The organism is Lactobacillus sp. HMSC08B12 (assembly GCF_001808415.1).
Taxonomy (GTDB): Bacteria; Bacillota; Bacilli; order Lactobacillales; family Lactobacillaceae; genus Lactobacillus; species Lactobacillus delbrueckii.
The window spans coordinates 1-46,007 of the sequence record NZ_KV793089.1 but is presented as its reverse complement, the minus strand read 5'-3'; the positions used below and the strand labels follow the sequence as shown (position 1 = coordinate 46,007).

Here is a 46,007-nt window from a genome sequence, read left to right as displayed (position 1 = left end):
AAAATATCATCATGACGCTACACTAGTTTTATCTACCTGGCTGCCGTTTACCTGCTGGCTCTTGGCTGGACCTTGTTTAAGATGGATGGCGGGGTTATCACCAAGTGCATTTGCTGGTTCTTTGGCTCGATTGCCTTAGCAGTTGGCGCTGGACTATTCATCGTGGCTTTGCCAATCGCCAAATTGCTCAACTTGTCTATGTCCCGGCAGCGGGAATACCTGGCGGACATTGGTTCAGTCGACCTGACCAGAAATCCGCAGTGCATTGTCGGTGCATTGAAAAAGCTGGAAGCTATTGAGCAGCAATATCAGCAGCAAAAGGAGAACCCCATGGTTTTAGCTTTAGCTTTTAACAACTTCCAAGTCAAGCACTGGTGGACCAACTTGATCTCTGACCACCCGACTTTAGACCAGCGGATCGACCGCTTGGAACATACGGCAGATTTGCCTAAATAAACAAAAGGATGTAACCCAGTAGAGCTGCATCCTTTTTCTTTGCTGTTAAAGCTGATTCATCTTACTTCTTGTAGTTTTCTGCCAAAAAGTCCTTCATATTCTGTGGGGTATGGCCCGTGATCCGGGTGAAGTCATCAGTAACTCCGTCCATCAAGCCCATGGTTGCCGCCTTGTACATGGAGGCCAGTTCATCCCCGTCGCCTTCAGACCGGTAGATATTCGCGAATTCTTCTAGGCTGACCGGCTGGTAGCCGATCTTTTCTCCGGTAACTTCAGTCATGATCCGGCTTAATTCAACCATGTTATAGTTCTTTTCCTGGGTCAAAAGGTAAATCTGCCCCTTGTCTCTGAGGTAAGGCCGGACAGCGACATTGGCAATAGCTTCCGCACTGTCTTTTCTTGAGATAAAACTCATCGCCTGATCGCCAACCGGGTAGATCACATTGCCTCTTGCAATCAACTCCGGCAGGTATGGGACCAAGGGGTCAGCCTTTTCTGCCTAAGTGGCCGGTTGCGCCAGTAATCGTGTATTTCATTTTGACTTCCTTACAATTTTTCTCCGCTTATTCTTCTTTACTATTTTCTGCCTGCTTTTTCGCGGCTTCTTTAACCAAAATCGTGTCAATCACGTCCTGCAGGCTGATCTTACCTAAAACCGCCTCCGCCGCGATCTCCGCGTGGGAAAAGTAGTCGGTCAAGGTTGGCTGGATGTTGCCGCCGACAATGCAGTCCGGATTTGTTTCGTGGTCGATTGCAAAAAGGGGACTTTTACCTTCAGTTGCCAGATAGATTTCCAGCAGGCTGATGTCTTTTGGCTCCCTTAATAGCTCTGGATCCGGTGACCCATGGGTCGTCTTGATAAAGCCGGCATCCCTTAAATTCGACATTAACCGTCTCACCATAACTGGCGAAGTATTTAAAGAACTGGCGATGATGTTGCTGGACAGAGTGGTCTTTCCTTTGTAGATCACGAGAAAGGTCAAAAGGTGGATGCTGTCACTAAAGCGGGTTGATACTTTCATTTGTTTTTCTCTCCCAAATAATTAGGCAAATCATGTAACTTATCTAATTACCAGTATAGTAACTGAAATTGCTAAAAGCAAGTTCTTTGTCAGCAAGAGCAGAATGAAGATTATACCCGCATGGAAGATACGAAGATACCGACTAAGCAATAGTACTGCTTTTACACTTTTCTTATAACTAGCTGGCCCAAGATAGAAGGATGAGAAACTATTATAGATTCCTGGCCAAGAAAAAGAAGAAAGCTGTAGCTTTTACCTTTACAAGGGCTAAGAAAGAGTTTATGCTAAGTCGAGAAACCATTTAAGTTACATGAATGCCCTGCGAGATGGAGGGGAAAATGATCGAATACCGCGATGTCGGGATGACCTATGGAGACAATGTCATCTTGAAGCAGATAAATCTTACAATCAATGACGGGGAGCTTTTTGTCTTAGTCGGCCCCAGCGGGAGCGGGAAGACGACTTTGCTCAGAATGATCAACCGTTTAACAGAACCGACTCATGGCGATGTCTACTTAGACGGCAAAAGAGTCAAAGACCACGACCTGCGCCAGCTCCGCCTGCATATGGGCTATGTCCTGCAGACTAGCAGCCTTTTTCCTAACTTAACGGTTGGCGACAATATCACTATCCAGCTGGAAGAAGCCGGAGTCAAAAAGGTTGAACGAAAGAAGCGGGCCTTAGCATTACTGGCCCAGGTTGGCCTGGAAGGGGACAAGTATATCTCCCGGCTGCCCAAAGAACTTTCAGGCGGCCAGCAGCAGCGGGTCGCTATCGCCCGGGCCATGGCCAGCCAACCCAAATTGATCTTGATGGACGAATCCTTCAGTGCCTTAGACCCGGTCCTGCGCCGCCAGCAGCAAGAGCTCCTACTTGACCTGCACCGGCAAAGCAAGACCACGGTTGTCTTCGTGACCCACGACATGCAGGAAGCCTTGCGTTTAGGGGACCGGATCGGGGTTATCCAGGATGGCTGCCTGCTGCAAGTCGGCAACCCGGAAGAAATCGTGCAAAAGCCCGCCAACTCCTTTGTGGCTGACTTCTTCAAGAGCGCCCGGCCACGGCTGGGCACTATGCTTGAGCTTTTGGCTAGTCCATACGTAAATAGAATTACAGAAGAGAATCTGCCGGAAGTTGAGAAAGTCGAAGAAGTCACGGGATTAGCTGAAAAAGCTGGCTTTTTGCAATTTGCCTACCAGGGAGCAGGTTACCAAATCAAGTCCAGCGACCTGTTGCACTACTTTGGAAAATGGGGGGACTAAGAGATGAGTGAATTGATCAATACTATATCGTCCCACCAAGGGCAGATCTGGCAGGCTTTAGGTGAGCACTTGCTCTTATCCATGGAAGCCCTCTTGCTTTCTTGCTTGATCGCCATTCCTTTAGGGATGCTCCTGGCCCACAGCAAAAGAGCCGGGGAAGTGGTCTTCCAGATCACCAGTATCATCCAGACCATCCCCAGTCTGGCCCTGCTCGGTCTCTTGATTCCTTTTGTCGGAATCGGGACGACTCCGGCCTTGATCGCCTTGACTGCGTACGGGATCATGCCAATCTACCAGAATACCTACTCGGCTTTAAGAAATATCGATCCCAACTTGGAAGAAGCGGCCGATGCCTTTGGCTTAAGCCGCTGGAAAAAATTATCCCGCCTGGAATTCCCCATTGCCCTGCCCATAATCCTTTCCGGCGTCAGCATTTCCTTAGTCATGATTATTGGGACAGCCACGCTAGCTGCCATGATTGGGGCCGGTGGGCTTGGGACCTACATCATGATCGGGATCCAGCAAAACAACAACACCTATATCTTGATCGGGGCTGGTCTGTCAGCTGTCTTGACTTTGGCCATGTCTGGCCTGCTCAAGTTCATGGCCTCATCAAAAAAGCACTTCCGTGTCACAGCCGCCGTCCTGGCAATTTTTGCCATTGGCTTAGGAGTTAGCCAGGCTCCGAAATATTTTACCCCGAAGCAAGAGGAAGTCGTCATCGCTGGCAAGCTGGGGAGTGAACCAGACATTTTGATCAACATGTACAAGGACTTGATTGAAAGGGACAATCCTCATGTCAAGGTGACCCTTAAGAACAACTTTGGCGGGACCAGCTTCCTGTTCAATGCCTTAAAGACGGGCAAAATCGACATCTATCCGGAATTTACCGGGACGGTTCTGCAAGGCCTGGCTAAAAAGAAGGTGGCCACTCCGCATGACCCGGCTAAAACTTACCAGCTGGCTAAAAAGCTGATGGCTGAGGAGGACCAGCTGACTTACCTGCCGCCAATGAACTATCAGAACGGCTACGACTTGGCGGTTACGAAGGCTTTTGCCAAGAAACATAATATTAAGAGCTTAAGCGACTTGGCGAAAGTGGACGCTTCCTTAACCGCTGCTTTTGACCCGAACTTTGCCAACCAGCAGGATGGCTACCTGGGATTAAAGAAGGAATATGGCCTGAACTTCAAGGTTAAAACTATGGAACCTGCTCTGCGCTATAAGGCAATTGCCAGCGGCAAGGTCGCAGTCGTTGACGGCTATACGACCGATCCCCAGATCAAGCAGTATGACTTAGTCGCCTTAAAGGATGACAAGAGCTTTTTCCCGCCATACCAAGGGGCGCCTTTGCTGAAAAATTCTTTTGCCCAAAAGCATCCCGGCGTCGTCAAAAGCCTGAACAAGCTTGCTGGCAAGATTACTGAAGCTGAAATGCAGGAAATGAACTACAAGGTGACCGTCAAGCACGAGAGCGCCAGCAAGGTGGCCCGCCAGTACCTGAAGCAGCATGGTCTGCTCTAATTAGAAAATTGGTAGGTACTTTTTCTGCAAAAAGGCTTGAAAATAGTTAGAAAAGCATTAAAATGTAGATGTGATTACATCCATGAAAGGAGTTGCTCTCTTGACAGAACACTATTTAAACTATGTCAATGGCGAATGGCGGGACTCCGCTGACGCGATTGAAATTTTCGAACCAGCAACTGGCAAGTCCCTGGGTACTGTACCTGCCATGTCCCACGAAGACGTGGACTACGTAATGGACAGAGCCAAAAAGGCCCTTCCAGCCTGGCGGGCCCTCTCATACGTTGAACGGGCCGCATACTTGCAAAAGGCTGCGGACATCCTTTACCGGGATGCTGAAAAGATCGGTTCTACCTTGTCCAAGGAAATCGCCAAGGGCCTCAAGTCCTCTATCGGTGAAGTAACCCGGACGGCGGAAATCGTTGAATATACGGCCAAGGTCGGCGTAACTTTGGACGGGGAAGTTATGGAAGGCGGCAACTTTGAAGCGGCAAGCAAGAACAAGCTGGCTGTTGTCCGCCGGGAACCAGTCGGCCTGGTTTTGGCAATTTCACCCTTCAACTACCCGGTTAACCTGGCCGGCTCAAAGATCGCGCCTGCTTTGATGGGCGGGAACGTGGTGGCCTTCAAGCCGCCGACACAAGGGGCAATCTCCGGTCTGCTTTTGGCCAAAGCCTTCGCCGAAGCTGGCCTGCCAGCCGGCGTCTTTAACACCATTACCGGCCGGGGCCGGGTTATCGGCGACTACATCGTTGAACACCCGGCAGTCAACTTCATCAACTTCACCGGTTCCAGTGCTGTCGGCAAGAACATCGGCAAACTGGCCGGGATGCGACCAATTATGCTGGAACTTGGCGGCAAGGACGCGGCCATCGTCTTGGAAGACGCTGACTTGGACTTGACGGCCAAGAACATCGTTGCCGGCGCCTTTGGCTACTCCGGCCAGCGTTGTACCGCCGTTAAGCGGGTTCTGGTCATGGACAGCGTGGCTGACGAATTGGTTGAAAAGGTGACTGCTTTGGTCAAGGATTTGACGGTCGGGATGCCAGAAGAGGATGCCGACATCACTCCTTTGATCGACACTAAGTCTGCCGACTACGTACAAGGCTTAATTGAAGAAGCCGCAGAAAAGGGCGCTAAGCCTTTGTTTGACTTCAAGCGCGAAGGCAACCTGATCTACCCAATGGTCATGGACCAAGTGACGACTGACATGCGCCTGGCCTGGGAAGAACCATTTGGGCCAGTATTGCCATTCATCCGCGTCAAGTCAGCTGACGAAGCTGTCAAGATTGCCAATGAATCAGAATACGGCCTGCAAAGCTCCGTCTTCTCACGGAACTTTGAAAAAGCCTTTGCCATTGCAGGAAAATTGGAAGTGGGCACAGTCCACATCAACAACAAGACCCAAAGAGGTCCGGACAACTTCCCATTCCTGGGCGTAAAGAGCTCAGGGGCAGGCGTACAGGGGGTCAAGTACTCCATTCAAGCCATGACCCGGGTCAAGTCCGTTGTCTTCAACATTGAAGGCTAATTTTAAAACAGTAAATTTGACAAGATGTCTGCTTGAGAAAGTCCGCTTTGGCGGACTTTTTTCGTTTTGTAAAAGTTTAAAAAGTCTAATTATTTTGTTAGCATTTTTTCAGAAAGAATGGTAAATTAAACAAAAGAATTCAGACAGGAGAGTGCACTATGCCAATTACTTTAGATAAACAGTTAGCCGCCATTGATGTGTTAAGGCAGGAGAATATTTTTGTCATGGACTCGCAAAGAGCCCGGACCCAGAACATCCGGCCTTTAAAGATTCTGGTGGTTAACCTGATGCCTAAGAAGGCCAACACGGAAGTGCAATTGCTTCGCCACCTGGCCAACACGCCCTTGCAGCTGGAAGTGGAATTCCTCTACATGGCCAGTCATAAGTCTAAAAATACTTCCAACGAATACCTGGAAAACTACTACCGGACCTTTGCCGACATCAAGGACAAGCGCTATGATGGGATGATTATTACTGGCGCCCCGGTTGAACAGCTGCCTTTCAAGGAGGTCGACTACTGGAGCGAGCTCTGCCAGCTGATGGAATGGTCCAAGACCCATGTCTACTCCAGCCTCCACCTTTGCTGGGGAGCGCAAGCCGGGCTTTACTATCACTTTGGGATCGACAAGCAGACTCTGGAAAAGAAGCTGTCCGGCATTTATGAGCAGGAAGTAGTGGGGACCAGCCCCCTTCTTCGCGGCTTTGACGACTCCTACCGCTGTCCGCACTCCCGCTATACCACGATTTACCCAGACCAATTAAAGAAGTGCAGTCTGCAGATTTTGGCGGAGGGGCCGGAAGTCGGGGTTGCAATCGCGGCTAGTGACGACTTGCGGCAGATCTACAGCTTTGGCCATTTGGAATACTCCAGAGACACCTTGTCTGAGGAATACCATAGAGACCTTAATGCCGGTATCAATCCGCTTTTGCCGGTTAACTACTTCCCGGATGACGATCCGGAGAAAAAGCCCCGCTTGACCTGGAGTCTGGCCGCCTCAACCTTCTTCAGCAACTGGATCAACTACGCCGTTTACCAGGAAACGCCATACGACCTGGCAGAACTGGACTAAAAAGAATTTGGACAAAAAGAAATCTGCCCCTACCAGGGAGGCAGGGACAGATTTTTTACTTGTGAATAAAGTCTAGAAGAGGTAATTCCACCGGTCGATTTGGAAGTACTTGTCGTTTTTGGACATCTTGTTCACCAGATGGAAGGAGATGAAGAAAAGGACGGAGATGAAGGCCAGGAAGATCCACTGCCCTTCAGCGGAATTAAGGGAAGCCACGTAGTCGTAGCTGCCGTGCAGGGCGGCTGGCACGACGATAGCCAAAACGCGGAAGAACTTGGACCGGATGTTTTTGCCCAGGTAGGCGTAGCCGCGGGACAAGCCATAGAAGATCCCCATGAAGACGCCGAAGCAGGCGTGGCCGGGAACGGCCGTTACAGCCCGGACTAAGGCGGTAGAGAAGCCGTAGATCATGACGTAGGAGATATTTTCCCAGAGGGCAAAGCCCAGGGCCACGAAGACAGCGTAGACAACCCCGTCATACTGGCAGTTAAATTCCCGGCTGAACCAGGACCGGCGCTTTAAGAAGAAGTACTTGGCTCCTTCTTCAGCGTAGGCAACGATCACGAAGTACATGATGACGTTGTAGATTGGATCTTTTTGCGAGACATAAGAAGTTAAAACGCCATTGGCGATCCATTCAAGGATGCCGGCAACCACCGCTGACCAGATCCCCCCGGTCACCATTTTCCACAAAAGGTAGGGGCTTTCCGGCTCCAGCCGGTCAGATTGGTAAACCTTGATCATTAGGAAGATGGCGGGGATAACCGCGGCCAGGATAAGGAGCCAGTTGTAGATTAAAACTGGTTCTAGGAAGAAGAAAAACATGTTGGACCCACTTTCTATTCTTTGGATATGAATCTAGTTTACTCGCAATCGGGGCTTTTTTTCAAGAAAGGAACAATAATGACCAAAATATTAGTGACAGGTTTTAACCCCTTCAACCATGAAAAAATCAATCCAGCCATTGAAGCAGTGAAATTGCTGCCAGACGAAATCGCTGGCTGTGAGATTATCAAGCTGCAGCTGCCGACCAGCTACCAGAAAAGTGAGAAAAAGCTGCAAGCAGCTGTTGAAAGAGAAGAGCCAGGCTTTGTCTTAAGCGTGGGCCAGGCCGGTGGCCGGGCCTGTTTGACTCCAGAACTAGTCGCCATCAACTATGATGATTGCCCGGTCGCGGACAATGACGGGGAAAAGCGGGAAGGACAGGCGATTAATCCGGAGGGCCCAGCGGCTTACTTTACCCAGCTGCCGGTTAAGGAAATGGTCAAAGCTGTTAAAGCGGCGGGCATCCCGGCTGAAGTGTCGACCACGGCCGGCTGCTTTGTCTGCAACCATGTCATGTATTACGCGCAGAGCTTGAGAAAAGAATATCCGGGGATGCAGGCTGGCTTCATTCATATACCTTTTTTGCCAGAGCAGGTGGTCAAGCGGCCAAATCAGCCATCAATGGCTTTGGAAACAATCGTGACTGGCTTAACCGCGGCAATTGCTGCATTTTTGCCGGACGGGTACTAGGAAGAGTTAAATTTTTGGGAAAATAACGGCAAAAGTTTGTAAAATAAGGAAATCGCTGTCATCGGCATAAAATCAGCTTTCACGCTTAAAATGGTGCTATAATAATCTTAAGTAAAAAAGCGCTTTACAGAAAGAAGGCTGGTTAAAATGAGAAGCACGGAAGAAACCATGTTGATGGACACCATGATTGCCAATGGCGTCAGCAACAAGATGACCGAGCAGGCAACTGGTCTTGCGGCTCCAAAGCCGGTGCAAAAGGAAAATGCAGCTAAGCTGGAGACGCGTGACATGCTGCTGGCCAACGGGGTCGACGAAGAAATGGCCGACCTGGCGGCAGATCTGTAATTTAATTGAATAGTTTAGACCTGGCTTTCTTAGCCAGGTCATTTTTTTGCAATCGTCCAGGCTACCTCAAAAGGTTGGTAAATGATAAAATCAACTGGTGAGGAATGCATATGACACAATTTATTGAAAAAATTTCAGCCTTAGCCAAGGAATTTGCTGATCCGGAACTGGGCCGGCAAGTGCAAGAGATCAAAATGATCGATGAGTGCGTATCTAGCCAGCGGATGCTGCTGTTCGCGCCAGACCGCTTAGGCATCAGTGATGACCGTTTTGCCGAGCTGACCTGGGAGCCGCCTGACAGCCAGATCAAGGACCTGCGGGTTTTAAACAACCTGCTGAACAATGTCCGCCAGTACCTGTCTCTGGAATATGGGATCTGGTCACTGCCAAACATGGAGACGGCCCAGCTTTTTAAGAACGAATTAGGGATTGAGACAGCCCTGGAAGTTATGGCTGGCAACGCCTACTGGTCTAAGGCCTTGAGCGAGGCCGGGATTCAAGTCTGGGCCACGGATTCTTTAGAATGGTCCAGGAGCTCAAAGACCGGGAAGAAGCCTTTTTACCCAGTTGAAAACCTGCCAGCTGACCAGGCAGTCATGAAGTACGCGACCTGCGACATGATTCTCTGCTCCTGGGCGCCGAATTTCGGCCAGGCGGATTTGGAACTGATCGCTGCCAAGCAGCACTACGCTCCAGCTGCCCGCCTCTTTTTCATCGGGGAAAAAGGGGTGACCAATTCCCCGGAATTCTGGACCAGAAAGCATTTCGCCAAATCAAGCGAACTGAGAAAGATTAACCGCAGCTTTAAGTCCTACGACTTTATCAAGGAAAAGTTTATTGAGGTGAGCTGATGAAAAGGTACAAACTGTTTGTTATTTTGTCCACCTTTTCCCTCTTCATCATGATTGGCATCGTCTACTCCAACATGCAGTCCCAGCTGGCTGACCAAATTCTGCAGGCGCAGGGGATGAGCATGGAGGCCCGAATCGTCAAGCCGAAGAAGACCATGACAATTGCCTCCTTCCTTAAGTGGATCAAGAAAGAATTCCCTAAGGAAAGCATCCAGATGCAGTTCAAGAGCAAGGAGGACAAGAACCAGGTCTTGATCTGGTCACAAAACAGGGACCTCAACTACTTCCCTGTTTCCAGTGGCCGCTTTTTCAGTGAAGATGACTTTAAAGGGCAGGTCACCATCGCGGCGGTCTCCCCATCTTCAGCGGCTGCCCAGATCAAGACCCAGGGCAATACTTACTTGATCGCCAACGGCCAGTACTATTCAGTTGTCGGCAGCCTTAAAGCTGTGCCATACCAGTCCAGCAAGGCCTACTACTTGACGACGGGGGTTAAGCAGGAAACCGGGCAAAGCCGGATAAACCACTTTACCTTGTACGTGGACGCCAGCAGCCAGACGATCGGCAAGATCGCCAGCCACTTAAAGAGTGAGACCTATTGGCCGGACTTCGTCAAGCGGGGCCGGCAAAGAAGATTGACGCTTCTCATGCCAGAAGCCCTCTTGATCCTCTTTTTGCTGGGCGTGGGGGTCCTTTTGATGGGTCTTATTGCCTGGCTGACTTGGAAAGAAACTGATTTGAGCCATGTTAAGGGAGACCTGTTGCCCAACCTCCTCTTGAACCGGAGCGGGCGTTTTATCGTCTTTATGGTCCTGGAAGCTTTTACCTCCTACTTCCTCTTGGTGTGGAAGGCCTACTACAGCAACCAGAGCATTTTAGGCCTGCTTTTGCTCGGGACAGTCGTGGTTGAACTGGCAGTATATGTTGGAATGATGGTTTATATGTACAGAAAGGGGAAACAGGCGGATGATTGAGATCCCAGACCAGTTTAAGGAGAAATTTACGGGTCTGCTTGGCCAGGAAGAAGCCGGCAAGCTGCTTGAGTCATTGGCTGAGCCAAGCAAGAAGGCCTACCGGATCAACAGTTTGAAAAAGGGAGCAGTGGCATACCCGCAAGAAGAGGTGGTGCCCGGCATCCCTAACGCTTATTACGGTGAAGTCTCCGGCAAGGACCCGGAATGGACAGCTGGCATGGTTTACTCGCAAGACCCGGCAGCCATGTTCCCGGCCCAGGCAATTCCAGTTAAGCCAGGTGACAAGGTTTTGGACTTATGCGCGGCTCCCGGCGGGAAAAGCACGGCTTTAGCCCAGAAGCTGCAAGGTGAGGGCTTATTGGTAGCCAATGAAATTTCGCCGTCCCGGGCCAAAATTTTGCGGGAAAACCTGGAGCGGTGGGGCGTAGCAAACGCTGTCGTTACGAACTGCGACTCTTTTGCCTTGAGCGCCCGTTTCCCGGGATTTTTTGACGCGATCTTAGTGGACGCGCCATGTAGCGGGGAAGGGATGTTCAGAAAGAGCGAGGACGCCATCAAGTACTGGAGCCAGGAGAATGTTGATCTCTGCGCAGACCGGCAAAGGGAAATTTTGACTGAAGCGGTTAAGATGCTGAAGCCGGGAGGGTATTTGCTCTATTCGACCTGCACCTTTTCACCAGAAGAAGACGAGGAGATCGTCAGCTGGCTGCTGGACGAATATGGCTTTAAGCTTTTGCCAATTGCGGCAGAGAAAGCCGCGCCTGGCCGGCCGGAATGGGGCAACGGGGATGCTAGTTTAGCAAACTGTGCCCGTTTTTGGCCACAAGACGGTGTTGGTGAAGGGCAGTTTGTCGCCAGTCTGCAAAAGGCAGCTGGCGAAGAAAACTTTGCAGCTGAAGCAGGAGAAGCTTTTTATCCGGTCAGAAAAATCAGAAAAAACGAGGACAAGAAGAAAAAGGGCAAAGGCAAGAATAAAGGGAATAGAAGCAGCCTGGAGCGGCCAAGCAAGGAAGAGTACGGCTATATCAGTGAAGCTATAGCCGGCTTTAACTGGCCGGAAAGTCTGGCTTCCTGGCCAAGCCAGATGCTGAAGAGCCAGGATCATGTCTTTGTCCCGACCCTTGAACCTGAACAATTGAAAGGGATCAAGGTCCTTAACAACGGTCTGGAACTGGGAATTTTGAAGAAGAAGCGCTTTGAGCCAAGCCACCAGCTGGCGGAAGTTTTAGGTCAAGTTGACCAGGAAAGAGTGGTTGACCTAACTGAAGACGAGTATGACCACTACCTGCATGGGGAAAGCCTACAAGTAAATAGCAGCTTGAAAGGCTTCGTCTTGGTTTCCTGCCGGGGGATGATTTTCAGCTTTGGGAAACTCTCTGGCAAGGGACAGCTGAAGAATTACTATCCTAAGGGTTTGCGGCAATAGCAGATTAGCTTTATACAATTTTGCTTATGTAAAAAGGAGACAGCATGATGAAGGCAGCCCTGGTTGGGTGTTCAAATCCCTTAAAAGCAGCATATCGGCCAGTTGTTGACCAGCTGGTAAAGATCTTGGAAGACCGGGGACTGGAAGTCGTGGTCAGTCAATTTTTGACCGATGATACATTAATCGGCCGGGGAGAAAAGCGGGCAAGGGAACTGGAAAGTTTCTTCCTGGATCCAGAGATGGCGCATATTTTTGACATTTCTGGCGGGGACTTGGCCAATACGGTTTTAGGGCACTTGGATCTGGATCAGATCAAGGACAGCCAGGCGGTCTTTTACGGCTACAGCGATTTGACCACGATCTTGACGGCCCTGGCCAAAAACGGCAACCAGGCGGTCAACTTCCAGCTGCGCAACTGCCTGGTCAACAAGGATTTGCTGAAGAGCGGCTATTTTGACCGCCTGCTGGCAGGTAAAGAAGCAGCAAAAGAGCTTGATGAGCTAGAAGTGACTTTTGTCCGGGGAAGTAAAATGGTAGGGCCAGTTTACGGGGGCAACCTCCGCTGCCTGCTGAAACTGGCGGGGACGCCCTATTGGCCCGATTTTACTGGCAGCATCTTGCTGCTGGAGGCCTACCGGGGTCAGCCGGAGCTGGTAGCTAGTTTACTTGAGCAATGCTGGGAGACCGGGATTTTTAACCAGATCAGCGGCGTTTTACTGGGGACATTCAGTGAGCTGGACAAGTTAAAGGAAAGCCAGTTGCCAGCAGAAATTCTCCTGGACCTGCTGCCAGCACATGTCCCAATCGCCAAGACTGAATTTATTGGCCACCGGCTGGATGCTAAGGCAATAAGGCTGGGGCAAGAGTGCGTTTTCAAGGAAGTTGGCGTATAATATAAGTATAAAACCGCCCGCTAAGCCCCGTAGAAATCGGGTGATTATGATGCTTAGCGAGAAAATTATTGACTTGTTGGTATGCTTTGTAGCATTCGTTGTATTTGCAATTGTCGTTTCTATCTATCCAGAGGAAATGTTTGCATTGTTGATCGCGACCGTTCTTTTGATCGGCATTTATGCTGTAGTTAAGGAACTGGTCAAGGACTGGTTGAAACACAACCATAGTTTTGGGGTATGACGGGCGGAAAATAAGCGCGGACTGGATTAATGCTAGACCGCGTTTTTATTTTGAAGCGGAGAAGATTATGGAATACGAATACAGACTGGTTGACCGGGATCTGGCGGTTGACGGAGTAAAAAGGCTCTTGCCAGATGTAGTTTGGAAGATTGCCAATACGGAACTGGTTGAAAGTATTGGACTGCCAGAGGTTAGATGATCTGCGACGGCAAAGCAACTGAAGGGATGACCGTCAAGGAAGTGATTACCGTGCACATCTGAAGCGGGCGATGCAGTTCATGCTGTCCAACCTTGACCGGCCAGTTGACTTGGACCTGGTGAAGGAATACAACCGGATTGTATGTGAGAGCTTGTGTGATAAGCCGGGTGAGATCAGAAGCTACCCGGTGAGGATTACGGGAACGGATTATAAGCCGGGGATGCCAGCTATTGGAAAAATTGAGGAAGTGTTGCAACTGGCAAAAGAGATTGACCACCCAATAAAGCAAGGCTTCTATTTGTTTGGCCATATTGCCAGAGAGCGGTGATTTAATGATGGCAACAAGCGGACGGCCCAGCTAGTGGCCAACCACGTTTTTGTCCAAAATAACGCGGCAATGCGGGCAGTCCCGGTTGAAGAGCGGGAAAACTTTTGGCACAAGCTGGTGAAGTTCTATGAGACTGGCCAGCAAGATGACTTGAACGACTTCTTGTACAAGACCTCGATTGGAATTATGCAGGGCGGCTTGACTATGGAAAAGACCCGGGAGATCGAGGAAAGAAACAGGAAATGGTTGGGGCTGGAGTAAAACATGGTATTAAGCAGAGGCTAGACTGACATTGCGTTGGTCCTAGCCTTTTTTAGGTGTATCGCCAAAATTGCTTTATTACTTTATAATGGTAAATAGCTAATTTGAGGTAAGGAAAAATGAAAAGTAATTTCGAATTTTTAAAAAATGAGGATGATCTCCAAAAGTATTATGCCAATGCAGTAAATGCTGAAAGGCTGTATGCAGATGGATACTATTCTGAAGAAGTGATCAACGTTAGAAAGATAGCGGAAGAGCTTACTAAAGACATCATGGATTTGGAATACTTGCAGGTTGACGAGCGCGCGACTTTTAACGATAATTTGACTCGCTTGCGGAAGGGTGCCTATGTGACTGACCGGGCTATTAGCGTCTTTTACGAAGTTAAGCGCAGTGGGAATGTTCAAGCACATGCTTTGGAAGAAACGGCCACTAAAGAAAGTGGCTTAAAAGAGCTGAAAAACATTCGCTACCTGCTCGCTGATTTTGCCCACAAATATTACGACATCCATGTCAATACCAGTTCAGATGAGTTTATTGAACCGGAAAGAGAAACTAATTACTCTTCTTCTGAGAGAAGACTGGTTTACATTCAAACTGCTGATAATTCAAGTGGAAATTGGCCAGCCTATATTGGGGCACGAAAAGTTGGCAAGGCATCTATTGAAGAAGACTTTAACAACGACTTAAGACCTAATAGTGATTATCTGCGTATTCGTGCTGATAAGCGAGTTAAGCAGTACATGGGAACAGGTGGTGTACCATACGTCATTGAATGGGCTGAATTGGGCTACTCACCAGTAACCAAGAGATGGTTTGGAGATGAGGCAGTTCATGATGTCTTAAAGCGTTCTGGGATCAAGCATGCTGAAGGGTTGGAAGGCAACGAGTGGTACAAGGTCGATCTTGAAACTGCCAAAAAGGCGATTCAAGCGGTCAAAGATGGCAAGAGTGCCATTGAGCTGGATAGTCAAGCTCCTAAGCAGCAAAAGCCAATTGAGGTTAAGATCACTCTGAGACCAGAGCAGAGGGATGCAATCGACAAGACCAAGGCCGCATACAAGCACTACAACCGTATGCTTTGGAACGCAAAGATGCGCTTTGGTAAGACCATCACTGCTTTGAGCTTGGTTAAAGAGTCTAAGTACAAGAAGGTCCTTATTATGACTCACCGGCCGGTGGTCAACGAGGGCTGGTTTGAAGACTTTAACAAGATTGGCATGACCAAGGCTGGCTATCTCTACGGCTCTAGAAACCGGGGCCACAGATCAGTTGAGGAACTGGAAAACTTAGGCCAGCCATACGTTTACTTTGCTTCCATTCAAGACCTGCGGGGGTCAACAGAAATCGGTGGCAAGGTTAGCGATAAGAACCACGATGTCTTCTCAGTTGCCTGGGACTTGGTTATTGTTGATGAAGCCCACGAAGGGACGCAGACTGACCTGGCACAAAACGTCCTTGATGCTGTATTAAGAAACAAGCGGACTACCAAGCTTTTGGAATTGTCCGGTACTCCGTTTAACCTGTTGTCTGACTATGACGAAGAGCAGATTTTCACTTGGGACTACACCATGGAGCAGGAAGCTAAGCTTGCCTGGTCAGAAGAACACCCGAATGAAGTCAACCCATACGAGAGTCTGCCAAAGGTTTCCATGTACACCTTTGAGATGAGTGACCACTTTAAGGACATCAACTTTACCGGGGATGGTTTAGGGAGATATTCATTTAACTTCAAGGAGTTCTTCCGGACTGATGAGAATGGCAAGTTTGTGCATGAGAAGAATGTCCGCCAGTTCTTAAAGAACATTACTTCACCTGGTCCAACAAATTATCCATTTGCCAACCGGACTTTCCGGAACAACTTGCGACACACTTTATGGATTTTGCCAGGGATTAAAGAATGTAACGCCTTGGAAGACTTGCTTAATGAACCAGGTACAGTCTTCCACGAAGAAGGCTATAAAGTAGTTAACGTGGTTCGCGGAGACAAGACAGCGGATGAAGAAGCCAGTCAAAGCGATGTAGAACGCGTTAACCGGGCGATGGATCCAGATCCAGCAACAACTAAGACGATTACCTTAACAGTACGGAAGATGACCACTGGGGTAACGATTAAGCCTTGGACTGGCGTTTTATTCTTGTCAAACACCAACAGTGCCATGCAATATCTGCAGGCTGCCTTTAGAGCACAGACGCCATATGCGTCTGTGACTTTCGGTCAGAAGACCAACTGCTACATTTTCGACTTTGCGCCAGACCGGGCTTTGACAGTTATGGCCGAAGCAAGTAGCTTGTCGACGGGGGCTGGTAAGCTGAACAGCGGTGAACAGGAAGAGCGGATGACCAAGTTGCTTAACTTCTTGCCGATTATCGGTGAGAAGGGCAATAAGATGCATGTTTACAACGTAAACACGCTGCTCACCAAGCTCAAGAAGGCTTACGCGGAAAGAGCGGTTCGCTCTGGTTTTGATGATAATTCTATCTACTCGGACAAGCTCTTGAATATTGAGAGTCAAGACATTCTTGATAAGTTCAACAAGCTGAAGGCAATTGTTGGGACAACCAAGAAAGAAAAGCAAGAGACAAAGATTGACATCAACAATCAAGGCTTGACCGATAAAGAGGCAGAGACTGCAAGAAAGGCAAGGAAGAAAAAGCCGAAAGAACGCACTAAGGAAGAGCAAGAAGCGATTGATAAGGTCAATGCTCTTAAGCGACAGCGCCGGACTTTGATCTCAATTTTGCGCGGTATTTCGATTAGAATACCGATGATGATCTACGGGATGGACATTGACTTTGATGAAGACGTGTCAATTCAGCAATTTATGAACCGGGTTGATGACGTGTCCTGGCAGGAATTTATGCCTGCTGGCGTTACCAAGGAAATGTTTAAGCAGTTCATACCGTATTACGACTCGGAGATCTTTATCGAAGCTGGTAAGATCATCAGAAGACATGTCAAGGAGCTGGATAAGGCTGATCCACTTGACCGGGTGGAAAAGATCGCTGATATTTTCGGGACTTTTAGAAATCCTGACAAGGAAACCGTGCTTACGCCATGGCGCGTGGTTAACATGCATTTGGGCAAGACGATTGGCGGACTTGTTTATTATAACGACGATTATGAGACCCAGTATGTTGATGGTAAATCTGCGATGCATTGGGTATCATCTGAAGATACAGAGCGGGTTTATCATGAGAATACCCGTATTTTAGAGATCAACGCCAAGACTGGGCTTTATCCGTTGTTTGCGGCTGCATCCCTGTACTGGAAGGAATTCCAGAAGATGAATGATCAGACGGCTGGTAAGTTTAGTTTGATCGATGAACAGTTCATTTGGCAGAAGATTCTGCGGGAAAACATCTTTGTTGTGGCTAAGACACCGATGGCAAAGGAAATTGCGACCCGGACTCTGAGAGGATACAATTCAGATTGGGATGTTAACGCGGAATACGTCGAAAATATCATCAAAGACGCTAAAACCGACGTTGATGCGGAAGCTAAGAAGATTGAGAGGCTATTTGGAAATATGAAATTCGACGTCGTAATTGGTAATCCACCGTATCAAGATTCTGCAACAGGTGATAATGACAACTATGCTGCACCGATTTATAGCGACTTTATGGATCTCTCATATAAACTATCTGATTTAGTAACGCTGATCACCCCAGCCAGATTCTTGTTTAATGCAGGTGGTACGTCTAAACAATGGAATAAGAAGATTCTGAATGATCCTCATTTCAAGGTTGTTTTGTATGAAGCAAACAGCAGCAACATCTTCCCGCACACTGATATAAAAGGTGGTGTTGCTGTCTCTTTGAGAGATGAGCATCAGAAATTTGAGCCTATTGAAATTTTTACTGCTTTTCCAGAACTAAATAGCATTCTTAAAAGGGTTCTTCCCAAAACAAATGGATCTCTATCAGAAATAATATCAGGACGTGGTGTATATAAGTTGTCCGATAAAGCTTTGTCCGATCATCCGGAAATAGAACAGTTACAATCGAAGGGTCACAAAAAGGATGTTGGGTCAGGTGCCTTCAGAGTTCTAAAGGATGTAGTTTTCTTTAAAGAGAAACCCAGCGATGGACACGATGATTATGTTAGATTTTTAGGTCTATCTAATAGAACGCGCGAATATTGGTGGGGTAGACAGATATACCAAGATGTTCCAGATAGTTTCTATCACTTTAAAGTATTTATTCCACAAGCAAATGGAAGTGGAACTTTTGGTGAAGTTCGTTCAACACCGTTGATTGGAAAACCGTTGATTGGAAAACCGTTGATTGGTGCTACTGAAACTTTTCTTTCAATTGGAAACTTCCTTTCTGAAGATGAAGCAACCGCATGTCTAAATTACATTAAAAGTAAGTTTGCACGTGCGATGTTAGGAATTTTGAAAACAACCCAAGCGAATACAAGGTCAAAATGGGAATACGTCCCACTTCAAGACTTTACCCCTAACTCTGATATTGACTGGACAAAGTCAATCCCAGAAATTGATCAACAACTTTATAAGAAATATAATCTCTCTGAGAAAGAAATCAACTTCATTGAAACGAAAGTGCAGGCAATGGATTAATGACTGATGAACGATTGATCAAATCGGCAGATCGGGTCAAGGATGTCGGTGAAGTCTTCACACCAAAACGCATAGTTGATCTGATGCTGGATCAACCGGAAATTAGTGCTAAAGTAAATGACTTGACTGCTACTTTTTTAGAACCATCAGCTGGTGAGGGAGCTTTTTTAACAGAACTACTTACACGTAAGATGCAAGTAGCTCTTGAAGGCAGTAATTCAGTTGATAATTATGAAGACAGAATTTTGCTGGGACTTTCATCTCTTTACGGTATTGAACTGATGGAAGATAATTACCGCATGTTGCGGCACAACTTGTACCAAACCTTTGCGGTGAACTATCTTAGAGGACTCAAAGCAAAGGGGCAACCAGAACATGGCAAACCTAAGGTTTTGAAAAGTGCTAAAACCATAATTTTCGCCAACATGGTTCAAGGCAACACTCTGACTTATAAGAACGTTCAAGATCAGCCTATCGTGTTCAGTGAATGGGCTTCATATAAGCAAGAAGGACGGATTTGGGTTAAGCGCACAACTCAGACTTTTGAGTCGATTGTTGAAGGCGAGCAGACTGATAATGGTTTAGTCGTTCCAGAAGATTCACAGCTCGACTTATTTACTGATTTCGATCCAGATACCCATGAGGTAAAATCGAAGGATTCTTATCTCCAATATAAGCCTGTTCAAATTGTTGACGTCTACAAAGAAGAGTTAGTTGATACAAACAAAGAATAAGCGAAAAATGCATCCCTAAGTATGATCTTTCATACCAGGGATACATTTTCTTGTTCTATCTGAGCTTTTTCCTTCATGGTAAAATAAAGCTGTTAGTAAGTAAGTGCTAGTTTTTTATGGAGAAGGCTATTGACTGAATTAGAGTTAAGAAGGGCTAACGTCGGGGATGCGGAAAGATTGCTTGAAATCTACGCTCCTTATGTGGAGAAGACAGCAATCACTTTTGAGGATGAAGTTCCACCTATTGGCGAATTTCAAAACCGGATTTTAAAAACTCTGCGGATCTATCCCTATCTAGTCGCGCTTAAAGATGGCAAAATCGTTGTCTATGCCTATGCTAGTGCATTTAAGGAGCGGGCAGCTTATGACCATAGCGTGGAGTTGTCGATCTATGTTGATGCTAATGTCCGTCACCAGCATGTAGGCAGATTTCTATATGACGCGATAGAAGACTGCTTAAAGAAGCAGGGATTTCTCAACTTGAACGCCTGCATCGCTGCTCCTATTGGTGAAGATCCGTATCTGGATGACAACAGCATTCGCTTCCATGAGCACTTAGGCTACAAATTTGTCGGCCGTTTCCACCAGTGCGGCTATAAATTCGGCCGCTGGTATGACATGGTTTGGATGGAAAAGATGCTTGGTGAGCATACCGTGCCTGCACCAGCGATCATTCCTTTTCCGGAGATAAAAAATGATTAACGACATCAATACCCTGGCTGACTACTTAGGGCCCCGCGACTTGCCGGCTTTGACCCCGGCAGCCTTAGAAGGAAAATACGGCATCCCCCAAGCCGACGCTTTCGTTTTATTTGGCGGCAGTATTTTGCCCGGCGGGGATGTCTTTGCCGCGGCTAAAAAGGCTGAGATTGCCAAAAAATACATCATCGTCGGTGGGCATGGCCACACGACTGATGGCTTGCGGGCCCAGGCAAAAGCCGTCTTTCCGGATCTGGAAGTTGATTCTTTGTCAGAAGCGGAGATTTTTGCCGCCTATTTGCAAAGAAAGTACCAGATTACTGCCGATTTACTTGAATGCCAGTCGACCAATTCTGGCAACAACATCACTTACTTGTTAGACCTGCTTAACCGTCATAATATTGACCTGTCATCGGTCATCCTCTGCCAGGACACGACCATGCAGCTGCGCTTAAGTGCTGTGTTACGCAAGTACCGGCCAGAGCTGACCATCATTAATTACGCGGCTTACCAGGTTCATGTCTTGGAAAAAGACGGACAGCCGGCATATGATAAGAAGATCCCTGGCATGTGGCCAATGGACCGTTATATCAGCCTGCTCATGGGTGAGATCCCGCGCTTAAGAGACAACAAAGATGGTTATGGGCCGCTTGGGAAGGACTATATAGCGCATGTGGACCTGCCAGCTTCTGTTGAAGGGGCTTTTTCCCGCCTGCTTAAGGAATATGGCGGCTCTGTCCGCCAGGCTAACCCGGCATATAAGAGCTAGGTTGAGGTGAAAAATGGACGTAGAAGAAGAGATTTTTGCTAAAAGACAGTGCAGGTTTAATAAACTGGCCGCCTATGGCTTCAAGAAGAATGGTGATGACTATTATCTTGAAGTTCCCTTGAAAAGTGCTAATTTCCTCGCAAATATTAGAATTTCTTCAGCTGGTAAGGTCAGCGGTAACGTCTATGATCTTGATACCGGGGAGGAATATCTTTTACTCCGCGTTGGAAGTAACACGGGCAGCTTCAGCGCTGTAGTCAAGGCGGAATACAGGACGATTTTGCAGGATATTGCCGGTAAATGCTTCGTCAAAGCCCAGGCAGACCGGATCAAGGATGAAATTAAGGCCCGCTACGGTGATGAGCCGGATTTTCCTTTTAAGAAATTCCCGGACTACGCTGTCTTCCGTAATCCCCAGAACCGGAAATGGTATGGCTTGCTGATGGCTGTGCCTCTAGGCAAGCTGACAGGCAATGAGAAAGACCAGCAGGAAGCCGCGGTACTTAATTTGAAGCTGGCTGAGGAAAAATTGCCTGCTTTGCTGAAAAAGGCGGATTTTTTCCCGGCTTATCACATGAATAAGCAAAACTGGCTGTCAGTTCTGCTCAATAATGATCTGCCAGATGAAGAAGTTCTGGCCATGCTGGACGAAAGCCGGGCTTTTACTGAGAGAAAGAAGTAGCAAGATGGATCCTAAACTGCATGACTACACGGTTTTTGACTTGGAAACAACTGGGAAAAAGATCATCCAAATTGGGGCATTAAAGGTCAGAGACGACCAAACCGTAGCGAAGTTCTCAACTTATGTTAACCCCTTGGAGAAAATTAATGATTACGTCTCTCATCTGACCGGCATCAGCAATTACCAAACTGATGCCGCTCCCTTGATTGATGAAGTTATGCCAGACTTCTTGGACTTTGTCGGCGACGATACCTTGGTTGGCCACAATATACTTAGTTTTGACTGCAATGTTTTGGCCGATAACGGCTATCCGGTGGCTAATCCGAAACTGGATACCTTGCTTTTGGCCAATAGTTACAAAAAGAGGGGTCTTTTTGCAGCTCCTATCCCTAACGTCAGACTGTCGACTCTGAAGGATTATTATGGGATCAATATCAACTCCCACATTGCCATTAGCGACTGTATTACCAACAATATCGTTTACCAGAAGCTCCGCGACGGCGATTTAGCTAAAGCCACGGAAATAATTGATTTTACCCCCAAGCAGGTTGACTCCCGCCTGGCTGGCCAGCGTTTTGTGATTACCGGCCAGTTCCGCCAGGCAACCAGATATGATCTGACCAGTTTGATTCAAAGCCACGGCGGCAAGGTGACCGGCTCGGTGTCCGGCGTGACTGACTACTTGCTGAAGGGCGAGCTGGATCATGTCACCGGCAAGTGTAAAAAAGCTGCTGAAAAAGCGACAGCAGTAATCGGCTATGAGGACTTAATGTCGCTTTTACGGAAATAAAATAGAGCTTCCAGAATTTTTCTGGAGGCTCTATTTGCATCTTAGGGGGCAATTTTTGCATCTTACCGGAAAAGCTGGGACAAGACCGGCAAAAAACGATACGATAATATTGTAAAAGAGCCAAAGAGAAAGAAGGTGGCCAGCATGAAGGTTAAAGTTGAGCTGAATAAAGACCAGGACTTGCCCCTGGCAGTGATCTATACTGATAAAATGACTGAAGAGGTTGAGCGGGCAGTTGCTTTCCTGGAAAGCAACGCCAGCTCTGGCCCGTTAATCGCCCAGCAGGAAGACCGTCTGGTCATCATCAAGCCTAGTGACGTCATCCTTGTCCGGATCGAAGGCGGCGATACGGTCATCTACACCGGAAAAGGCAAGTATTTTTCCAGAAAGCGCCTGTATGAGGTCTACCAGCAGCTGGGCCAGGACTTCATGCAGATTTCCAAGCAAGCTGTCGTCAACTTGACCTGCCTGGAAAGCGTTGAAGCATCTTTTAACGGGACCATGTTTCTGCGCTTAGAGCATGGCCTGTCTGATTACATTTCCCGCAAATACCTGACCGCTTTTAAGCAGTATTTGGGGCTTTAGGAGGGGAGTAAAATGTCTGCCAAGAAAAATATCCTGGTCAGTTCCCTAATCGGAATTGGCATCGCCGCCGTCTCGTCCTGCCTGGTCAGCTTGTTGCTTTTAGCAAAAGGAGCCGGCAGCTTGACCATGACGGTTGCTGAATATACTCAGATGCTGGCCGGCATCATCTTGGTCGGCCTCGGTTTTGGCCTGCCCAGCATCGTTTATCAAAATGACAAGCTGGCACCAGCCTACCAGGTCTTAATCCACATGGGAACCGGCTGTCTGGTCATGACCCTGGTCAGCTTTTGGACTGGCTGGATCCCGGTTAAAGCCGGCTTTTGGCCGGCCTTCTTGACTATTGCCGGTGAAATCGCCGTTGCCTTTATCGTCTGGCTGATTTTTTACCAGCAGGAAAAGAAGCTGGCCCGGAAGATGAACAACCGGATCAAGCAACTGAAAAAGTAACAATTAGGCAAGATTGGAAGAAATTCCAGTCTTTTTTCGTATAAACAGGAAAGTTGAACTTGTAAAAAATAAGTAGTATTGTTTGTATATCTTTTAGATTCAATCTATAGAAATGTGAGCTAATGCAATGAAAAAATACGACTACATTATCATCGGCAGCGGCCCGGCGGCTAACCACCTGCTCTTCAAATTAGCAAGAACTGACCGGACTGCCCTGGTCATTGAAAACAACTTGTGGGGCGGAACCTGCCCGAATACCGGCTGCCAGCCAAAGATTTTTCTTGAAGGCGCCGTCCGTCCGGTCTTGAACACATATTATCTGACCGGCAAGGGAGTAAAAGCAGCCGCCCAGCTGGACTGGAAGACTTTGATCAAGCGCAAGAAGGAGATCTGGGCAGAATTTCGCGCAGAAGAGCGGTCCAGCATCGAAAATGACCAGGTGGATACTGTCTTTGGCAGCGGGGTGATCACTGGTCCGCATACAGTTGCGGCAGCTGGAGAGGAATATGAAGGCATAAATATCATCATCGCGACAGGTCTTCTGCCGCACCACTTGGAAGTGCCGGGCAGTGAGTATGCCATTAGCAATGATGAGTTTTTTGACTTGGATGAATTGCCGAAAAAAGCGGTCGTCATTGGGGGCGGCTATGTTGCACTAGAACTGGCTACAATCTTGCAGGCTGCTGGGAGTGAAGTCACGGTCTTGCAGCACTCTGAGAAGTTGCTGAGGCCTTTTGACCAGGAATATGTCGAGAAATTGACGGAAATAATGGAAGAGCGCGGCATTGTGATTCATCTGAACACTCCAGTTAAGGCAATCGCCAAAAATTCTGCTGCTTATGAAGTAACTGCGGAAAATGGGCAAAAGTTTGAAACTGATCTGGTAATCGACGCCTCTGGCCGGCGGCCTAATGTAAACGGCCTGGGCTTGGAAAAATTAGGGATCAAGTTTGATCCGGTCAAGGGCGTGGCGGTTAATGAGCACTTGCAGACTAATGTCCCGAGTATTTTTGCCGCCGGGGATGTCGCTGACAACGGCCAGCTGAATCTGACGCCGGTTGCCTGGGTTGATTCTTACCACATTTATGATTTTGTCGAAAATGGACTTAAAGAAGGCGTTAAGTACCCGGCTGTGGCTACCAGCACTTTTACCTATCCGCAAATCGCCCAGGTAGGCAAGCGGGAAAGTGAAATGTCAGCTGGCGACACGGTTAGAAGAATGAAGCTGGGCTCGACTTTTGCCTCCATGGGCGAAGGTGACGAGGAAGCGGAATTAAAGGTCATCTTCAATCAGGTCGGTGAAGTGGTTGGTGCTTCAGAAATCAGCATCAATGCCGGGGAGGACATCAATCTCTTCGCCCCGCTGATCGGGAGGAAGGACCCGGCAGAATTTGCCATGAATAATTTGGGCTTCGCCTTCCCGACTTTAGCCAACAAATTGGACGTTCTCTTCCGCTAGAAGTTGACAGCAAGTTGAAATTTGAAAAAATTGAATTCGAGCAAAGGTTTATCCTTTGCTTTTTTTCTTTGCCCACGGATTGAATTTTAGCGGCTTTTACAGATCTTTTTGCCTGTAAAAAGCCCGTCAGACCGGGCTTTGTCAAGGGTGACCAGCGGCTTTTTCCTTTAGGAAAAATCTGCTTTAATCAAAACTGAGCTTCGAACATTTGGTCGAGTGATGAATGTGAAGACAGAAAGGAGAATGAGATGACGTATTCAATTCAGCAGATCCGGGAGGGCTTAGAGAAAGCTGGCTATGTGGCTAATGACGAAATCACGACCGCGCCAGAAACCATGAGGAATTTGCAACTTAAAGGCGGGGATGTCCTATGGCGAACTTACAGAAGTATTGCGGAAGGTGCCAACCATTGGCGTCTATTCAGACTATAGTAAGCCATTAAGAGAATACAAGGCTAAGCAGGGACAGCTGAACAAGAGGACCATTATGCTCTGGATGGGAGATGCCAGAAACAACTACTTGCCAAGCGAGGAAAAGATCTTCAAGGATTTGTGCCGACGGGTGAAGAAATGCTACTGGCTTAATCCTGAAGCTAAAAGCAAATGGAATACCGGAGACTCAGTCATCGGCAGATATACCCCATATGTCAGTGAACTGGCTGAGGTTACCAATACGGCCTCTTTGATCAAATATTTGTGCGAATTACAGAATTGAGGATGAAGATGAAAGAAGAAAGCAAAGTCTTAACAGAAAAAGAAACTGACCAGCTGATCAGCGACTTCTTTGAGAATTATGAGAGTTACTTTGACCGGCCATATTACATGGATGTGCTGGCCCAGCCCCTGGCTAAGCAGTATCTCCGGCCGAGCAGCTTAAAGGTTTGCCTGGCTTACCAATTGCTGACTAAGGAGTGGCTGAAAGCCAAGCTTGAGGAAGAGTCTTTCCATGATAACGGAGAGAAGGAGCGGATCTACCTGGAGCCTGGCAAGCTGAAGAATCATTTGCCTAAAGAAGATTGGGATCTGGCCAGCGACTACCTGTTTCCAGGAGACAAGCAGGCTTACCTGGAACTGACAGCTGATAAAAAGAAACTTCTCTTACCAAGCAACAAGCGCCAGCAGCTTCAGCACTTTAAGACAAGTTTGGCTAATTGCCGGTCCTGGCAAAAGCTGCTTTACCATATCAAGGAAAATCATGCTGACCTGTCGGTCAATTGGCATTTCAAGAACCAGTCCAAACTGGAAGTGACTTTGACGGGGAGAAAGGATCACGAGCATGCTTTTGCCTTAAAAGAGCAAGAGGCGATGGACGAAGAGTATGACAAGTTTTTGGCAAATTCAAAGAAGAAAGAGGCGAATTACAAGAAAAAGATCAAAGAAAAGGTTGCTGCTTCCAGCCTGCGGGGGGACCTGTTAGCCCGGGCAATTGCCCAGCTTGCTTTGAGAAATGAGACGCGGATTACGCCAAATAACTGTCTGAAGATTCTGCGGGGATTGTCTTATCCGGGTTATGACGCCATCAACCACAGCGACTATGACAGACATTTTCGCTTTCTGCCAAACCAGGAGATTCTGCAGGTAATTGAGGCGATGCAAAAAGACGGACTGATCGCGGCTGAGGAACGCTTTTATTCTGACTATCATGTCTATTACCATGAATTGGTGCCAACTGATTTGACTGAGGAATTTCTGAATGCGGAAGCAGCTGAAGGGTCAGATCTTGCCTTGCTGAAGGAACTTAATGAGTCTGCAGATAAGACTGATCTTTCTGCTTTTAACGTTGTTAAATTAAGCCAAGAACTTCTGCAGCATCCCGCCCTGGTTTGCGTTGACCAGGGCTATCAAGCCTTTATCGACCAGCATGACTTGGCAAGAGAATACCTGAAAACCCGCCTGCAGCTGACGACCAACAAGTTTACCAAGAAGTATCTCCGCCTGCTTTTAGAGGGGGATGCAGAAAAAAGCATCCCTGGCCAAGCGGTGAATGCTTGATTGGGGATGCTTAGTAATTGGTATAGAGTATTTAATTGGAGGGATGCTACTTGATCAGCTGGTTAACGAAAGCCAGGTATGCAGCTTGTTCACCAGTTTCTTTGGTCTTCACCGCCTCCAGCTTAACCTGGCCGCTGTGCAGCTGGTCTTCTGGAATTTCAGTAGTATGGGTTTCAGTCGCGTTGCCGATCAGTTCGATCCAGTAGCCGTGATCCTTTTGGTGCAAGACGGTCTTGACCATACCGCCAGGATTGTAGACAGAGATCTCTTTTTCAAAGTGGCCCAGGTCCGGGTGAGTCAAGGCAAAGGCCAATGAGCTGGCTGACATCCCTGTCCCGCAGGCGTTAGTAAAGCCAACGCCCCGTTCGTAGGTTCTGACAAAAAGCTGGCTATCGCCGCGGATAACGGTGTAGTTGATGTTGACCCCGTCTGAGAAGTATGGATTTTCGCCATTCAAGTAGGCACCAAGCTCTCCTAAGACCGGACTTTCCAGGTCTTCTTCTTTGATAAAGGCGATGAGGTGGGGATTAGGCACGGCCAGAGCACTAAAACGCCAGCCTGGGACCAGTTCTGGTACCAGAGTGTCCAGCAGGCGGTTATGTCCCAAATTGTCAAAAGGCAAAGATTCTTTATTGAAGCGGATAGGGGAGATTTCTACCCCGAAAGCCGGCACTCCTTCTGCAAAGTCATCAGCTTGCCGGACGGCCAGGTCAGCGTACATGGTTTCCACCTTAAACTGGCTTTCTCCGGTCTTTTCGTGCAAGTAGCGGGCAACTGTTCTAAGACCATTGCCGCACATTGAGGCTTCACTGCCGTCAGCGTTGATAACCCGCATCTTGCCTAAAACGCCTGGGTGGCTTGATTCCTCAACTGACAGGATGCCGTCAGCTCCGCCAAGCAGGCCAGTCTTGTGATCAGTAAGTGTCTGGGTCAATTGCCGCAGTTCATTATCAGTCAGCGGATTTTCCAGTTCAGTTTGGTCCAGAATGAAGAAGGAATTCTGTGAGCCGTGGACTTTCAATAATTTAGTCATCTTATTCTCCTTGTGCTTCTTGCTTGAAAAAGTAGTCGTAAATCGCGGCTACCGCCCGGTCGGCATCTTTAGCTGCCGTGCCCAGCATGATAGAAATTTCGGAAGCCCCTTGGTTGACCATCCGGAGAGAAATACCCTCTCTGGCTACAGGGGTGGCAATATCCCGGATGACCCCGATCCGGTCCCTCATCCCTTCACCGACCAGCATGATAATCGCGTAATCGCTGATCCATTCCAAGTGGTCAGGACTGACTTCATTTTGAATTTCATTGCAGATCTGGTCGATCAATTCATCGTTTAACGTGTCCCGGTCAAAGATCAAAGTCAAGTCGTCAATCCCGGTTGGCATGTGTTCATAGGACAGTTTGTACTTGTTTAAGATTTGCAGGATGCGGAGGGTAAAGCCAACTTCCTTGTTGAGCAGGTACTTGTGCAGGTAGAGGGCACCAAAGTGCTTGCCGCTGGCGATCCCGGTAATGACGGTTTCAGGCTTGAAGCCTTTTTCCGGTACGATCATGGTCCCGCGCTTTTCCGGGTGCTGGGTATTCTTCACATTGATTGGAATCTGCCCTTGAATGGCTGGGATCAAGGCTTCATCGTGGAAGACAGAGAAACCAGCATAAGACAATTCCCGCATTTCCCGGTAGGTCATCGTGTGGATCGGCTGTGGCTGGTCAACAACCTTCGGGTTAGCGGAGAAAATAGCATCGACATCAGTAAAGTTTTCATATAAGTCAGCGTGGAAACCTCTGGCCAAAATCGCCCCGGTAATGTCTGAACCACCTCTTGAGAAGGTAGCAATATGGCCAGCCAGAGTATAGCCGTAAAAGCCTGGGAAAATCAGCTTTTCGTCAGCGTCATAGGCAAAGTTTTCTAGGAGCTGGTAGCTTTCCGGGTTGACAGAGGCATTGTTTGGACTACCGGTAACGATGATCCCGGCATCTTTAGGATCAACATAGCGGGCCTTTACCCCTTGGCTTTGCAGAATCTTCGCAATCAGCTTGGCGTTAAGCCGCTCGCCGTGGGCCTTAAAGGTCGCCTGCAGATAGTTCTTGTTTGGATAGTGCTCCTTTGGCAAATTCAGCAGGATTTCTTTCAAGGGCAAGATTTCTTCGAGCGGCAAGTTAAAGTACTCGCCGATTTCAACGTAGCGCTGGAAGATCCGGTCAGCAACTTCAAGCCCGTTTCTGCCATGGTTGATTTCATGGGCGTACTTGATCAAAAGGTCAGTGACCTTGATGTCATCGTCAAAGCGTTTGCCTGGGGCAGACGTAACGACAACTTGTCTTTCAGCTTCAGCGGTAATAATCTTCAAAGCATTTTCTACAGCAGGGCCGCTAGCCAGGGAACTGCCACCAAACTTAACAACTTTCATGGGCTACTCTCTTTCGTGTTTGTCTTTAATCATAATTTAAGTTTAATCAGAATGGACTTTACCATTTTTCTCTGGAAAATGCAAAGAAAGATTCTGAAAAATCATGATAATCGCCTTCTAAACATTGTGATACCAGTGCTTGAGGAAGCTTGAAATAAAAAAATGCAAATAAAAAGCTGAAAAGGTGTTGACAAGATGAGGCCAATATTATAAACTGACTACAAATTGAAGAGGCGCAACCGACAAGAGTAAGGCAAGGGAGCCAGCCAGGCGGAGAACTTGCAAGAAAGGGGAGGTTGCCGAAGCGTCCGTTTTGGCAAGGCGGATTGGCTGGGCTATGGCTTAAGAGGCCATGGACTGTCGCAGGGAAGGTACCTGCGTTGCGCTTGCAATTTGACGAGAGAATTTGATTTTGAATTTTTCGGGCTCCAGATTGTTAAGGCAATCTGGAGCTTTTTCTTTGCCTCTTCGAAGTAACAGAAACAGATGCAGATTAGAAAGAGAAAGATATTATGGCAGAATTAGACGCGCAAAGCATTATCAACTACATTGGTTCAGCACCAAAGAAGACCCCGGTTAAGGTTTACTTGCGAGGCGCCGGCCTTGATCAAGTCACTTTCCCAGATGGCACGGATCCTTTTGTCAGCGGTCAAGCCGGCGTAGTCTTCGGCGACTGGCAAGATCTCAAGCCGTTTTTAGCAGAACACGAAGCTGACTTTGAATCTGTCCGCGTGGAAAACACGGCCCGCAATTCAGCTGTTCCTTTGCTGGACCTTAAGGAAATCAATGCCCGGATCGAACCAGGCGCTATTATCCGTGACCAGGTCTTGATCGGTGATAACGCGGTTATCATGATGGGGGCGGTAATTAACATTGGCGCGGAAATCGGTGCCGGCTCAATGATCGACATGGGCGCGATCTTAGGCGGCCGGGCGATCGTCGGCAAGAACTGCCACATCGGTGCCGGTACGGTCTTAGCCGGGGTGGTTGAACCAGCTTCTGCCTTGCCGGTCCGCGTTGACGATGACGTTCTGATCGGTGCCAACGCGGTTGTCCTGGAAGGCGTCCACGTCGGTCAAGGTGCAGTTGTAGCAGCGGGTGCGGTTGTGACCAAGGATGTGGCTCCGCACACGGTGGTTGCCGGCGTTCCAGCCAAGGTAATCAAGGAAGTCGACGCCAAGACAGAAAGCAAGACCGGCCTGGAAGAAGACCTGCGTAAGCTGTAAAGAGTCAAGTTAAAGTAAACAAAACAGACATAAGTTAGTCCACATTAAGGAAGTTTTTCAATGGCAGTATTGACCGAAGCCGAGTTGCTTCAAATCCGGCGCCAACTCCACCAGATCCCGGAATTGGCTTTAAAAGAATATCAAACCCATGCTTATCTCTTGGATGTGATCAAGCAGATGAAGCAAGACTACCTGGAAATCAGGGAGCCAGCAGAATTGCCAACCGCGCTCCTGGTTCTGGTCAAGGGGTCAAAGGCTAAACGGACCATCGGCTACCGGGCGGATATTGATGCTTTGCCGGTAACTGAAGCAACCGGCCTGCCATATGCTTCCAAGCACCAAGGCGTGATGCATGCCTGCGGGCACGACATCCATATGACTGTTGCTTTGGGTGTTCTCAGCTACTTTAGCGAGCACCAGCCAACTGACAACCTCCTGTTCTTCTTCCAGCCGGCTGAAGAAAGCGAGAGCGGCGGCATGAAGGCCTACCAGCTGGGACTTTTCACCGGTAAGTGGCATGTTGATGAATTCTACGGCCTGCATGATAACCCAAGTCTGCCGGCTGGGGCGATTGGCTGCCGGAACGGCACCTTGTTTGCCGGAACGACTGAAGTCAACATTGATATTCAAGGCAAGGGCGGGCACGCTGCCTTCCCGCAATTGTCAAATGACGCGGTTGTCGCGGCAGCAGCCTTGATTATGCAGGTCCAGACCATCATTTCCAGAAATATTGATCCGGTTCAAAGCGGGGTTATCACCTTGGGCAAGTTGACTGCCGGCAAGATCAGAAACGTAATCGCTGATTCAGCCAGAATTGAAGGCACGATCCGGGGACTTACCCAAAGCATGATCGAATTGATCGACAAAAGGCTGGCCGAAGTCTGCCAGGGAATTGAGCTGAGCTTCGGCGTCAAAGTCAAGCTGGAACTCAACCAAGGCGGCTACTGGCCAGTTGAAAATAACCCGGAATTAACTGAAAACTTCATTAAATACATGAAGCAGGCTGACGGGGTTGAATATGTCGAAACGGCCCCGGCGATGACCGGAGAAGACTTCGGCTACCTCCTGGCTCAGATCCCGGGAACCATGTTCTGGCTGGGTATTGAGGACGATTCACCCCTGCACTCAGCAACATTAATCCCCCAGGAAAGTTCAATCAGCCGCGGCATTGCGGCAATTACCGGCTTTTTGGAATACCGGATGACAGAAGGCTAAGGAAACAATAGAGGCAAATACAATGAACCAAAACTTACAAAACGCGGACTTACTGACAGCAATCATTACGCCTTTTACGGAAGACGGACAGATCGACTTTGCCAGCTTGACTGAATTAACCAACAACTTGATTGACCAGGGCTGCAACGGCTTTGTGATTGGCGGGACAACTGGTGAGACGCCAACTTTGACCCATGACGAAAAGATCGCCTTGTACACCCGCTTTGGTCAGATTGTAAATGGGCGTGTACCGGTTATTGCCGGCACGGGCAGTAACAACACAGCAGAAACCATTGCTTTTACTGAAGAAGTTGCCCAGATTCCGGGCATCGACTATGCTTTGGTTGTCGTTCCGCCATACAACAAGCCAAACCAGCGGTCAATGATCGCTCACTTTACGGCAGTTGCTGACCAGGTTCACATTCCAGTAGTCATCTACAACATTCCGGGCCGGACTGGGGTTAAAATGGAAGTGTCAACTATTTTACAGCTGGCCCAGCACCCCAATATTGCCGGTATCAAGCAGTGCGCCAGCCTGGAAGAAATCGAAGAGATCGTATCCGGCCGGCCAGTAGACTTTGCCGTCTTTACCGGCGAAGATGCCCAGGCGCTGACGGCCAGAATTTTGGGCGCTGACGGGGTCATCTCAGTTGCCAGTCACCTGTACACCCCAAGAATGCGGGAAATGTACGATGAACTTTACGCGGGCAACTTTGCCTTGGCCGGCAGCCTGCAGCGCTGGCTGACCCCGCGGATGAAAGCCCTGTTCATGTTCCCGTCACCATCACCAGTTAAGGCGGCTTTAGCTGCCATGGGTTACCAAGTAGGCGGCTTACGGTTGCCGCTTGTAGCTTTGAACGATGAAGAAAAGGAAGAACTCGCCACTGCTTTGAAGCTGCCGAAGGATGCATTAGCTAGTCAGCTGACGCGTGATATGTTAGAAGGAGATTAAGATGCCAAGAATTTTATTGGCCGGTTTTGCCGGCTCAATGGGCCAGCAAGTCGTTAAATTAGTAGCAAGCCTGCCAGACTTTGAAATAACGGCCGGCCTGGCCCACCGTTTAAAGAGCAGCGATCCAGCAGACTATGGCCTGCCAGCAAGCGCTAAGTTGTACACCAGCCTGGATGAAATTCCAGCCGACGCAGCAGATATCTGGGTTGACTTTACTGTACCAGCCTCTGTCTACCAAAACGTCCGCTATGCCTTGGAAAACGGCTACCGGCCAATCGTAGGGACGACTGGCTTGACTGACCAGCAGGAAGCTGAGTTGAAGCAATTGGCCAAGGAGAAGGGAATTGGCGGCTTGATTGCTCCTAACTTTGGCATGTCAGCTGTTTTATTGATGAAGTTTGCCCAAGAAGCAGCTAAGTACTTCCCAGACGTGGAAATCATCGAAATGCACCACGAAGACAAGAAGGATGCTCCATCAGGCACGGCCTTGGCCACAGCCAAGCTGATCGCTGAAGTCCGCGAGCCTCACCGAACTGCAGCAGACACGATAGAAAGCCTGCCAGGGGCAAGAGGCGGCGATTACCAAGGCATCAAGCTGCACGCGGTTCGCTTGCCAGGCTACGTCGCTCATGAACAGGTGCTTTTTGGCGGCAAGGGGGAAGCCTTGACCATCCGGCAGGACTCCTTTGACCGGTCATCCTTCATGAGCGGGGTCAAGGTTGCCTTGGAAAAGGCAGCTGACTTAGACCAGCTCTATGTCGGCCTGGAAAACGTTTTGTAGACAGTATTCTTTGTTTTTTATAGAAAGACGATCATCATGCCAGAAACAGATCCTAACTTGCGGGATTTAGGCAACAGAAATCTTGCTAAAATCGCGCCTTCAGCCATCCGGGCTTTTGACGAAGAAATCTCCCAGATTCCGGGAATCATCAAGCTCACCTTGGGGGAACCAGACTTCGCGGTGCCAGATCATGTTAAAAGGGCCGCTATTCGGGGAATTGAAGCAGACGACTCCCACTACGGGCCATCAAAAGGGAAGCTGGCCCTGCGTGAAGCTATCAGCAAGTATCTTGCGGCAAGCAGACAGGTTGACTATGACCCGGAAACTGAAGTTATTGTCACTGACGGGGCAACTGAAGCAATTACGGCAACTTTACTGGGACTTTTAAATCCAGGTGATAAGGTTTTAGTGCCAACACCAGTCTTTTCCCTTTATTTCACCAACATTGAAATGGCAGGCGGGGAAGTGGTGATGATCGACACCTCAGATACTGGCTTTAACTTAACGCCAGAGCGGCTGGAAGCGGAGATTGAGGCGGCCGGCGACCAGGTTAAGGCAATCATGCTCAACTATCCATGCAACCCAACAGGGCGGACTTATTCCAAAGCTGAGTTAACTGCTTTAGCGGAAGTGATCAAGAAGCACCATTTGCTGGCAATCTGTGATGAAATCTACAGCGAACTGACTTACGACCAAGAACATTTCTCTTTGGCTACTTTACTGCCAGGACAGGTAATCTTGATCAGCGGCTTATCTAAGTCACATGCCATGACCGGCTACCGGCTTGGATATATCGCGGCTCCGGCAAGTTTACTGCCAAATGTGGCCAAGGCCCACAGCTTCATGGTGACCTGCGTGGACAATATCGCCCAAGACGAGGCAATTGAGGCTTTGACCAAGGGGCTTGACGATCCAAAAGAATTTAAGGCAGCCTACCAGCGCCGGCGGGACTTCATGGTTGATAATCTGACCAAGCTGGGCTTTGAAATGGCCGTGCCGCAAGGGGCATTTTACATTTTTGCCAAGATTCCGAAGAAGTTCGGCAGTGATGACTTTGCTTTCGCCAAAGATGTGGCTAAGAAAGCCAGAGTTGGTCTGATTCCAGGTAGCGTGTTTGGTAAAGGATCTGCTGGCTATGTCCGCTTTTCTTACGCGGCAGCCGATGACAAGCTGGCAGAAGTAGTCAAGCGGCTTGGTGAATACGTTGCTCAGCTCTAATATTTTTCCTAAGACAGCAGTTTGCTGTCTTTTTTCAGTTTGCTGTCTTTTTTTATGCCGAATGATATAATTTAGAAAGAATCTAAAGAATTAGTATGACAAGGAGCATATAAATAATGTCTGAATACCCACAACTTAACCTTGACCAAGCCAAGGGCCCAAAGGCAACTATCAAGACCAACCACGGCGACATCGTCATTCAGCTTTTCCCAGAAGAAGCACCAATGACTGTTGAAAACTTCGTCCGCCTGGCACAAAAGGGCTACTACGACGGCGTAACTTTCCACCGGGTGATCAGCGACTTCATGATCCAAGGCGGGGACCCGGAAGGTACTGGTGCCGGCGGTCAAAGTATCTGGGGCCACAACTTTGAAGACGAATTCTCAAACGAACTCTTCAACCTGCGCGGGGCTTTGTCAATGGCTAATGCTGGTCCAAACACCAACGGTTCACAATTCTTCATCGTGCAAAACAAGAATATGCCAAAGCGCTTCATTCAACAATTGCGCGATGCCCAATACCCAGAAGAAGTTGTCAAGGCTTACAAGCAAGGTGGTACGCCATGGCTTGACCACAGACACACTGTTTTTGGCCATGTAACTGAAGGCATGGATGTCGTTGACGAAATTGCCAAGGTAGCCAAGGACGGCAACGACAAGCCACTTGAAGACGTGGTAATCACGACTGTTGAAATTGCTGACTAAGAGTAAGTAAGAAAGGTTTGCGTGAACAAGAGTGAAGTTAAAACGGGTTTGGCTCGTTAAGTTAATATTTGTACTGGCTTTTGCCATTATTTTGGCGCCAAAGGCAAAGACTACGGCAGCTTCAGATGCTGACAAACCGTTTTACAAGAATGCCATGGTCAACACTTACGTGTATGACGAAAAAGGCAAACGGACCAAGGACAAGAAGATCCTGGCCGGTAAAGCCGTTGGCTGCTACAGCATGATTAATTATGTTGGTGACAAGCCATATATCATGATCGGCCAAAACAAGTACGTGGCATATATGAACGTGGTTGGCTTGGATTGCCGGTTGAACCATAACAGCTACATTTATTCCAGCAGTGGCAAGCGGATGAAGAGTTCCGGTGTCTTGCTGAAGAATGGCCCGGTAACTGTCTATGGCGGCAAGAAAAAGATCAATGGCAGCAAGTACTGGGCAATCGGCGTTGGCTTGTACGTTAAGGCAAGCAACGTTGAAACGCCTAAGGGCGAAGTCACTAGTGATCCAAACACGCAGAACCAAACAACTGAACCGCAAACATCTTAAACTTGAGCACTGCAAATGCAGTGCTTTTTTGTTTGGAGGGGATACGATTTCGTTTTTAGCTAATAGTTCGAATAATACATATTATGTAAAGTTTAGTAGCAAAAATCGCGAGAGAGGACGCTGCTTAGCCCCAGATGATCATTTTGCCCGGTAGTATTTAATACTGCGCTCTGATATAATTCAGATAATCTTTTTCGCAATTGCTTTTGGATTGGAGATGAGTTTATGTTTAGCTACAAGATCAACGATGAATTAGAGTTAGCCGTGCCAAGATTGACTGACGGTGAAGCTCTGTATGACTTAATTGACAGAAACCGGGACAATTTATCCTACTACTTGCCTTGGGTTGACCACGTTCATGACGTGCAAGCTGAGACTGACGCTATTAGGCGTGGTTTAGTCAGGTTTGCTGAAGGCAAAGCCTTAGACCTGCACATTTGGTATCATGGCCGTTTAGCTGGTAAAGTCAGCTTGAATTCAATTGATGCTGTGTATTCTGAGGCAGATATCGGCTACTTTTTAGGCAAAGAATTCCGCGGACGCGGAATCATGACGCTGGCTACCCGGGCTATCATCGATATCGCCTTTGAGGAATATGGCCTACACAGAATTATGCTGCAGTGCGCTGTAGACAATCTGCCAAGCAATAATGTGGCTAAACGGCTAGGGATGCGGTTTGAAGGCTGCCATAAGGGCCGGTTGATCCTTAGAGACGGCTATCATGATAGTAATGAGTACGCGGTGCTTGCTGAAGAATGGCCTAATGTGCAGGAAAAGTACTAAGCTACCCTTGCTTGAAGCTCAAAGTTTTACCACTGATTTCTTACGTGTGTTAGTTTAAAACTATAATTTTAATGACAGAAGTTCGGAATGCCCTTTTGGCTCAAGGATTTGCTTTATAGCAATTTTACTGAGTTTTTGAGCATTTTTTATTTTTCTTTTCTGCTTTTGATTTCTGTTTTATCAAGCTACAAAAAATCTGTCCGTACTACATCCTTGCAGCTAATCAGGTCCTTTCGCAGAATTTTATAGATATAATATGGCGCGAATAAGCGGTTCACTTTTGGCAAGATTACCATGTCAAGCAGACCGTCGTTGATCTTTGATTTGGGTGAAATTTGGAAGCCCCCGCCGTAAAAACGTCCATTGCAGAAGGCACAGAGCATGACCTGGTCGTTAAAAAGCAGGCCATTTTGTGGCCTATGACCTTTACTTTGGCAAACTTATAGCGGCTGATATTGCGCAGAATTGAAGCTACATATGCCGCGCTTTTAAGCGTTTTAACGTCAGGCAATCAAGGCGTCAAGTCCAAAGCAAAGCAGCCAACGTTGACGCAGTAGCGTTCATCATTGACTAAAATTGTGTCAATTGGAATCGCTGGCTGGTCTAAAGTCGCTTTGAGGATGGCTTCAGGACTCATCTGACGGTGAATCGCGCGGGAAAAGTCATTGCCTGTCCCAAATGGCAGGCAAACAACTCCATGGTTTGTGTGCACGAGATTTTGGATGACTTGGTTGAAAAAGCCGTTTCCGCCAACTGAATAGAATCGTGTTTTTTCAGGGTAATTTTTAACGATTTCTTTTACATGGTCCTTGTACTCACTAAAGTAGATCTCGTAATCTCTCCCCTCCATCACCCTTTCGATGTTTTTGATGAGAGAATCACTTCTGGACTGATCTGGACTTGATTAGAAAAACATGCTTCATGTATGATATCGACTTCCTTTTACAATAATTTAATGTAAGCACAAACTCGCCGGTTTGTACGGAAGCCGTAGCAAAAAGGAGGTAGCAAGGTACCGCCTCCCCTGTTCCCTCCCCCGCTTTTGGAGATGAGTTTTTAGTTGCGCTACTAATTAGTAGCAGAGACCTTGAAGAGATGGTATAATAGTGGTATAAAAATCAAGGAGATATTGGAGCCTATGGAAGTCGCTGAAGCACTGACAAAGTTAAAATTTCTGGTCAGTCATGATAGATTTAAATTGGTTGCAAGACAAGATACAATGAAAGTACCTGTTTCTCGCATGTTAGCAAAGACAATTATTGAGCAATTATCGTCAGAAGACTTTGTAAAACACGAGCGAAATCGCAATAATTATACTCAATTTATCTGGGTGTTTAAAACTGAGTATGATCAAACGTACTATATTAAGTTTGTTTTTGCCGAAAATGGTCATCTTGTAGTCTTTATCAGTTTTCACCTTGATTCGAATTAACAAAAAGGAGATGTTTTCTATGTCATACGTAAAAGATTTTACGACAGTCTACACTATCGGAAACCGAAACTACGAAATCACAGCGCCAGCTCGCTTTGATGATGAAACAAATCAGCCAATTTACGATGCTGAACTTGATGAACGTGCATCTGAAATGGCTAGACAAGCGTATCGCGACGACATGGGTCTCCTCTCGCCAACAGAACTCAAAAAATATCGGGCTAAAGTTGGTCTTTCTCAACGCAATTTGGCAGAATTGACAGGACTTAGTCCAAATACTATTGCTCTGTACGAAGCTGGTGCATTTCCTACACCGGCAAACAATAAAATGTTAAAGTACTTGATCAATGACGATGAATTGTTGCGTCAATACATAATGGATGACACTAATAATTACTCAAATGATCTTGTTGCTAAGGTCAAAGCTTATCTTCAGCAAAAAGATATTGTTGTTATTGACCAAAGCTTCCAGCCAAAGTTCACTGCTGTACAATTGGCAAATTGGCTAAGAGTTGAAAATTATTTTGGCCGAGAATTAGATGAAAACGTTGAACCATTGACACAAATGAAGCTAATCAAGCTACTGTATTTCGCATATGGGCGCTATCTGGTGAAAACACACACCAAATTATTTACGTCTTCAATAGTGCACTTACAGTACGGTCCAGTAATTACAGAAGTACATAGCAAATTCAAGGGACTTACGGTATTAGATACTGGAAAGCCTAGTAAAGAAGCATTTGATGATTACAACTTGGTTTCTAAAGATAGCGATATCTCTCACCTGTTGAGATTAGTTAATGAAGACTACATTAATTACAGTGCATCTGGATTAAGCCAAAAGACGAATCAACCAGGATCCCCATGGTCTTTAACTGATGACGGCAGGATTATCAAGGATCAATTGATTTTTGATACATTCAGTAATGGCTTAGAAGAATAATGGCATTTTACTGACAACGAAAGCTCTACCCAAACTTTAGGTAGAGCTTTTTCTGTTCTATTTAATTCATTGCTGCATAAGCACTAGCATACCTGCCAGCAATTCGACCTGAATTCCATGCAAAAGCGTTGCTTAAGCCTTCAATTGTTGGATAAGATGAGTCATAAAGGCCTGATGCGTCATTTCCGACAGCATAAATACCATCAATTACTTGTCTCTTCACATTTAGAGCCTCAAAATGCTCATTGACTAATGCACCACCGACAGTCCCCAGGGTAGTTGAATTAGCACGAACTGCATAGAAAGGTCCCTCTTTGACCGACAAAGTCATGAAGCGGTCATCTTTGTAAAGATCCATGTCTTTACCTTCTACCACCAGTTCATTGTATCGGTTAACTGTTGCAGTAAGATTTGCTGGATCAACCGCAATCTTCTCTGCTAATTTTTGAATGCTATCTGCCCTGAAGACAGCACCTTGGCTGATACCCTCATTTAAATCTTGGTCTAGTTGCGGATATGGACCAACTTGATAAGTCATTGGCTTTTTATCTAGCAGGCGGAAGGTTCTTTCAAATGAACTTGTCCAGTCCAAAGCTTGCTGACGGAGATAATCGACAGTTGCTTGGTCAAAGAGGAAGTAGTAGTACCCACCGATCTGGTAAACTGAATCACCCCATAATGCGAAATCATATACTACGTCTTCATTAGTAAATCGCTTGCCTTCCCGGTTAACCCATAAGAGTGGGATGTTGGTCAAGTCAAAAAGACTTGCGTTGTGCCACTTTGGATCCGTCTTTGAGTAGACAGTTGCCGCATGGTTTTCAAAAATCCTCTTGTAATCGCTAACGCCGCCAGCTTCTTTGAGCATCTGCAGGCCATCACCGGTAGCTTTCCGTTCACCCATTGAGTACAGGTCATCTGGATCAATTGCTAAAGTACGCTTGATTTCGTCCTTATTGCCAACAAATCCCCCATCAGCCAAGATTACAGCTTTAGTTTCCAAGGTGATTTCTTCGCCTTTTCTGTTTGCTTTAACGGCGGTTACTTTACCCTGTTCTTGAACAATTTCTTCGGCCGAAATTTCGGTCATAAGGACTCCGCCGCTTTCTAGAAATTTGTTCATTACTCGCTTAAATCCGTTAAATTTATCGATAAATTGGTGATAGGTTCTGGGATGCTCCTGGTGGACTTCTTGAGTGTTGGTCACTAATTCAGTCTCCAAACCTGATTCAGCCATCCAATCGATTGTAGCTGCTGATTCTTCAAGAATGGCCTTAACCATTAACGCATTAGATGAATGGTGAGTATAATTGATGATTTCCTCATAGGCATCTTTTATGCTGTACTTCACTCCAGCCTCTTTTTGAGCCCTGCTTTCAACCGCAAATAGTCCTTGGGCACCAAACATCCCTGCACCGCCAAATTTGTCGCCTTTTTCCAATAGGGCTACTTTTGCTCCGCATTCTGATGCAGTTAATGCTGCACTGATGCCAGAAGCACCAGCTCCTACTACTACGATATCAAAGTTCATTTTGGTCTCCTTAAAATAGCCTAATTACCTTAATCACTATATTTACATTATAACACGATGCAAGGATACCGCTTTCTTTATTGAGATTATACTGTGTTAAGGTTAAACTTAATATGAAAAGGAGATTAACATGTACAATTCTGAACTTGATACATTTCTAGCAGTTGCAGAAGCTGGAAGTTTTAGTAAAGCAGCAAAAAAATTATATATATCTACACCAGCTGTCGTTCAGCAAATGAATCTTTTGGAAAAACGGTTAAATGTCCAGCTTTTTGTTAGGAATACCCATGGTGTAACACTTACTCCAGCAGGAATTAAATTTATTCAATGGAGCAGACAGATAATTTTTGATTGCCAACAGGCGGAGAAGGAATTAGGAAAATATCAGCAAAAAATTGTTTTCGCATCCGGGTATTTAAATGGACAAACCTTAAGTAGTCGCCTAATTCCACAATTTCAGAAGAACCATCCTAAAGCACAAATATCTTTCAGAGAGATAAATGATTATCAGCAAATACCTGCTGAAGTAGACATTTTAGAAATGGCTTATGCAAAAGAGCCACTGAGTGAACACGAATTCTCTTTCATATCCATTGTTCCTTCGCCTCTTCGAGTAGCTTTGCCAGCAAGTCATCCCTTAGCCAAGAAAAAGCAACTATCTTTACAAGACTTGGCATCACAGGATTTGGAAATCGTAGCTCCATCTATTGCAGGTTCTGAGGATGCGATGTTAAGCAAACTTCTAAATGTTCGCCCGGCAGTTAAACTGCACTATTATAGCGTGTTTAACAAAGCAGTGGTTAATCAAGCACAGCTGACAAAGCATCTGTTACTAATTCCAGAGGCCTATTCAGAATTGTGCCATCCATATATTGTTAAACCGGTCTCTTGGTCCTTTGCAACTAGCTATGGCTTCTACTGTCGTAAACCAGTCCCCAAATTAGTACAGGAATTTATTGATCTCGCCCAAAAAAGTTAGTAGATTTTTTCACCCTTGGCATATGCTTCTTTTGCCTCGGCTAACGTCATTTTGTTTGGTCCACCATCGATATTTCATGAAACTGAAAGCAAAATAAGCACTCAGCAAAAGCAATCGTACTTTACATAACTAAAATTATGGTTAGTGCAACTAGCATCCCCCTCCCCCATCATTCCTCCCAGAAAGGTGCTATAATAAACGTTTAAATCTTAGAAATACACTACTCATAGTAGGAAATTACCATGCGCAAAGCAGTACCGATGCTGGACAATAATGACCAGCATCCCGAAATGCTGGAGATCAACAAGACCGACTCCGAACGCCGGGAACTGCTCCGGCCATTTGAAATCACCCCTACTGACGGCTTTGTTTACGACTTGCGGCAAACCCCGATTTTCCCAAAAGCCTTCACCTTCTAAATCCATGCAAAAAGCGACCGAAACTGTATTATGTTTCGATCGCCTTTCATTTGCTATAAAAACTTAGTCTTCTTGCTTAGTCTCTTCTAAAACAATCCCCTGGTAAAGCTTAATGGTTACCAGGTAGTAAACCAGGTACAAGAGGAAGAATGCTAAGAATGGAATCCAAATCTTGTAGTAGGGGTCTGGCAGAAGAATCGTAAAGATCTTCAAGCCAAAGAGTACGTCCAGGCTGCCAAGTATCGCCGGTGCCACAAACAAGATGGCAATTTCTTTTCTAATCGCTGCCTTCAAGACGCTGTTTCTAGCCCCAAGCTTGTAGAGCATCTTGTACCGCAATTTGTCACTGGCTGCGGCCGACAGGATCTTAAACATCAGAGTTGAAGCCAGCATCATTAAGAAGGACAAACCAAGGAAAAGGCCCATAAATTCAAAGCCTGAGCACATTGCCGCGATTTGCTGGTAAAGAAACGGCTTGGTGAATTCCAGGTAGCCGTATGCCATTGACCCCTTGCTGAACAGCTTCATTTCTTGCTCAGTAAGCTTCAGCAATTTCTTGTTGTTCTTGGCAAAATCCGTAACCTTGTAAAAAGTGATGACCTTAGTCGTCAGCTTCTTTTTGGCAAAAGCTGCATCTGACAAGGCCACAAAGCCCTTGCTGGAATCTTCTGGGAAGAGGCTGGCGGCTTGAGCAGAATTTCTGACCGTAGCTGAAGTCTGCTTACCAGTTAAGGTCTTGGAAGTAACCTTAACCGTGTGGTAAATCCGCCCCTCCTTGTCAATCGCCTTCTTCTTGTCTGAAGATGCCGCGTTATACATTTGGATCTTGAGCGGCGTCTGGTCAATTTCACTTTTCTTGACATAGAGGATGCCATTTTTCTCATCAGCCTTGTAGCTGTAAGTAACTTTCTCCTCTGTACCGATTTTTTTAACCTTGTCAGCCAGCTTCTTCTGCTTGCCAACTAAGACAATATCATAGTACATAACGTCAGTCATGGCATTCTTCAAGTTGTTGAAGTTAATGCCGACCGTAATAGCGCCAAGGGCCAGGGCCAGCATAATTGAGATGGCTGACAGGATTCTGGTATAGCCATGCAGGCGGAACTTTAACTGGCCCAGAGTGTAAGGCCGCATCCCTTTGTAGAGGAAGCTGTGTCTCTTCCGCAAAAAGTCGATGACAGCTACGAAAAAGGCGTCAAAGATTAAAAAGCTACCCAAAACGATGGTTACTAAAGCGATCGGAATTGCCTTAAGCTGCAAAGTAGCCACATGCCACATTGCCCAGTAGCCCGTAGCCAAAAGCAGTATACCCGCGATAGCCTGGATAGTCCGTAAGACCGGCCGGCTCTTCAGCTTGCTTGGCTTCTGATCTTCTTTTAAGAGATTGATCAGAGTAGTCTTGGTCAGCTTGACCGCGTTCCAAGAAGCAGCCAGGAAGAACAGGGCGACAAAGAAGAGTAAGGTCCAGAGAACCGCTGGCAGGTAAAGCGGGTTAAAGTGAGCCAGAGTCAGCCCCAGCTGCTTGACCATCAAGGATGAGACCAGTTCAGTCAGACCCACGCCCAAGATAATCCCAATCCCGGTTGCCAGAAGGCCAGTTACCAGGGTTTCAGCGAAGATCAGCTGGCCGATCTTGCCGCTTTTTGCCCCCAGCATCATGTACATGCCGTAGTCCCGCTTTCTCATGCTCAAGAGGAAGCTGTTGGCGTATGCCAGGTAGACCAGGGTTAAAATGGCCAAGAGGACGATCCCGAAGGAAAAAACAAACTTAGTTGCTCCCATGGTCAGCCGTCCCGCTACACTGGACTTTAAGAAAGACGGGTTAGCGGCCAGAGTCAAGAACATGTAGAAGATCATGCTAGCGGCGCTAAGGCCGGAAAACAGGACCAGGTAGTCTTTTAGCCGGCTTTTCAGCCCGGTCATTGACAATTTAAAAATCATGTTAATCCCTTTCTTTACTCAACTAGTCGGTATTTTCGCTGAGCTCGCTGATCAGCTTCTTGTAAAAGTCCTGCCGCTTCAAGTCCCCGCGCTTGATATCTTCATCAATCAAGCCGTCCCTGATAAAGAGAATCCGGTCAGCAAATGATGCAGAAAACGGATCGTGAGTGACCATCAAGATTGAAACCTGGTCTTTCTCATTAAGCAGCTCCATCGTGTCCAGCAAGGCCCTGGAAGACTTAGAATCCAAGGCCCCGGTTGGTTCATCGGCCATCAAGATTGCCGGTTCATGAACCAAGGCTCTGGCAGCAGCAACTCTTTGCTTCTGCCCGCCGGAAATGGCTGCTGGGTACTTTTCCAAGACTTCGCTGATGTTGAGCTTAGCGGCGATCTTATCGACCTTAGAATCGATTTCTGAGCTTTTTACCCCTTGCAAAGAAAGTGGCAGGGCAATGTTTTCCCTAGCGGTCAGGTTGTCCAAGAGGTTGAAGTCCTGGAAGATAAAGCCGATTTCTTTAGCTCGGAAGTCGGCCATCTGGTTCTTCTTCAGCTTGGCGATGTTTTTGCCGTTAATCGTAACCTCGCCGCTGCTTGGCTTGTCCAAGGTCGACATGATGTTCAAAAGAGTGGTCTTACCAGAACCGGAAGTCCCCATAATGGCGACAAATTCGCCCTTGGCTACGCTGAGCGAGACGCCCCTTAAGGCCTGGAACTGCTTCTCTCCTTTTTTACCGTAAGTCTTCGTAACGTTGTTGACAGTCATCACTTTTTCCATAGTTACCCCCTAAATCGTATTGGTGTATTACTGTTGTGATACACCAAATGATACTGGAGTCTTTAAGAATCGTCAATAGGAATTTTAGCGATTTGCAAAAAAGTTGTAACAAAAAACAGGCGAAGCCCTCCTTTAGTGGAAAAACTTCGTCTGTTTCAGGATTAGACGAAAAAAGCCACTGGAGCTGTTGCTTGCTTCAGTGGCTGTCTGGTCTTCAGTTTTCTTGGCTTTTCGGGTCGATAAACAAGATTCTGGCCTTGCAGCGGATGATTTAATTTTCCCAGCTCATCCCCTTCCAGGGTGCAGACCGTAATCTGCTCGTAAGGAGGATTTAGCTGCAGAGACAAGAGCTGCCCTACTTCGACTTCTTCAAGGCGCTTTTGCCGGCTCTTTCCGACAATATCTTCACCGTCTGTTTCTAAGAGCCAGCTTTCAATGTGCGGGATATCGGCTAAAACGGGTTCAGTCATTTTTTGATAGATGGCCAAACCCAGCTGGATGACTTGCCTTTTTCATCGATGGACTTGATAAAGGCAAAAGGCTATTGCGCAAGGTTAGCTAGAGCAGCCCTAACCAGGTTCGCGATGCGCGGGTTAGGCAAATAGCCCAGGGTCTGCCAGTACATTGTCGCCATCATCTTTAAAGCTGACTTCCATTTCTGGTTGAAGCAGGTACCACTCCGGCGTGCACTTACTGCCTCTTAACTCAGCTCCTGCTTCAGCTTTAGTACCTTATCTTCGATTTCTTTAATCACCTGCATAAAGGTCTCATCATCTTGTCCAGTTGGATCTTCTAATCCCCAATCTACCCGCTTTTTTGCAGGCAAATAAGGACAGCGGACTCCGCAGCCCATGGTGATCACGTAATCAACCGCCGGCAGGTCAGCGAGGGTCTTTGGTTTTTGCCCGTTGGCCAGCATATCGATGCCATAATGCTCTTTGATCAGCCGAACCGCGTCGGGGTTAACCTGATCTTTTAGATCCGTGCCGGCTGAATAGGATTCAAAGACATCCCCGGCCAGCTTTTTACCCAAGGCTTCGGCGATTTGACTCCGGCAGGAATTATGGGTGCAGATAAAGGCTACTTTTGCTTTGGTCATGATCTTCTCCTGTTATTTCTTCTCAAGCAGGCCCAGGCCGCTGATGGTAAGGTCACTGGAATCATTGACGAAAGAGAAAGTTGGGATGCTATCCATGCCTTCATCTAAGGCTTCCATCAAAATCATGGCAAAAAATTCAAACCAGCTGTTCGTTGGCACGTCATTCCTATCATCTTGTGGAGTCAGCCAGAATTTTGTTGCTGCTTCTCTCGTTTTGACATTAAGCGCCAGGCCTATTGCGGTATTATAGAAGTCAAAAGTGGCTTTGAAAGAATGAACATCTGGATCATTTATCTCAATGCCTAATTCCTCGGGGATCTCTGTTTCTGTGATCATCATTCTGCCCGTGATTTTACCGTATTTTTCTTGGTTCAGTATAAATTCTTGTGTAAATAC

Annotated in this window: 48 protein-coding genes, 2 pseudogenes and 1 riboswitch; of the genes and pseudogenes, 37 read left to right on the top strand and 13 right to left on the bottom strand. The window is 47.2% G+C overall.

Translation table 11 applies throughout. From position 1 onward, the window contains the following. Window positions 1-21 precede the first annotated feature (21 nt). A pseudogene (locus tag HMPREF3168_RS00250) lies at window positions 22-456 on the top strand (M48 family metalloprotease); the annotation flags it as partial. A gap of 61 nt (window positions 457-517) precedes the next feature. On the opposite strand, the gene HMPREF3168_RS00245 reads toward HMPREF3168_RS00250, so the two are convergent. Then, window positions 518-937 (bottom strand): Rossmann-fold NAD(P)-binding domain-containing protein, encoded by a 420-nt coding sequence (locus tag HMPREF3168_RS00245; protein WP_070487896.1) that lies wholly within the window; start codon window positions 935-937, stop codon window positions 518-520. Window positions 938-1,019: 82 nt separating this feature from the next. Further along, window positions 1,020-1,478 carry an Rrf2 family transcriptional regulator gene (locus tag HMPREF3168_RS00240; protein WP_070487894.1) on the bottom strand — a complete coding sequence of 153 codons (459 nt, stop codon included), beginning with the start codon at window positions 1,476-1,478 and terminating at the stop codon, window positions 1,020-1,022. A gap of 338 nt (window positions 1,479-1,816) precedes the next feature. Here HMPREF3168_RS00240 and HMPREF3168_RS00235 point away from each other — a divergent pair, with 338 nt between their 5' ends. From HMPREF3168_RS00235 to metA, 4 genes are all read left to right on the top strand, one after another. Continuing rightward, window positions 1,817-2,740, top strand: a complete 924-nt coding sequence (locus HMPREF3168_RS00235; protein ID WP_003614260.1) for an ATP-binding cassette domain-containing protein — start codon at window positions 1,817-1,819, stop codon at window positions 2,738-2,740. Between the two features lie 3 nt (window positions 2,741-2,743). Then, window positions 2,744-4,264 carry an ABC transporter permease/substrate-binding protein gene (locus HMPREF3168_RS00230; protein ID WP_070487892.1) on the top strand — a complete coding sequence of 507 codons (1,521 nt, stop codon included), beginning with the start codon at window positions 2,744-2,746 and terminating at the stop codon, window positions 4,262-4,264. Between the two features lie 100 nt (window positions 4,265-4,364). Further along, window positions 4,365-5,795: an NADP-dependent glyceraldehyde-3-phosphate dehydrogenase gene (locus HMPREF3168_RS00225; RefSeq protein WP_070487890.1), complete on the top strand. Its 1,431-nt coding sequence runs from the start codon at window positions 4,365-4,367 to the stop codon at window positions 5,793-5,795. A gap of 158 nt (window positions 5,796-5,953) precedes the next feature. Further along, window positions 5,954-6,865: a homoserine O-succinyltransferase gene (metA, locus tag HMPREF3168_RS00220; protein ID WP_070487889.1), complete on the top strand. Its 912-nt coding sequence runs from the start codon at window positions 5,954-5,956 to the stop codon at window positions 6,863-6,865. A gap of 72 nt (window positions 6,866-6,937) precedes the next feature. Here the strand turns inward: metA and HMPREF3168_RS00215 are convergent, their stop codons facing one another. Continuing rightward, window positions 6,938-7,690, bottom strand: coding sequence for a PrsW family intramembrane metalloprotease (locus HMPREF3168_RS00215; RefSeq protein ID WP_070487886.1), 753 nt, complete (start codon window positions 7,688-7,690; stop codon window positions 6,938-6,940). Between the two features lie 78 nt (window positions 7,691-7,768). On the opposite strand from HMPREF3168_RS00215, the gene pcp reads away from it, so the two are divergent. The 20 genes from pcp to HMPREF3168_RS00115 all read left to right on the top strand — a co-directional run bounded on the left by pcp (window position 7,769) and on the right by HMPREF3168_RS00115 (window position 26,637). Next, window positions 7,769-8,380, top strand: a complete 612-nt coding sequence (gene pcp, locus HMPREF3168_RS00210) for a pyroglutamyl-peptidase I (RefSeq protein ID WP_070487883.1) — start codon at window positions 7,769-7,771, stop codon at window positions 8,378-8,380. 147 nt (window positions 8,381-8,527) lie between these two features. Then, a complete protein-coding gene (locus HMPREF3168_RS00205) occupies window positions 8,528-8,725 on the top strand; it encodes a hypothetical protein (RefSeq protein WP_070487881.1) in 198 nt (65 codons plus the stop codon). A gap of 110 nt (window positions 8,726-8,835) precedes the next feature. Next, entirely contained in the window at window positions 8,836-9,576 is a 741-nt protein-coding gene (locus HMPREF3168_RS00200; RefSeq protein WP_070487880.1) for an SAM-dependent methyltransferase, read from the top strand. Next, window positions 9,576-10,550, top strand: coding sequence for a hypothetical protein (locus HMPREF3168_RS00195; protein ID WP_070487878.1), 975 nt, complete (start codon window positions 9,576-9,578; stop codon window positions 10,548-10,550). Before HMPREF3168_RS00200 ends, HMPREF3168_RS00195 begins: the two co-directional genes overlap by 1 nt. Then, window positions 10,543-11,976, top strand: coding sequence for an RsmB/NOP family class I SAM-dependent RNA methyltransferase (locus HMPREF3168_RS00190; RefSeq protein WP_070487876.1), 1,434 nt, complete (start codon window positions 10,543-10,545; stop codon window positions 11,974-11,976). The genes HMPREF3168_RS00195 and HMPREF3168_RS00190 overlap by 8 nt, the downstream gene beginning before the upstream one ends. 44 nt (window positions 11,977-12,020) lie before the next feature. After that, window positions 12,021-12,869 carry an LD-carboxypeptidase gene (locus HMPREF3168_RS00185; RefSeq protein WP_070487875.1) on the top strand — a complete coding sequence of 283 codons (849 nt, stop codon included), beginning with the start codon at window positions 12,021-12,023 and terminating at the stop codon, window positions 12,867-12,869. A gap of 308 nt (window positions 12,870-13,177) precedes the next feature. Then, window positions 13,178-13,309, top strand: a complete 132-nt coding sequence (locus HMPREF3168_RS10880; protein ID WP_256388587.1) for a hypothetical protein — start codon at window positions 13,178-13,180, stop codon at window positions 13,307-13,309. A 70-nt stretch (window positions 13,310-13,379) separates the two neighbouring features. Next, window positions 13,380-13,637 carry a hypothetical protein gene (locus HMPREF3168_RS00175; RefSeq protein ID WP_035161191.1) on the top strand — a complete coding sequence of 86 codons (258 nt, stop codon included), beginning with the start codon at window positions 13,380-13,382 and terminating at the stop codon, window positions 13,635-13,637. A 33-nt stretch (window positions 13,638-13,670) separates the two neighbouring features. Continuing rightward, a complete protein-coding gene (locus tag HMPREF3168_RS00170) occupies window positions 13,671-13,898 on the top strand; it encodes a hypothetical protein (protein WP_035161188.1) in 228 nt (75 codons plus the stop codon). Window positions 13,899-14,017: 119 nt separating this feature from the next. Beyond that, window positions 14,018-18,481: an Eco57I restriction-modification methylase domain-containing protein gene (locus HMPREF3168_RS00165; RefSeq protein WP_070487873.1), complete on the top strand. Its 4,464-nt coding sequence runs from the start codon at window positions 14,018-14,020 to the stop codon at window positions 18,479-18,481. After that, complete coding sequence (locus tag HMPREF3168_RS00160; RefSeq protein ID WP_070487870.1) at window positions 18,481-19,215, top strand: DNA methyltransferase family protein; 735 nt, start codon at window positions 18,481-18,483, stop codon at window positions 19,213-19,215. Before HMPREF3168_RS00165 ends, HMPREF3168_RS00160 begins: the two co-directional genes overlap by 1 nt. Window positions 19,216-19,344: 129 nt before the next feature. Further along, entirely contained in the window at window positions 19,345-19,917 is a 573-nt protein-coding gene (locus HMPREF3168_RS00155; RefSeq protein WP_070487868.1) for a GNAT family N-acetyltransferase, read from the top strand. Beyond that, window positions 19,910-20,683: a YdcF family protein gene (locus tag HMPREF3168_RS00150; protein WP_070487866.1), complete on the top strand. Its 774-nt coding sequence runs from the start codon at window positions 19,910-19,912 to the stop codon at window positions 20,681-20,683. The genes HMPREF3168_RS00155 and HMPREF3168_RS00150 overlap by 8 nt, the downstream gene beginning before the upstream one ends. A gap of 13 nt (window positions 20,684-20,696) precedes the next feature. Then, the gene (locus HMPREF3168_RS00145; protein WP_070487863.1) at window positions 20,697-21,365 is read left to right on the top strand and encodes an MmcQ/YjbR family DNA-binding protein; all 669 of its coding nucleotides are present in this window, start codon (window positions 20,697-20,699) and stop codon (window positions 21,363-21,365) included. A 4-nt stretch (window positions 21,366-21,369) separates the two neighbouring features. Then, window positions 21,370-22,155, top strand: a complete 786-nt coding sequence (locus HMPREF3168_RS00140) for an exonuclease domain-containing protein (protein ID WP_070487861.1) — start codon at window positions 21,370-21,372, stop codon at window positions 22,153-22,155. A gap of 144 nt (window positions 22,156-22,299) precedes the next feature. Then, the gene (locus HMPREF3168_RS00135; protein WP_035184500.1) at window positions 22,300-22,740 is read left to right on the top strand and encodes a LytTR family DNA-binding domain-containing protein; all 441 of its coding nucleotides are present in this window, start codon (window positions 22,300-22,302) and stop codon (window positions 22,738-22,740) included. A 12-nt stretch (window positions 22,741-22,752) separates the two neighbouring features. Continuing rightward, on the top strand, window positions 22,753-23,187 hold the full coding sequence (locus HMPREF3168_RS00130; protein ID WP_003614247.1) for a DUF3021 domain-containing protein: 435 nt from the start codon (window positions 22,753-22,755) through the stop codon (window positions 23,185-23,187). A 127-nt stretch (window positions 23,188-23,314) separates the two neighbouring features. Next, window positions 23,315-24,646 (top strand): dihydrolipoyl dehydrogenase family protein, encoded by a 1,332-nt coding sequence (locus HMPREF3168_RS00125; protein WP_070487859.1) that lies wholly within the window; start codon window positions 23,315-23,317, stop codon window positions 24,644-24,646. A 363-nt stretch (window positions 24,647-25,009) separates the two neighbouring features. Further along, window positions 25,010-25,360: a VWA domain containing CoxE-like protein gene (locus HMPREF3168_RS00120; protein WP_016396592.1), complete on the top strand. Its 351-nt coding sequence runs from the start codon at window positions 25,010-25,012 to the stop codon at window positions 25,358-25,360. Window positions 25,361-25,368: 8 nt separating this feature from the next. Continuing rightward, a complete protein-coding gene (locus HMPREF3168_RS00115) occupies window positions 25,369-26,637 on the top strand; it encodes a hypothetical protein (protein ID WP_070487901.1) in 1,269 nt (422 codons plus the stop codon). A 46-nt stretch (window positions 26,638-26,683) separates the two neighbouring features. Here HMPREF3168_RS00115 and dapF read toward each other — a convergent pair whose 3' ends face one another. Both dapF and HMPREF3168_RS00105 read right to left on the bottom strand, forming a co-directional pair. After that, complete coding sequence (gene dapF, locus HMPREF3168_RS00110; RefSeq protein WP_013439609.1) at window positions 26,684-27,670, bottom strand: diaminopimelate epimerase; 987 nt, start codon at window positions 27,668-27,670, stop codon at window positions 26,684-26,686. A gap of 1 nt (window position 27,671) precedes the next feature. Further along, on the bottom strand, window positions 27,672-29,045 hold the full coding sequence (locus HMPREF3168_RS00105) for an aspartate kinase (protein WP_070487857.1): 1,374 nt from the start codon (window positions 29,043-29,045) through the stop codon (window positions 27,672-27,674). Between the two features lie 220 nt (window positions 29,046-29,265). Continuing rightward, window positions 29,266-29,442: riboswitch (Lysine riboswitch) on the top strand. Window positions 29,443-29,557: 115 nt separating this feature from the next. Between HMPREF3168_RS00105 and dapD the strand changes: the two genes are divergently transcribed. The 8 genes from dapD (at window position 29,558) to HMPREF3168_RS00065 (ending at window position 36,492) form a co-directional block, all read left to right on the top strand. Continuing rightward, window positions 29,558-30,271: a 2,3,4,5-tetrahydropyridine-2,6-dicarboxylate N-acetyltransferase gene (dapD, locus tag HMPREF3168_RS00100; protein ID WP_070487855.1), complete on the top strand. Its 714-nt coding sequence runs from the start codon at window positions 29,558-29,560 to the stop codon at window positions 30,269-30,271. A gap of 60 nt (window positions 30,272-30,331) precedes the next feature. Next, entirely contained in the window at window positions 30,332-31,486 is a 1,155-nt protein-coding gene (locus tag HMPREF3168_RS00095; RefSeq protein WP_002880321.1) for an N-acetyldiaminopimelate deacetylase, read from the top strand. Window positions 31,487-31,508: 22 nt separating this feature from the next. Next, the gene (dapA, locus tag HMPREF3168_RS00090; RefSeq protein ID WP_050952456.1) at window positions 31,509-32,438 is read left to right on the top strand and encodes a 4-hydroxy-tetrahydrodipicolinate synthase; all 930 of its coding nucleotides are present in this window, start codon (window positions 31,509-31,511) and stop codon (window positions 32,436-32,438) included. Window position 32,439: 1 nt separating this feature from the next. Then, the gene (gene dapB / locus HMPREF3168_RS00085; protein ID WP_070487853.1) at window positions 32,440-33,219 is read left to right on the top strand and encodes a 4-hydroxy-tetrahydrodipicolinate reductase; all 780 of its coding nucleotides are present in this window, start codon (window positions 32,440-32,442) and stop codon (window positions 33,217-33,219) included. A gap of 36 nt (window positions 33,220-33,255) precedes the next feature. Beyond that, window positions 33,256-34,437 carry an aminotransferase class I/II-fold pyridoxal phosphate-dependent enzyme gene (locus tag HMPREF3168_RS00080; RefSeq protein ID WP_070487850.1) on the top strand — a complete coding sequence of 394 codons (1,182 nt, stop codon included), beginning with the start codon at window positions 33,256-33,258 and terminating at the stop codon, window positions 34,435-34,437. 116 nt (window positions 34,438-34,553) lie between these two features. Then, window positions 34,554-35,141 carry a peptidylprolyl isomerase gene (locus tag HMPREF3168_RS00075; RefSeq protein WP_003614261.1) on the top strand — a complete coding sequence of 196 codons (588 nt, stop codon included), beginning with the start codon at window positions 34,554-34,556 and terminating at the stop codon, window positions 35,139-35,141. 31 nt (window positions 35,142-35,172) lie between these two features. Next, a complete protein-coding gene (locus HMPREF3168_RS00070; RefSeq protein WP_070487848.1) occupies window positions 35,173-35,709 on the top strand; it encodes an SLAP domain-containing protein in 537 nt (178 codons plus the stop codon). A 225-nt stretch (window positions 35,710-35,934) separates the two neighbouring features. Next, window positions 35,935-36,492 (top strand): GNAT family N-acetyltransferase, encoded by a 558-nt coding sequence (locus HMPREF3168_RS00065; RefSeq protein WP_070487846.1) that lies wholly within the window; start codon window positions 35,935-35,937, stop codon window positions 36,490-36,492. Between the two features lie 185 nt (window positions 36,493-36,677). Here the strand turns inward: HMPREF3168_RS00065 and HMPREF3168_RS10540 are convergent, their stop codons facing one another. Both HMPREF3168_RS10540 and HMPREF3168_RS10535 read right to left on the bottom strand, forming a co-directional pair. After that, complete coding sequence (locus HMPREF3168_RS10540) at window positions 36,678-36,875, bottom strand: diacylglycerol/lipid kinase family protein (RefSeq protein WP_246825655.1); 198 nt, start codon at window positions 36,873-36,875, stop codon at window positions 36,678-36,680. Between the two features lie 128 nt (window positions 36,876-37,003). Next, window positions 37,004-37,366, bottom strand: a pseudogene (locus HMPREF3168_RS10535) (diacylglycerol kinase family protein); the annotation flags it as partial. 264 nt (window positions 37,367-37,630) lie between these two features. Between HMPREF3168_RS10535 and HMPREF3168_RS00055 the strand changes: the two are divergent. Further along, window positions 37,631-37,924: a type II toxin-antitoxin system MqsR family toxin gene (locus HMPREF3168_RS00055; protein ID WP_050952493.1), complete on the top strand. Its 294-nt coding sequence runs from the start codon at window positions 37,631-37,633 to the stop codon at window positions 37,922-37,924. Window positions 37,925-37,943: 19 nt separating this feature from the next. Next, on the top strand, window positions 37,944-38,867 hold the full coding sequence (locus HMPREF3168_RS00050; RefSeq protein WP_070487844.1) for a type II toxin-antitoxin system antitoxin SocA domain-containing protein: 924 nt from the start codon (window positions 37,944-37,946) through the stop codon (window positions 38,865-38,867). A 61-nt stretch (window positions 38,868-38,928) separates the two neighbouring features. Here the strand turns inward: HMPREF3168_RS00050 and HMPREF3168_RS09635 are convergent, their stop codons facing one another. Continuing rightward, on the bottom strand, window positions 38,929-40,398 hold the full coding sequence (locus HMPREF3168_RS09635) for an FAD-dependent oxidoreductase (protein WP_083289563.1): 1,470 nt from the start codon (window positions 40,396-40,398) through the stop codon (window positions 38,929-38,931). Between the two features lie 130 nt (window positions 40,399-40,528). Here HMPREF3168_RS09635 and HMPREF3168_RS00040 point away from each other — a divergent pair, with 130 nt between their 5' ends. Together HMPREF3168_RS00040 and HMPREF3168_RS10225 are read left to right on the top strand one after the other, a co-directional pair. Further along, window positions 40,529-41,377: a LysR family transcriptional regulator gene (locus HMPREF3168_RS00040; protein WP_070487842.1), complete on the top strand. Its 849-nt coding sequence runs from the start codon at window positions 40,529-40,531 to the stop codon at window positions 41,375-41,377. Between the two features lie 242 nt (window positions 41,378-41,619). Beyond that, window positions 41,620-41,796: a hypothetical protein gene (locus HMPREF3168_RS10225; RefSeq protein WP_003614301.1), complete on the top strand. Its 177-nt coding sequence runs from the start codon at window positions 41,620-41,622 to the stop codon at window positions 41,794-41,796. Window positions 41,797-41,859: 63 nt separating this feature from the next. On the opposite strand, the gene HMPREF3168_RS00035 is transcribed toward HMPREF3168_RS10225, so the two are convergent. The 5 genes from HMPREF3168_RS00035 to HMPREF3168_RS00015 all read right to left on the bottom strand — a co-directional run bounded on the left by HMPREF3168_RS00035 (window position 41,860) and on the right by HMPREF3168_RS00015 (window position 45,989). Continuing rightward, window positions 41,860-43,737 (bottom strand): FtsX-like permease family protein, encoded by a 1,878-nt coding sequence (locus HMPREF3168_RS00035; RefSeq protein WP_070487839.1) that lies wholly within the window; start codon window positions 43,735-43,737, stop codon window positions 41,860-41,862. Between the two features lie 22 nt (window positions 43,738-43,759). After that, a complete protein-coding gene (locus tag HMPREF3168_RS00030) occupies window positions 43,760-44,512 on the bottom strand; it encodes an ABC transporter ATP-binding protein (protein WP_070487837.1) in 753 nt (250 codons plus the stop codon). Between the two features lie 161 nt (window positions 44,513-44,673). Beyond that, window positions 44,674-44,982 carry a hypothetical protein gene (locus HMPREF3168_RS00025; RefSeq protein ID WP_231521131.1) on the bottom strand — a complete coding sequence of 103 codons (309 nt, stop codon included), beginning with the start codon at window positions 44,980-44,982 and terminating at the stop codon, window positions 44,674-44,676. Between the two features lie 230 nt (window positions 44,983-45,212). After that, entirely contained in the window at window positions 45,213-45,611 is a 399-nt protein-coding gene (locus HMPREF3168_RS00020) for an arsenate reductase ArsC (protein WP_003614256.1), read from the bottom strand. Between the two features lie 12 nt (window positions 45,612-45,623). Beyond that, window positions 45,624-45,989, bottom strand: coding sequence for a hypothetical protein (locus tag HMPREF3168_RS00015; RefSeq protein WP_083289566.1), 366 nt, complete (start codon window positions 45,987-45,989; stop codon window positions 45,624-45,626). Window positions 45,990-46,007 lie beyond the last annotated feature (18 nt).

What these genes read in the sequence shown, in the direction of transcription:
- HMPREF3168_RS00030 (WP_070487837.1), bottom strand. Translation starts at nt 44,512, where the DNA reads ATGGAAAAAGTGATGACTGTCAACAACGTTACGAAGACTTACGGTAAA.
- HMPREF3168_RS00125 (WP_070487859.1), top strand. Translation starts at nt 23,315, where the DNA reads ATGAAAAAATACGACTACATTATCATCGGCAGCGGCCCGGCGGCTAAC.
- HMPREF3168_RS00130 (WP_003614247.1), top strand. Translation starts at nt 22,753, where the DNA reads ATGTCTGCCAAGAAAAATATCCTGGTCAGTTCCCTAATCGGAATTGGC.
- HMPREF3168_RS00165 (WP_070487873.1), top strand. Translation starts at nt 14,018, where the DNA reads ATGAAAAGTAATTTCGAATTTTTAAAAAATGAGGATGATCTCCAAAAG.
- dapD (WP_070487855.1), top strand. Translation starts at nt 29,558, where the DNA reads ATGGCAGAATTAGACGCGCAAAGCATTATCAACTACATTGGTTCAGCA.
- HMPREF3168_RS00065 (WP_070487846.1), top strand. Translation starts at nt 35,935, where the DNA reads ATGTTTAGCTACAAGATCAACGATGAATTAGAGTTAGCCGTGCCAAGA.
- HMPREF3168_RS00035 (WP_070487839.1), bottom strand. Translation starts at nt 43,737, where the DNA reads ATGATTTTTAAATTGTCAATGACCGGGCTGAAAAGCCGGCTAAAAGAC.
- HMPREF3168_RS00190 (WP_070487876.1), top strand. Translation starts at nt 10,543, where the DNA reads ATGATTGAGATCCCAGACCAGTTTAAGGAGAAATTTACGGGTCTGCTT.
- HMPREF3168_RS00185 (WP_070487875.1), top strand. Translation starts at nt 12,021, where the DNA reads ATGATGAAGGCAGCCCTGGTTGGGTGTTCAAATCCCTTAAAAGCAGCA.
- HMPREF3168_RS10540 (WP_246825655.1), bottom strand. Translation starts at nt 36,875, where the DNA reads ATGCTCTGTGCCTTCTGCAATGGACGTTTTTACGGCGGGGGCTTCCAA.
- HMPREF3168_RS00075 (WP_003614261.1), top strand. Translation starts at nt 34,554, where the DNA reads ATGTCTGAATACCCACAACTTAACCTTGACCAAGCCAAGGGCCCAAAG.
- HMPREF3168_RS00145 (WP_070487863.1), top strand. Translation starts at nt 20,697, where the DNA reads ATGGACGTAGAAGAAGAGATTTTTGCTAAAAGACAGTGCAGGTTTAAT.
- HMPREF3168_RS00205 (WP_070487881.1), top strand. Translation starts at nt 8,528, where the DNA reads ATGAGAAGCACGGAAGAAACCATGTTGATGGACACCATGATTGCCAAT.
- HMPREF3168_RS00020 (WP_003614256.1), bottom strand. Translation starts at nt 45,611, where the DNA reads ATGACCAAAGCAAAAGTAGCCTTTATCTGCACCCATAATTCCTGCCGG.
- HMPREF3168_RS00025 (WP_231521131.1), bottom strand. Translation starts at nt 44,982, where the DNA reads ATGACTGAACCCGTTTTAGCCGATATCCCGCACATTGAAAGCTGGCTC.
- HMPREF3168_RS00095 (WP_002880321.1), top strand. Translation starts at nt 30,332, where the DNA reads ATGGCAGTATTGACCGAAGCCGAGTTGCTTCAAATCCGGCGCCAACTC.
- HMPREF3168_RS00235 (WP_003614260.1), top strand. Translation starts at nt 1,817, where the DNA reads ATGATCGAATACCGCGATGTCGGGATGACCTATGGAGACAATGTCATC.
- HMPREF3168_RS00200 (WP_070487880.1), top strand. Translation starts at nt 8,836, where the DNA reads ATGACACAATTTATTGAAAAAATTTCAGCCTTAGCCAAGGAATTTGCT.
- pcp (WP_070487883.1), top strand. Translation starts at nt 7,769, where the DNA reads ATGACCAAAATATTAGTGACAGGTTTTAACCCCTTCAACCATGAAAAA.
- HMPREF3168_RS10880 (WP_256388587.1), top strand. Translation starts at nt 13,178, where the DNA reads ATGGAATACGAATACAGACTGGTTGACCGGGATCTGGCGGTTGACGGA.
- HMPREF3168_RS00050 (WP_070487844.1), top strand. Translation starts at nt 37,944, where the DNA reads ATGTCATACGTAAAAGATTTTACGACAGTCTACACTATCGGAAACCGA.
- dapB (WP_070487853.1), top strand. Translation starts at nt 32,440, where the DNA reads ATGCCAAGAATTTTATTGGCCGGTTTTGCCGGCTCAATGGGCCAGCAA.
- HMPREF3168_RS00195 (WP_070487878.1), top strand. Translation starts at nt 9,576, where the DNA reads ATGAAAAGGTACAAACTGTTTGTTATTTTGTCCACCTTTTCCCTCTTC.
- HMPREF3168_RS00160 (WP_070487870.1), top strand. Translation starts at nt 18,481, where the DNA reads ATGACTGATGAACGATTGATCAAATCGGCAGATCGGGTCAAGGATGTC.
- HMPREF3168_RS00055 (WP_050952493.1), top strand. Translation starts at nt 37,631, where the DNA reads ATGGAAGTCGCTGAAGCACTGACAAAGTTAAAATTTCTGGTCAGTCAT.
- HMPREF3168_RS00175 (WP_035161191.1), top strand. Translation starts at nt 13,380, where the DNA reads ATGCAGTTCATGCTGTCCAACCTTGACCGGCCAGTTGACTTGGACCTG.
- HMPREF3168_RS00140 (WP_070487861.1), top strand. Translation starts at nt 21,370, where the DNA reads ATGGATCCTAAACTGCATGACTACACGGTTTTTGACTTGGAAACAACT.
- HMPREF3168_RS00240 (WP_070487894.1), bottom strand. Translation starts at nt 1,478, where the DNA reads ATGAAAGTATCAACCCGCTTTAGTGACAGCATCCACCTTTTGACCTTT.
- HMPREF3168_RS00040 (WP_070487842.1), top strand. Translation starts at nt 40,529, where the DNA reads ATGTACAATTCTGAACTTGATACATTTCTAGCAGTTGCAGAAGCTGGA.
- HMPREF3168_RS00120 (WP_016396592.1), top strand. Translation starts at nt 25,010, where the DNA reads ATGTCCTATGGCGAACTTACAGAAGTATTGCGGAAGGTGCCAACCATT.
- HMPREF3168_RS00215 (WP_070487886.1), bottom strand. Translation starts at nt 7,690, where the DNA reads ATGTTTTTCTTCTTCCTAGAACCAGTTTTAATCTACAACTGGCTCCTT.
- HMPREF3168_RS09635 (WP_083289563.1), bottom strand. Translation starts at nt 40,398, where the DNA reads ATGAACTTTGATATCGTAGTAGTAGGAGCTGGTGCTTCTGGCATCAGT.
- HMPREF3168_RS00150 (WP_070487866.1), top strand. Translation starts at nt 19,910, where the DNA reads ATGATTAACGACATCAATACCCTGGCTGACTACTTAGGGCCCCGCGAC.
- HMPREF3168_RS00105 (WP_070487857.1), bottom strand. Translation starts at nt 29,045, where the DNA reads ATGAAAGTTGTTAAGTTTGGTGGCAGTTCCCTGGCTAGCGGCCCTGCT.
- dapF (WP_013439609.1), bottom strand. Translation starts at nt 27,670, where the DNA reads ATGACTAAATTATTGAAAGTCCACGGCTCACAGAATTCCTTCTTCATT.
- HMPREF3168_RS00080 (WP_070487850.1), top strand. Translation starts at nt 33,256, where the DNA reads ATGCCAGAAACAGATCCTAACTTGCGGGATTTAGGCAACAGAAATCTT.
- HMPREF3168_RS10225 (WP_003614301.1), top strand. Translation starts at nt 41,620, where the DNA reads ATGCGCAAAGCAGTACCGATGCTGGACAATAATGACCAGCATCCCGAA.
- metA (WP_070487889.1), top strand. Translation starts at nt 5,954, where the DNA reads ATGCCAATTACTTTAGATAAACAGTTAGCCGCCATTGATGTGTTAAGG.
- HMPREF3168_RS00115 (WP_070487901.1), top strand. Translation starts at nt 25,369, where the DNA reads ATGAAAGAAGAAAGCAAAGTCTTAACAGAAAAAGAAACTGACCAGCTG.
- dapA (WP_050952456.1), top strand. Translation starts at nt 31,509, where the DNA reads ATGAACCAAAACTTACAAAACGCGGACTTACTGACAGCAATCATTACG.
- HMPREF3168_RS00230 (WP_070487892.1), top strand. Translation starts at nt 2,744, where the DNA reads ATGAGTGAATTGATCAATACTATATCGTCCCACCAAGGGCAGATCTGG.
- HMPREF3168_RS00135 (WP_035184500.1), top strand. Translation starts at nt 22,300, where the DNA reads ATGAAGGTTAAAGTTGAGCTGAATAAAGACCAGGACTTGCCCCTGGCA.